Raw genomic sequence first — 57,671 nt, forward strand, 5'->3', positions numbered from 1 at the left:
CCCGTCCACCAGGGCCGACTCGAACGCGCGGTCGCTTTCACCGGCGTCGTCCTCGCTGCGCGCGCCCGCGGCCAGTTCGCGGGCGAAGTCGCGGACCAGGTCGTGGGGTGCGTAGCGGGCGTACGCCGTCTCCTCCAGGAGGGCCACGTCGACCAGTCGGTCCAGCGCGGCCTCGGCGCGGCGCTCGTCGGTGCCGGTGAGGCGGGCGATCAGGGGGGCGCCGTACGTGGGCAGGTCGAGCGCGCCGACGCGGCGCAGCGCGAGGGCGGCGTCCCGGTCGGCCTCGCGGTCGGAGGCGGCGAGCGCGTCATGGGCGACGGCGAGGGAACGCCGTACGCTCAGGTCGTCGTACTCCAGATGATGCAGCCGCCCCTCGGTGGCGGCCAGTTGACCGGCGAGTACGTCCGGCGTGAGCGCCCGGCGCGCGGCGAGCCGGGCCGCGACGACCCGCAGGGCGAGCGGAAGCCGGCCGGTGAGTTCGACGAGCGGATGACCGGCATCGAGCCCGTCCCGCCCGGACACCGCGCGCAGCAGCGCCGCGCTCTCCGCACTGCTCAGCGGCGTGAGCGGGAAGCGGCGGGCGCCGTCGAGGGCGGTCAGCGGCGAACGGCTCGTGACGATCACCACACACCCGGCGCCGGCCGGCAGCAGCGGCCGTACCTGCGCGGCGCTCGCGGCGTCGTCCAGCACCAGGAGCGTGCGCGTCGGCGCGAGCAGCGAGCGCAGCAACGCGGCGGCTGCATCGGGGTGTTCGGGGACGCGGCGGGGGTCGACGCCGAGGTCGCGGAGGAGCGCGGTGAGTGCCTGGCCCGGGGTGAGGGGGTTCATGCCGGGGGTGGCGCCGTGCAGATTGACGTAGAGCTGACCATCGGAGAAACGTTCCGCCAGAGCATGCGCGGCGTACAACGCGAGCGCGCTCTTGCCGACGCCGGCCATGCCACTGATGACGGCGAGGGCGGCGGGCTGGGTGAGGGTCGTAAGGAGGGCGTCGCGTACGGCGGCGCGGCCGGTGAAGTGGGCGGGCGGTGGGGGGAGTTGGGATGGGCGGGGTGCGGGCGCTTGCGCGGATGTTCCAGGGCCGTCCGCAGCCGCCCGCACCACGACACTCCCGCCTGACACCGCCTCGCCCGACTCCTCCTCCTGCCCCTCCCCGTCACTCTCCCGCGCACCTCCCCGCAACACCTCCACATGGGCCTCGCGCACGCCCACCCCCGGCTCGACACCCAACTCCTCCACGAGCCGGGTCCGCAGATCACGATGGACGGCGAGGGCCTCGGCGCGGCGGCCGGTGCGGTGCAGGGCGACCATGAGCTGGCGGTGGTACGCCTCGCGGAAGGGATGCTCGGCGGCGAGTGCGGCCAACTCCGGTACGAGCCCGGCAAGTCGATCACCCCCGGCCGCCCCGGGTTCTGCCAGCGCGAGCTCGGCGTCGTACCGCCACTCCAGTAGCAGCAGCCGCGCCTCGACCAGCCGCTGCACAAACGCGTACCCGCCCACCTCGGTCGGCAGCCCGCTCAAAGGCGCGCCCCGCCACAACGCGAGCGCCCGCGCACACTGGCGTACCGCCCGCTCCCACTCACGCCCGGCGTGCGCGGCGCGCGCCGCGGCGACATGGCTCTCGAAGACATGGACGTCCAACTCGCCCTGTTCCACCCGCAGCAGATACCCCGGCGGCACGGCACGCAGCCGTCCGGGATCGTCGAGCATGCGGCGCAGCCGGGCGACGTGGTTGTGCAGGGAGGCGTGCGCGGAGGCCGGCGGTGCGCCACCCCACAAGGCGTCCTTGAGCGACGCGACGGGCACGACCCGTCCCGCTTCGAGCAGCAACGCGGCCAGCAGAACGCGCGCCTTGGGGCTACCGACGGCTCGCACGGCAAGCCCCGGCCGCCCGGCGCCCGCGCCCCCGGCGTCGTACGAGGCACCGGATCCGTCGGTGTGCTCGCACCCCTCACCCTCACACGGCTCGTACAGAACAGGCGGTCCCAACAAACCAAACCGCAGTCCGAACCGAGGCCCGCACCGCATCACACCGCCCACAGCCTTCCTACGCGCCCACGCCCGATCCCGGGCAGGCTCCGTCGCACAAGACGTCCGGCGACTTCACGCCAACCCCGAGCCATCGAGCCAGCGCCGACCTAAAACCATTGGCCACATGTTAGCGATCCGTTGGTGTGGCCTGATGTGATCACTTCATCGGATCTGGCCCGACGGTGCGCGCGTACGTCGCGCAGCTCGGGGGAGTGTCGCCGCCGCGGCCGGATCCGGGACGCCAGTGGGCCCCGGTCGTCAGAGGTGAACGACGGGGGCCCGCGTCCGCACCGCGAGGCGGACCCGCCACCCTTGGGGGAGACACCGACACCCGGGGAGGACGAGACATGCGATACCGCTGCGCCGTACTGGACGACTACCAAGGCGTCGCGACCACGATCGCCGACTGGGCCCCGCTCGGCGACAGCGTGGAGGTCATCACCTTCCCCGACCACTTCCCCACCGAGGACGAACTGGCCGCGGCCCTCGCCGACTTCGACTTCGTGGTCACCCTGCGCGAACGAGTCCCCTTCCCCGCCTCGATCCTCGACCGGCTCCCCCGCCTCAAGCTCCTCATCGCGTCCGGCATGCGCAACTCGGTGATCGACTACGCCGCCGCACAGGCGAACGGCATCACCGTCTGCGGTACCGAGAGCTCCCCCACTCCCCCGGTCGAACTCACCTGGGCCCTGATCCTGGGCCTGGCCCGCGGCATCGTCCAGGAGAACGCCGCCCTGCGCACCGGCGGCCCCTGGCAGTCCACCGTCGGCGCGGACCTGCACGGCCGCCGCCTGGGCCTGCTCGGCCTCGGCAAGATCGGCAGCCGCGTCGCCCGCATCGGCCTGGCCTTCGGCATGGAGGTCACGGCCTGGAGCCAGAACCTCACCAAGGAGCGCACGGACGAACTCGGGGTCCACCTCTCCCCCTCGAAGGAGGACCTCCTCACCACGAGCGACTTCGTCTCGGTCCACCTGGCCCTGAGCGACCGCACCCGCTCCCTCCTGGGACCGGCCGAACTGGCCCTCCTCAAGCCCACGGCCTACCTGATCAACACCTCCCGCGCAGCGATCATCGACCAGGAGGCTCTCCTCACAGCCCTCCACGAGGGCCGCATCGCCGGCGCGGCGGTGGACGTCTACGACACGGAACCCCTCCCCACCGACCACCCCCTACGCAAGGCCCCCCACCTCCTGGCCACCCCCCACCTCGGCTACGTCTCACGCGCGAACTACGAGCGCTACTACGGCCAGGCGATCGAAAACATCCAGGCGTACCTGAACGGCACCCCAATCCGCCTCCTCGGCTGACCCTGGGCGTTCAGTTCTCGGGTTTGATCTTCGAGGACAGGTAGAGCAGCCCTGCCGTCGCCGCGATGAAACCTCCGGCCAGTTCTTCGTAGCCCTGGAAATAGGAGATGGGGACGGCGGTGGCGCAGGCTATTCCGGCGAGGTCTAGGACGCGTCCGATCAGTCGCCGGAATCTGCTCGGCGGCGGAGGGTGGGGGTTCGGCGGGTTTCCCCAGTGGGGAAAAGGACCCGGCCTGGGTTTCCAACCCTCGTCCAGGAGCCGCAGGAACTCCGGGTGGTGGCGGGCGTAGCTCAGGCGGTGGGGTGCCAGGCGCCGCCACGGCAGCCAACCATGCCTGATGGCGATCCAGGTGAGTGCCGGCAGGCAGGCCACTGCCGCCCAGATCGCTGCGACCGTCCGTCCTCCGGCCGAAGTCGGCAGAATGCCGAGGAGTCGGTCCAGCTGGCCGCTGGCAGCGTAGGCGATCAACGCGGCTATGGAGAGCATCGCTGCGGCCAGCTCGATCTGATGTCCGGTGTGGCAGCGGGCACAGCGTGGTACATGCACGGTTTCTTGGCGCCACGTGGTGCGCAGGACAACGATCCATGGGGTCATGGTGGTGTCGGTGTCCCGGTGCAGCCCCAGGACGCGGTCGTGCCACGACGCCGATGTGGCATTCCCGCAGAACCAGCACTCCCGTACCACGGCTTACCTCCCCCTACGGACGTCCGGGGCCCCCGGAGAGATGGCGCCCCTTGTCGCCCTCACTGCCCCGTGCAGCCCAGGGCATGCGGGACCGCAGATGAGGCAGCCTGGGGGCGGCCCACAGTCCGGCGGAGCCGAGCAGGATGAGGCAGACGCCGAAGAACCGCCTCGGTGTCTCCACTTCGGAGCACGCCTCTTCCCCGTCGCCGGGCCGCCAGTCCTCGTTTTCACCAGGCGTGAACGCGGTCCCGCAGTCAAGTCTGACCATCGACACAAGGCCGTCCTGCCCGCCGCTGTCGCCATCGTCAAAGAGGCCACCCGGCAGGATCATCGCCTGGTCGCTCGTGTCCCAGGAGTACAGGACGCTCATGTCGTACGGGTGGCCTTCGTCGTCCACGAAGTACGCGGCCGTGCGGGGGACCAGGAGCAGCCATCCGGCCCCCAGGAGCGCGGCAACCGACACGAGTCGCACCCAGAACTTCGGCCTGCGTAGGACGTTCATGGCCGGGACGGTAGGGGATACCGCCCGGGACCGGTCCCGGCATGTCACTGCCTTGTTGGGCGCGGATCACCCGGGACACGGACTACGGAGTGTCGGCGTCTGCGGGGTCCCACCGGCGGTCGTATGCGGCGATTCGTGGGTGATCGCGCCAGCGTGTCAGCGCCGTCAGCAGGTCGCGCCAAACACGTTCTCCGGAGAGGAGTTCGGCGGCGGGACGCTGGGTGGGTTGCATGGCGGCGGAGTCGATGTCGGCGAGCGGGAGCCAACTGAGGGACCGGAGGCGCCGATCCCACAGCTGCCACACGGTGACGACGTCGTCGGAGTCGGCGGTGACGATGGTGCTGCCGGATGCGGTGGCCGAGAGCTGCTTGACGAGGTTCTGGCTCTCGTCGGCGAGGATTCCCTCAACGCCGCCGCCAGGCAGCCGCCAGAGTCGAACTCCGTGTCCGCCTGCGCCGAATCCGGCGAGGAGTTCCCCGCCGCCGAGCGTGCGCCACTTCGATGGCTTCGAGCCAAGGCTTCGCGAAATCGAGCATGGCGCGTCTGGTCAGTGCGCACGACGACTTCACGACCGGCCTGCGCATCTTCCGTGAGACCGGGAATCGTTACTTCGAAGGGTTCGGGCTGGTCGGCCTCGGTATGGCCTGCCGGGACCTGGGTCGGCTGCACGAGGCCGCCGTTCACCTCGAACGTGCCATCGGCCTCGACGCAGAGCTCAGCCGGTGGGACAACAGCTCGGCCGTGCGGATCCTGGGCGGGGTGTACTGGGAACTCGGCCGTCTCGCCGACGGGCTCCACCTTCTCCGCCCAGCGGTGGCCTCGGCCGAAAGGGCCGGTTACCGCGACAGCCGCGCGATGATGCTCGACGCCCTCGCGAAGATCAGTCTGGAACTCGGCCGCCACCAAGAGGGGTTGGAGCAGGCCGAGCGGGCCCTGGCCATGGTCAGGGACACCAAACGGCACTGGATCCAGGCCGGCATCGAGACGAGGTTCAAGCGCGCCGAGGCAGACAGCCTCCTGAGTCTCTCCCTCACCCACCTGCACTTGGGCCAGCACGACGAGGCCCGCACCCATGCCGAACAGGCACTGCGCCTGGCACACCGACCCGACGAGGCCCGCACCCTCATGGCACTCGCCCGCATCCACCGGAAGACCGACGGTGCTGCCGCTGAACTGATGAGGCAGCAGGCATGGGACATCGAGAAACCGCAGGTCAGAGGCGAACTGGGGCAAGCCAGGCTTGATTTCAAGATCTTCAGGACGCTTCCTAGCTCCCGGAGCGGGCCTTCTCCAGGAGCTCCGTGTAGGGCGTCTGCGCCATGGAGCCACGCACCTGCGTGAGTCCGTACCGATCGATGACGTCTTCGTTCGCGTAGGGCCACAGAGGGTCGAAGACGATCCTTTCACCCGGTGGCGACACATCCACATCGATGCGGGGCCAGTCACGGCTGGCCACCCTCCATACGGTTATACGCTGCATGCCGCGAGTCACGTTGAGAATCTCACTGCTGTTCGAGATCTCGGATTGATATCTGTATATGGCACCGGGGGGATCCCCCTCCTGGCGTTCCCTTTTGAGCTTCTCGCCCCCCACCCCGGAACGTGAGTAATCGCGATCCAGTGTCATCCTGTCTTTCCTGATCACGATCACCTCGGTGCGGGCGGTGATTGCTTCATAGTTGAGCTTGTCGGGATCCTTGATTTCAACGACCGCATCCTGCGCAATTTCTTCCCCTGGATTCAACACGCGGCCCGGCGGCATGATGAACTCGTCATCGTAGATCAACTTGAGTCCAGAAGTCTTGTCCTCGGAAATACTGCTCGCAGGCCCGCCGTGGATCAAGTAGATGCTACCGAGGACATAGACGGGAACCTGACCGGAGTTTTTTAAATACAGATGCACCGTCACGTACATCTGCGCCCCTCTCCTGCCCAAACTCGACTCCCTGAACTCAGCCCCAGTCTGTATCAGCGGGGTTGTCACATAGGGAACATAGATCTGCGAATATGCCAAATTGGCACCCGCGAGAAGGAATGAGACGATCGCCCCGATCGCGATGCGCTGGGGATTGCGGAGACCCTTCCACGCCCGGCATCGGAAGAGTCCGTACAGGGCCAACGAAGACCAGACGACGAGGATGATCCCAATCAGGGTATAGCGGTTGGCGCGCTCGCCGATCTGCAGAAGGAGGAGGGAGGAACTGCAGAGAAAGGCGATCACGACTCCGGCCAGAACGGCCACCCCCGAGTAGCGTCTTCGCCGGTTGTGCCAATAGTCGAGAGCCGCCGCCACGGCAATCAATTCCACCAGGGCCGCAACAATAATGGTAATTCCTGCGATCCGCCCGCCGTAGGTCAGGGCATCGCGGGTGTCCGCTATTCCGATCGTGATGAGCAGGTATGCAGTCGCGAGGAGGCCGACAACCATGAAGCCGAGAACTGCTCGTCGCCGCCCCGATCGATCCGGCCAGACAGTGCTGTCGGCGCCAACCCAATGAATGTCGTGCCCGACGCCCAGCCCAGCGCGTCGCAGGCGTCTTCGGAGTTCCCTGGCGGACCGAACCTTGGCCACAGGCTCGCCGTTGATCAGGACCTTCCGCAAGCCGAGGTCATCAGGCGCCCCTACGGTCACCTCGGGCATGTTCGCCATGACACCAGCCTGCCGCTTGTCCGCGGGAGGCGCCCCTGGAGCGCGCGCCCCGGGAGCGCCCCCGCGTCAGGGTGCGCTCGTCGCGGCGCAGGGTGAAGCTGGTCATGACGTGTTGGTGTCGCTCGTCCTCACAGGAGCTCCCATGCGTACACGACTTCTCGGGTTAACCGCCGCCGTAATACTGGCCGCTCTTGGCGCCATGGGCCCCGTTGCGCAGGCTGCCGTACCGGCTGTCGACGGGCCGACGTGTGTGGCCGGTCACGGAACAGTGGAGTACGACTCCAGTACCGGCCTGTGGACCTGCATGGGCGGCAAGCACGACGGCGAACCCATCACCGGGAACTGAACGACTCCGCATCCGCTGAACGAAAAACCCCAGCTCAGAAGCCCTCTGAGCTGGGGTTCATGTGGAGCCGCCTTCGGGATTCGAACCCGAGACCTACGCATTACGAGTGCGTTGCTCTGGCCATCTGAGCTAAGGCGGCGCGCTGTCCGCACTATGGTGCGATCAGCAACGTCGGTAAGTCTACACAGTTTCCGGGGGTGCTCCGTACCGGCCCCGGAGCGCGGGGTTCCGAGGCCGGGCGCGGTGCTAGGAGCAGCGCTTTCCGTCCGTGGGTGGGGTGCCGCGGACGAGGTACGTGTTGATCGTACGGTCGATGCACTCGCTGCCGCGGCCGTACGCGGTGTGGCCGTCGCCGTCGTAGGTGAGGAGGCGGCCGGAGGAGAGCTGGCGGGACAGGGACTGGGCCCAGCGGTACGGGGTCGCCGGGTCGCGGGTGGTGCCGACCACGACGATCGGCGCCGCGCCCCTCGCCTCGATGCGGTGCGGCTCGCCCGTGGCCGCGACCGGCCAGTACGCGCAGTTCAGCGCGGCCCAGGCGAGGGCTTCGCCGAAGACCGGGGACGCCTTCTCGAAGGTGGGCAGCGACTTGCGTACGTCTTCCGGGGTGCCGAAGGCGGGCGGCAGGTCCAGGCAGTTCACGGCGGCGTTGGCGTACATCAGGTTCGAGTAACGGCCGTCCGCTTCCCGCTCGTAGTAGCCGTCCGACAGGACGAGCAGCCCGGCGCCGTCGTTCTTCTTCATCGCCGCGGTCAGCGCCTCGCGCAGCTGCTGCCAGGCCGCCTCGTCGTACATCGCCGCGATCACACCGGTGGCGGCCAGGGACTCGGTGAGCCTGCGGCCGTCCGCGTCGCCCGTGGGCAACGGCTTCGCGTCGAGCTTGTCGAAGAACGCCTTGAGGTTCCGGCCGGCCTGCTCCGGCCTCGTCCCACGACCCCCGAGCGGGCAGCCCGCCTGCCGTACGCAGTCCTTCGCGAACGCCTTGAACGCCGTCTCGAACCCGGCCGTCTGCTCCAGGTTCAGCCGGCGGGCCGGCAGTGTCGGGTCCATCGCGCCGTCCAGGACCAGCCGCCCCACCCGCTTCGGGTAGAGCCCGGCGTACGTCGCACCGAGGAACGTCCCGTACGACGCCCCCACGTACGTCAGCTTCCGGTCCCCCAGCGCCGCCCGCAGGATGTCCATGTCCCGGGCCGCGTCGACCGTCGAGACATGCCGCAGCAGCTCGGGCGCGTCGGCCCCGCACCCCTCGGCGAAGCCCTTGTACGCGTCCACCAGCCCGTCGACCTCCCGCTGGTCGTCGGGAGTGACGTCCGTCAGCGTGTACGCGTCCATCTTCCGCCCGTCGAGACACTCGACGGGCTCGCTGCGGGCGACTCCGCGCGGATCGACCGCGACCATGTCGTACCGGGCGCGCACCTGTGCCGGGTAGCCGATCCCGGCGTACGACTGCAGGTAGCCGATCGCCGAACCGCCCGGCCCGCCCGGGTTCACCAGCAGTGAGCCGAGCCGCTTGCCCGGTCCCGTCGCCTTCTTGCGGGCCACCGCGAGCCGTACGTCGCCGGCGTCGGTCCTGGCGTAGTCGAGCGGTGCCCGCAGCGTGGTGCACTCGAAGCCGGGGACACCGCAGGAGCGCCAGCGGAGCTTCTGCCCGTAGTACGGCGCCAGGGCGGACGGCGTCGCCTCGGGCAGCGCCGCGAGCTCCGCCGCCTGGGCCGCCGGCGAGCTGGCGGAACTCGTCGAGCTCCCGGAGGAGCAGGCGGAGACGACCAGCGCCGCGAGGGCGAGGAACGTGGCTCCGGTACGGGACCTGGCCCTGAACATGGTCCTGGACCTGCGGTGGGTGCGCCTTGTGTACATCCGGCGAGCGTAACGCTGTGCGACGGTTTGGGTGCAGTACGTACGGCTTGTGCCTCGGACGAGTGGGGGCTGTCCCACGGATGAGGGACGCCGTCAACGGGTTGCGGCGGGGGTGACGGGCGCCGTCAGTCTCCGGGGGACGGGGTGACAGGCCGCCGCCGGTCATCAGCCGAAGGCCGCTGCCCCCGCTCAGCCCGCTCTGAGTGCCATCGTCATCGCCTCCACGGCAAGCAACGGCGCCACATTCCGGTCGAGTGCGTCCCGGCACGCGGCGATCGCCTCGATGCGGCGCAGAGTGGATTCGGGTGAGCTGCTGCGGGCGAGCCGCTCCAACGCGTCCTCGGCGTCCGTGTTGGCCAGCGCGATCCGGGAGCCGAGCTGGAGGGCGAGGACGTCGCGGTAGAAGGCCGTGAGGTCGGTGAGCGCGAGGTCGAGGCTGTCGCGCTGCGTCCGGGTGCGCCTGCGCTTCTGCCTGTCCTCCAGCTCCTTGATCACGCCCGCCGTACCTCGCGGCATCCGGCCCCCCTGAGCCGCGCCCAGCGCCGCCTTCAGCTCCTCGGTCTCCTTGGCGTCCATCTCCTCGGCGAGCTGCTTGGCGTCCTCCGCGGCCGCGTCGACCAGTTCCTGGGCGGCCTTCAGACAGCCGCCGATGTCGTCGACGCGCAGCGGCAGCTTCAGCACGGCCGCCCGGCGCTCCCGCGCCGCCGGGTCCGTGGCCAGGCGGCGGGCGTGGTCCACATGCCCCTGCGTGGCGCGGGCAGCGGCGGCGGCCACGGCGGGTTCGATGCCCTCGCGCCGTACGAGCATGTCGGCGACGGCCTCCACCGAGGGGGTGCGCAGGTTCAGGTGGCGGCAGCGGGAGCGGATGGTGGGCAGGACGTCCTCGATGGAGGGGGCGCACAGCAGCCAGACGGTACGCGGGGCGGGCTCCTCGACCGCCTTGAGGACGGCGTTGGCGGATTTCTCGTTCAGCCGCTCGGCGTCCTCGACCAGGATGATCTGCCAGCGGCCGTTCGCCGGCGAGGTGAACGACTTGCGGACCGTGTCCCGCATGTCGTCCACGAGGATCTGCGCGCCGACCGCGACGACCGTGGTGACGTCGGCGTGCGTGCCGACCAGGGCCGTATGGCACCCGTCACAGAACCCGCACCCCGGTGCGCCGCCCAGCGCGCGGTCCGGACTCACGCACTGCAGCGCCGCCGCGAACGCCCGCGCGGTCTGCGTCCGCCCCGCCCCGGGCGGCCCCGTGAACAACCACGCGTGCGTCATCTTGGACGCCTCGGGCAGCGGAGCGTCGGCCGCGACCGCGGTGACCAGCGCGTCGGCGTCCCGGGCAGCGGCGGTGAGCTGCTCGCTCACCCTCTCCTGCCCGACGAGGTCGTCCCACACGCTCATGGGTCACGCCGCCCTTCCGTCACACTCCGCGGTACGCCCTCCATTGTGCGGGCGACCACTGACAACGGTCGGCCGACTCCGGCCCCGCAGGCGTACGTCAGCGCCCGCGGCCCTTGCCCCGCCGGTCCTGCTCGTCGTCGTAGTCGTCCTCGTGCGGCCCGAGCAGCTCGTCCGCCAGCGACGGCAGATCGTCCAGCGGCGTCTCCTCGGCCCATTCCGGCCGCGGCCGCCGCTGCGGCCTGCCGTCGGCGTCGACCTGCGGCAGCTCCCGCGTACGGTCCTCGGTCCCGTCCGGACCCGCCCCCGACCGCTCGTCCCGGAAGAACCCCGGCGGCACCCGGTCGGCAGGATCCTCACCCCGCACGGGAGGCAGCACCGCGGTCTCGTCCGCGGCACCGGGCACGACCGGCGGCAGTACGGCGGTCTCGTCCGCAGCACCCGAGGGCTCCCCCGGCCCACCACGGCGCTCCACCGGCGGCAGCACAGCCGTCTCGTCCCCCGCCCCCGGAGCGACCCCCGGCTGCGGCAACTCAGCAGTCACCTCGGCATCCGACCCACCGGCGTCAGCCCCATCGGCCCCAGGCCGCACCGGCCGCAGCACGGCCGTGTCCTCCACGGGCCCGCCCGACGCGTTCGTCGGCGTCACCACCGGCGTGGGCACAGTCGCCGCGTCCGGCGGCACCGCGGGCGTCGCCGGAGCCGTCGGCTGCCGGGGTCCCGCCGCTGCCGCCGCCGCGGCCTGCTCGGCCGCCCGGCGTGCCTCCTCGGCCCGCAGCAGCGCCTCCTCGGCCTTGCGCTGCTTCTCCAGGCGCTGCGCCTCGGCCTCGGCCCGAATCCGGGCCTCCTCCTCGGCCTGCTTGCGACGCCGCTCCTCCTCGGCCTTGCGGCGGGCTTCCTCCTCGGCTCGCGCCTGTTCCTCGGCGAGTAGCCGAGCCCGCTCCTCCTCGGCGCGGCGGCGTGCCTCCTCGGCGCGCTGCCGGGCCTCCTCCGCCTGCCGTTCGGCCTCGCGCCGCTGCGCCTCCTCCAGTTCGCGCCGCTTGCGCTCCTCCTCCTCGGCGCGCAGCCGGGCGAGCTGCTCCTGGCGCTCCCGCTCCAGGCGCTCCTCCTCGGCCTTGCGGGCGGCTTCTTCCTCGGCCTTGCGGCGGGCTTCCTCCTCGGCCTTGCGGCGCGCCTCCTCCTGGGCCTTCACCTCGGCCTCGGACAGCGGCAGCAGCTGGTCGAGCCGGTGCCGGATCACGGTCGTGACGGCCTCGGACTCCTGCCCGGCGTCCACCACCAGGTACCGCCCGGGGTCGGCCGCGGCGAGCGTCAGGAAACCGGACCGCACGCGCGCGTGGAACTCGGCCGGCTCCGACTCAAGCCGGTCCGGCGCCTCCGTGAACCGCTCGCGCGCGGCCTCCGGCGAGACGTCCAGCAGGACGGTGAGGTGCGGGACGAGACCGTGGGTCGCCCAGCGGTTGATGCGGGCGATCTCGGTCGGGGACAGGTCGCGGCCCGCCCCCTGGTACGCCACCGACGAGTCGATGTACCGGTCGGAGATCACGACCGCGCCCCGCTGAAGGGCGGGCCGGACCACGGTGTCCACGTGCTCGGCGCGGTCCGCCGCGTACAGCAGCGCCTCCGCGCGGTGCGAGAGCCCGGCGCTGGACACGTCCAGCAGGATCGACCGCAGCCGCTTGCCCACCGGCGTCGCCCCGGGCTCGCGGGTCAGCACGACCTCGTGGCCCTTGGCCCTGATCCACTCGGCGAGCGCCTCGGCCTGGGTGGACTTCCCGGCGCCGTCGCCGCCCTCCAGGGCGATGAAGAACCCGGACGCGGCGGGCGTCGGCTCGGTGTCGTCGCCGCCGAGCAGCGCGTGGCGCAGGTCCTGGCGCAGCGGCACCCCGGAGCGGTCGTCGAGCTTGGCCAGCACCAGCGCGGCCACCGGCAGCAGCAGCGCCCCGACCAGCATCAGCGTGAACGCCGCCCCGCCGTGCGCGAACACGAACTTGCCGCTCTCCAGCCGGTGCGGCCCGATCAGCGCCGCCACCAGGGGCGCGATCAGCGCGCCGAGCGCCACGAAGACCCGCACCACCGCGTGCAGGTGCTCGGTCGTGCGGGCCTGCCGGAAGTCCTCGGCCTCCTGGTCGAGCAGCGTGTGCCCGGTGTTGGCGGCCACACCCGCGCCGACACCGGCCAGCGCGACGATCAGCAGCACGGTGGCGACGTCCGGGACGAGCCCGGCGGCCAGCAGCGCGACGCCGGTGAAGGCGATGGCCAGCGCCAGCAGCCGGCGCCGCGACAGCGACACCAGCACCTTCGGTGCCGTACGGATACCGACGACGACACCGCCGGTGAGCAGGCACACCAGCAGCCCGTACGTCACCGGGCCGCCGCCCAGGTCCTTGGCGTGCAGCACGGACACCGCGACGGCGGCGGCCACCGCGGCGGCGACGGCCGCGCAGGCGAGCACCAGCAGCGGCATCGCGCCCGTACGGCCCTTGTCGCCGCCACCGGCCGTCCGGGGGCGGCGCAGCCCCTCCAGCGGGGACCGCGCGCGCGGGGTGCGCGTGCCGGGCACCTCCAGGAAGGTCAGCACGGACAGGGACGCGGCGAACAGGCCCGCCGCGACATACGAGGCGAGGGCCGCCTGGTGCTGGTCGAACCAGTCGACCCCGGCACCCAGCAGATTGTTGAACAATCCTGCGACGACCAGCGCGGCACCCGCGAGGGGGACGGCCACAAAGCTCGTACGCAGCGAGAGGCGGCGCAGCGCGTCCGTGTGGTCCGGCAGCGGCCGTACCGTCGCGCCCTCCGGCGGCGGCGCGGGCAGCAGCGCGGGCGCGGCGCTCTCGCGGCACACCGTCCAGAACCGCTCGGCGACACCGGTGACGAACACGGTCACCAGCAGCACAGCGAGCGCGTCGTCCGGCGTCCAGTCGATCCACAGCGGCGCGACGATCAGCAGCGCGGCCCGCAGCCCGTCCGCGCCGACCATGGTCCAGCGGCGGTCGAGCGGGCCGTCCTGCGAGGTGAGCGAGGACAGCGGGCCGAGGAGGACGGCACCGAAGAGCAGTGTCGCGAGAATGCGCACCCCGAAGACGGTCGCCACCGCGAACGCCACGCCCCGGTACCCACCGCCGAACGACCCCTCGGCGATCGCCGCCTGGAGGACGAGGACGACCAGCACCAGGAGCGCGAGGACGTCACCGATGCCGCTGACGAGCTGCGCGCTCCACAGCCGCTTCAGCTGCGGTCGGCGCAGCAGTGCGCGCACGGCGCGCTCGCGGGAGTCCGCGACCAGGGCGTCGTCGGGGGCCGGGTGATGGGCCGTTGGCTGCTCGGCTCGGGTCATGCTTTCAGCCTATCGGGCCGCACCGACACTCCAGTGCGGACGCCCGAACGTCCGCGCGCCCCGGCACCGATGTGATGCCGGGGCGTTGGTTTCGCGAACGTGCGGTGGAGGAAAGGCCGTTGCCGACCGAGACGGGCCCGTCCGGCCCCGCCCGGTGCGCCGACCCTCCGGCCTCAGTCCTCCGACGTCGTCTTGGAAGCCGTCGCCTTCTTCGCGGCCGTCTTCTTGGCGGTCGTCGTCTTCTTCGCGGCCGTGGTCTTCTTGGCGGCCGTCTTCTTCGCAGCCGTCGCCGTCTTCGCAGGAGCCTTCTTCGCCGGGGCCTTCTTGGCGGCGGCCTTCTTCGCCGTCTTCTTGGCCGGCCCCTTCGCGCGCTTCTCGGCGAGCAGTTCGAAGCCGCGCTCCGGAGTGATCGTCTCGACGCTGTCGCCGGAGCGCAGGGTCGCGTTGGTCTCGCCGTCGGTGACGTACGGACCGAAGCGACCGTCCTTGACGACCACCGGCTTGCCGCTGACCGGGTCCTCGCCCAGCTCCTTCAGCGGCGGCTTGGCGGCCGCGCGGCCACGCTGCTTGGGCTGGGCGTAGATCGCCTGCGCCTCCTCCAGCGTGATCGTGAAGATCTGGTCCTCGGACTGCAGCGACCGCGAGTCCGTCCCCTTCTTCAGGTACGGCCCGTAGCGCCCGTTCTGCGCGGTGATCTCGGCGCCGTCCGCGTCCGTGCCGACGACACGCGGCAGCGACATCAGCTTGAGGGCGTCCTCCAGCGTCACCGTGTCCAGCGCCATCGACTTGAACAGCGAGGCCGTACGCGGCTTCACGGCGTTCTTGCCGGTCTTCGGCGTGCCCTCGGGCAGCACCTCGGTGACATACGGGCCGTAGCGGCCGTCCTTGGCGACGATCGTGTGGCCGGTTGCCGGGTCCGTGCCCAGCTCGAAGTCGCCGCTCGGCTTGGCGAGCAGCTCCTCCGCGAGCTCGACGGTCAGCTCGTCCGGCGCCAGGTCGGAGGGGATGTCGGCCCGCTGGTGCTGCTCGGTGTCCTTCTCGCCGCGCTCGATGTACGGGCCGTAGCGGCCGACGCGGAGCACGATGTCGTTGCCCACCGGGAACGAGGACACCTCGCGCGCGTCGATCGCGCCCAGGTCGGTCACCAGCTCCTTGAGGCCGCCGAGGTGGTCCCCGTCGCCGTTGCCGGCGTCCGCGGCACCGCCCTCGCCCGTGCCCTCACCGAAGTAGAACCGCTTCAGCCACGGCACGGCTTGCGCCTCACCGCGGGCGATGCGGTCGAGGTCGTCCTCCATCTTGGCGGTGAAGTCGTAGTCGACGAGCCGCCCGAAGTGCTTCTCCAGGAGGTTGACCACGGCGAAGCTCAGGAAGGACGGGACGAGTGCCGTGCCCTTCTTGAAGACATAGCCGCGGTCGAGGATCGTGCCGATGATCGACGCGTACGTCGACGGGCGGCCGATCTCGCGCTCTTCGAGCTCCTTGACCAGCGACGCCTCGGTGTAGCGGGCGGGCGGCTTGGTGGCGTGCCCGTCGGCGGTGATCTCCTCGGCGGTCAGCGGGTCGCCCTCGCCGACCTGCGGCAGCCGGCGCTCGCGGTCGTCCAGCTCGGCGTTCGGGTCGTCGGCGCCCTCGACGTAGGCCTTCAGGAAGCCGTGGAACGTGATCGTCTTGCCGGACGCGCTGAACTCGACGTCCCGCCCGTCGGCCGCGGTGCCGCCGATCTTCACGGTCACGCTGTTGCCGGTCGCGTCCTTCATCTGGGAGGCGACCGTCCGCTTCCAGATCAGCTCGTAGAGCTTGAACTGGTCGCCGGTCAGACCCGTCTCGGCGGGCGTGCGGAAACGATCACCCGAGGGGCGGATCGCCTCGTGCGCCTCCTGCGCGTTCTTGACCTTCCCGGCGTACGTCCGCGGCTGCGCCGGCAGGTAGTCGGCGCCGTACAGCTGCGTGACCTGGGCGCGGGCGGCGGCCACCGCCGTGTCGCTCAGGGTCGTGGAGTCCGTACGCATGTACGTGATGTAGCCGTTCTCGTACAGCTTCTGCGCGATCTGCATGGTCGCCTTCGCGCCGAAGCCGAGCTTGCGGCTGGCCTCCTGCTGCAGCGTCGTCGTACGGAACGGGGCGTACGGCGAGCGGCGGTACGGCTTGGACTCGACCGACCGGACGGAGAACCGGGTGTCCTCCAGGACGGCGGCGAGGGCGCGGGCGTTCGCCTCGTCGAGGTGGAGGGTGTTCGCGCTCTTCAGTTGTCCCAGGGAGTCGAAGTCGCGGCCCTGCGCGACCCGCCTGCCGTCGACGGTCTGCAGGCGGGCGACCAGCGACGACGGGTCCGACGAATCCCCCGCGCGGCCGGTCGCGAAGGTGCCCGTCAGGTCCCAGTACTCAGCAGAACGAAACGCGATGCGCTCGCGTTCCCGCTCGACCACGAGTCGGGTGGCGACCGACTGGACGCGGCCCGCCGACAGCCGCGGCATGACCTTCTTCCACAGCACCGGCGAGACCTCGTAGCCGTAGAGGCGGTCGAGGATGCGGCGGGTCTCCTGGGCGTCGACGAGCTTCTGGTTGAGCTGGCGCGGGTTGGCCACGGCGGCCTGGATCGCGGCCTTGGTGATCTCGTGGAAGACCATCCGCTTGACCGGGACCTTGGGCTTGAGGACCTCCTGGAGGTGCCAGGCGATGGCCTCGCCCTCCCGGTCCTCGTCAGTGGCGAGATAGAGCTCGTCGGAGTCCTTCAGCAGGTCCTTGAGCTTCTTGACCTGGGCCCTCTTGTCGGCGTTGACCACATAGATCGGCTGGAAGTCGTGTTCGACGTCCACACCGAGTCGGCGGACCTCGCCGGTGTACTTCTCGGGCACCTCCGCGGCGCCGTTGGGAAGGTCACGGATGTGCCCGACGCTCGCTTCGACGACGTAGCCGGGGCCGAGGTAGCCCTTGATCGTCTTCGCCTTGGCAGGCGACTCGACGATGACGAGTCGGCGGCCGCCCTGTGCGGTCTCGCTGGTCGGGGACAACTTCGCTCTTCTCTCCGGTCGACGCTGGGGCCTCCCCAGGCCTTGCTCCCGGGGTCAGGGCACCTTTCATGGCTCACTCGCTGGTGACGCTGCGGAGTGTGACGGTACATCCCGCCCCCGTGTCAAACGGGAAAAGCCCGCAACGGCCACTCGAACGGTAACCCGACTACCGCCATTCCTGCCGCCCGGCATGTCCACCGATCCGATCGGGTCTATCCGGAGCGTGTCCCACCGATTACCCCAGGTGGAACGCGTCCTCGGTTGTCAGACCTGGGTGAAGCACCACGCTCCGAGGGTCAGCGCGATCACTGCGGCGATGCTCGCGAGGGTCGCCGATGCGACGGGGCTCACACCGAGGGCGACGGGTTCGCGGCGGCGTACCCGGGTCGCCGTCCACACCAGCAGGCCGCCTCCGAACAGGGCGAACACCACTCCCGCGAAGATCGCCGGTCCGCTCTCCATGGCTCCCCGTGTCCCTTTTTCCGTCGGCGAGTGTCCGCTCCCCGGGAGGTTGACACGCACGGGCTGCGTCGAGGCGAACTTGACGTGAACGCGAGGTCGACGGGGCTGTGCGTCTACTTTGAGCCAAGGGCTGGATCCGTCGCGCCGGGATTTTCGAAAATTTCTTCAGCCGCCCACCTTGAGCCGCCCTCGGACCATGATCCGGCCGCGCTCGGACCGCACCCGGCGTCGGTGTCCCCATCGGAGGGCGACTTTCCGGCCGGAGTCGTACGGCCCCTGCGGCGCGGGCAGCGGCCAGACGCCGTACGTCGGCTCCGTCGCTGGGGGCAGCCCCACCCCGGTGTGCAGCCACACAGGGCGCAGCTGCACCACCGGGCGCACTCCGCCCGGGCTGCCGTTCCCAGGTGTGGCCGATTCTCCGCCGCCAGGCACACCGGGGGCTCCCGCACCGCCGCCAGCGCTTCAACCCCGACGCCAGCTCCCCACCCACACTCGCGCAGCACCCGCGCGTGCGGTCCTGCGCCAGAAGGATGTTGGCCGGTTTCACATCCCTGTGGAGGAGGCCGATCCGGTCCCCAGCGGTGAGCAAGCGCCTCGCCCCCGGCGCACTCCCACCCCCACGCGCCCCCCGCTCACCTCACCCCGCCGGTTCCAAGAACCCCTGTTCCACCAGCAACCGAATCTGCGCCGGCGTCCGATCCCGCAGCAACACCGGATCCTCACCCACCAGTTGGGCGATGGCGTCCAAAATCCGCCCCGCGGTCAGCGACCCGTCGCACACCCCTGCGAAGCCCGCGCCCACCGTGTCCACCTTGGTGGCCCGCCGCATGCCCCGGTTCTGCCGCAGTACGACATGCTCCGGATCCTCCGCCCCGGGCAGCCCGACCTGCTCCTGCACCACCTCGGCGGCCAGCCGGAAGCGCTCCTCCAGCAGGGCCGCGTCGTCCCGTGACCGCAGGTAGTCCAGCCGTTCGAAGTGCGCCCGGACCGTGTCGCCGAGCGGTTGTTCGACCGGATGTGGCCACTCCTCCACGGTGATCGAGGGCACCGCGGCCCCCCGCTTGCGCAGGGTGATCCACCCGAACCCGACCGCCCGCACCTTGCGCGCCTCGAACTCGTCCAGCCAGTCGTCGTACCGCGCCTGGTACGCGGCCACGTCACCCCGGTGGTCGCCGGCGTCGCGCAGCCACAGCTCGGCGTACTGCGTGACGTCCTGCACCTCGCGCTGCACGATCCACGCGTCGCACCCGCGCGGCACCCAAGACCGCAGCCGCTCCTGCCAGTCCTCCCCCTCCACGTGCTGCCAGTTGGCGAGGAACTGCGCGAACCCGCCCTCGTTCAGCCGCTCCCCCGCCCGTTGAACGAGCGTGCGGCACAGATCGTCCCCGCCCATGCCGCCGTCGCGGTACGTCAGCCGGGCGCCGGGAGAGATCACGAAGGGCGGGTTCGACACGATCAGGTCGAACTTCTCGTCGTTCGACAGCGGCTCGAAGAGCGAGCCCTCGCGCAGGTCCGCGGCCGGTGCGCCGGACAGTGCGAGGGTGAGCGCGGCGATGTGCAACGCGCGCGGGTTGACGTCGGTCGCCGTCACGCGCGTGGCGTGCTGTGCGGCGTGCAGCGCCTGGATGCCGGACCCGGTGCCCAGGTCGAGGGCCGAGGAGACGGGCGTACGGACCGTGATGCCGGCGAGCGTCGTGGACGCGCCGCCGACGCCCAGGACGACGGCCTCGTCCCGCCGCCCGATACCCCCCGCGCCGCCGACCGCGCAGCCGAGGTCGGACACGATGAACCAGTCCTCGCCGTCGAGCCCGCCGTACGGCCGTACGTCAACGGTGGCCGCGACCTCGTCGCCGCCGACGCGCGTCAGCCACCCGCTCTCCAGGCACGCGGCGACGGGCAGAACGCCCTCTACGCGCGCGTGCGGCACGGGTTGCTGCAACAGGAACAGCCGTACGAGCATCTCCAGCGGCGTGTCGCCGCGCGTCGCCCGGAGCGCCGGAACGGTCTCGCTGCGCGCCAGCGCCGCGTACGCGGGGGCGCCGAGCAGTTCGAGCAGTCCGTCGGCGGTGAAGGCGGCCCCCAGGAGGGCGTCCCGCAGCCGCGCGGTGACATCGGGACGGTCGGTGGCGGGCAGGGCGGAGAGGCTGGCGTTGCTCACGCCCCCATTGTGACCGCGCGGCCCGGTCGCCGCGAACGTCAGCCCTGGGTGGCCGACGGCGAGGACGACGCGCTCTTGCAGGTCTCCTGCCGGGCCATCGCCTGGCCGACCTCGCCCTCCTCCAGGGTGGTCAGCGCGTCGCTGCCGCTCTGGCCGAGCTTGTCCAGCTCGGTGGCGATGCCCTTGAGGCCGTCCGCGAACTTCGCCTGGTCCTTGGTGTCGAGGTCGTCGACCTGGTTCTTCAGGGAGGCGTAGGAGGAGGCGATGCCGTTGAGCTCCTTGACCGCGTCCTGCTGCTTCTTCTCGCCGTTCTCGACGTCGGGCGCGCCGGCCTTGTTCACGGCGGCGCCGATCGCCTTGTAGGCGTCGGACATGTCCTGGAAGGCCTGCGCGTCGGTCTTCTGGACCTCTTCCGGCGTGCTGCTGTCCGAGGTCTCCTTCTGGATCGCGGAATTGGCGGCCGCGATCTTCTTGGCCTGCGGCTGTACGGCGTCGCAGACCTGCTTGGCCCAGGCATCCAGCTTCTCGTTGCTGTCGTCGCCGCTGCATCCCGACAGCGCCAGTACCAGTACCGCACCGCCGGACAGTGCGACCGCGAGCTTCTTGTTCACCGGATTGGTCCCTTCCATGGCTCTCGGCCCCGGAACATACACGCCAAGCGGACGGCAAACGTATGACTAACGTCCGATATTCACCGCATTGCAGCCATTCGTACCAGGGGAGAGAAGGCTCACGGCACGAGCGTGAACACAACGGAGCGGGCGGACGGCGCGCCAATGCGCGCCCCCCGCCCGCCCCTTGGGCCGAGCCGGGTACGGCGAGCTACGAAACCACCGCCGTATCGGCCGACTTGGCGGTCGGCTCGGCTTCGTCGTCACCCATGGAGATGCCGCGCCGCTTGGAGACGTACACCGCCCCGACGATCACGACCAGGGCGAGTACGGCGATCAGGATCCGTACCCCGAGACTCGCGTCGTCGCCGTAGCTGAACTTGATCACGGCGGGGGCGATGAGCAGCGAGACCAGGTTCATCACCTTCAGCAGCGGGTTGATCGCCGGGCCTGCGGTGTCCTTGAAGGGGTCGCCGACCGTGTCGCCGATCACCGTCGCGGCGTGCGCCTCGCTGCCCTTGCCGCCGTGGTGACCGTCCTCGACGAGCTTCTTGGCGTTGTCCCAGGCGCCGCCGGAGTTGGCAAGGAACACCGCCATCAGGGTGCCGGCCCCGATCGCGCCCGCCAGAAACGCGCCGAGCGCGCCGACGCCGAGCGTGAACCCGATGAAGATCGGCGCCATGACGGCGAGCAGACCCGGCGTGGCGAGCTCCCGGAGCGCGTCCCTCGTACAGATGTCGACGACTTTTCCGTACTCCGGTTTCTCGGTGTAGTCCATGATCCCGGGCCGCTCGCGGAACTGCCGCCGCACCTCGTACACCACCGAACCCGCCGACCGGGAGACCGCGTTGATCGCCAGTCCGGAGAAGAGGAAGACGACCGCCGCGCCCGCGATCAGGCCGACGAGGTTGTTGGGCTGCGAGATGTCCATCGCCAACGTCAGCGGCGCGCCCTCACCGGTGAGCCGCTCGCCCACGTCGCGTACGCCGGTGGTGATCGCGTCACGGTACGACCCGAAGAGCGCCGACGCCGCGAGGACGGCCGTGGCGATGGCGATGCCCTTGGTGATGGCCTTGGTGGTGTTGCCGACGGCGTCCAGGTTGGTGAGCACCTGCGCGCCCGCGCCCTGGACGTCGCCGGACATCTCGGCGATGCCCTGCGCGTTGTCGGAGACCGGCCCGAAGGTGTCCATGGCGACGATCACACCGACCGTGGTGAGCAGACCGGTGCCGGCCAGCGCGACCGCGAACAGCGCCAGCATGATCGACGTACCGCCGAGCAGGAAGGCCCCGTAGACGCCGAGGCCGATCAACAGAGCGGTGTAGACGGCCGATTCGAGACCGACGGAGATACCGGCGAGGACGACGGTGGCCGGGCCGGTGAGCGAGGTCTTGCCGATGTCCTTCACCGGGCGCCGGTTGGTCTCGGTGAAGTAGCCGGTGAGCTGCTGGATCACGGCGGCGAGCAGGATGCCGATGGCGACCGCGACGAGCGCGAGGATCCGCGGGTCGCCGTCCTTGGCCTGGATCGCGGCATCGGTGACGCCGTCGAGCTCGGCGTACGACGACGGCAGGTAGGTGAAGGCGGCGATCGCCACCAGGACCAGCGAGATCACCGCGGAGATGAAGAAGCCGCGGTTGATCGCGCTCATCCCGCTGCGGTCGGCGCGCCGCGGGGCCACGGCGAAGATGCCGATCATCGCGGTGATCACGCCGATCGCGGGGACCAGCAGCGGGAACGCCAGCCCGAAGTTGCCGAAGGCCGCCGTGCCCAGGATCAGCGCGGCGACCAGGGTCACGGCGTAGGACTCGAACAGGTCGGCCGCCATGCCCGCGCAGTCACCGACGTTGTCGCCCACGTTGTCGGCGATGGTCGCGGCATTGCGCGGATCGTCCTCCGGAATTCCCTGCTCGACCTTGCCGACCAGGTCGGCGCCGACGTCGGCGGCCTTGGTGAAGATGCCGCCGCCCACCCTCATGAACATCGCGATGAGGGCCGCCCCGAGGCCGAAACCCTCCAGCACCTTCGGCGCGTCGGCCGTGTAGACCAGCACCACACAGGAGGCGCCCAGCAGACCGAGCCCCACCGTGAACATGCCGACGACGCCGCCCGTGCGGAAAGCGATCTTCATGGCTTTGTGCGAGACGAGAGTGAGATCCTTTTCCGGCTCACCCTCGGCCGGAGTCGCTTCCCGGGCGGCCGCGGCGACCCGCACATTGCTGCGGACCGCGAGCCACATGCCGATATAGCCGGTGGCCGCCGAGAACGCCGCGCCGATCAAGAAGAACACCGAGCGCCCGGCGCGCTGATTCCAGTCGTCCGCGGGCAGCAGCATGAGCAGGAAGAAGACGACGACGGCGAATACGCCGAGCGTGCGCAGCTGCCGGGTCAGATAGGCGTTCGCGCCTTCCTGGATGGCCGCGGCGATCTTCTTCATGCTGTCGGTGCCCTCGCCCGCCGCGAGCACCTGGCGCAGCAGCACGCCGGCGACCACGAGCGCAGCCAGCGCGACGGCCGCAATGACCATCACCATGACGCGGTTGTCGTCGGTCAGCACTGCGGCTGCGAAGGTTGTGGAGTGGTCCAGATGGTCCAACCGATGAGGGGTAGAAAGCCCCGCCATTCGTCCTCCTTGACGCTTGGGCTGAGCTCAAGATGTGGACGGATTGTAGGGAGCCGGTCCTGATCAAAACAGAGCGCGGCAAACGGAATTCGTCGTCCCATGCTTCTCCTGCTACATCGCAAATGATCGCAGGAAGCCACCGAACCCGAAAGCCGTAATGCCCCAGAGGCGTGGACGCATGATCGAATTACAGGGGCCGCTGATCGGTCAATTGATCCAGTACTGATCGTGAATTCCTTCACGAATTCCGGGCCCCCAGCACGCGCAAAACAACGAGGGCCCTGCTCAGCAGGGCCCTCGCAGCGATTACTCCAGTGGAGTGACGACGATCAGGAAAGCGATCAGGGGAGCACCGCGGTCGGCGGCGGCGTGGTCGGCCAGGTCATACGAATCAACCCGCCGTGCTCCCCGGCGGTGACCTCGACGTCGTCGACCAGGCCGCTGATGACCGCGAGGCCCATCTCGTCCTCCTCGGCCTCCACGTCGGGGTCCTCGGCGGCCGCAGCGGCCGTCCTGACCCCGGTCGGGGCGTGCGGCGCCTCGTCGCCGACCTCGATGGAGAACTGTTTCTCCTCCTCGATCAGCGACACCTTCACCGGCGCCGTGATCCCACCGATCTGATGCAGCCCCACGGCCCGGGAGCAGGCCTCGCCGACGGCGAGCCGGACCTCGTCGAGGACGGCCTCGTCCACCCCGGCCCTGCGTGCCACCGCGGCCGCCACCAGTCGGGCGGTCCTGACGTGCTCGGGCAGCGCGCTGAAGCGGAGTTCGACGGTGGCCATGCATCCCCCTCGGAGCTACGGGCGTGCTCGGGGGGCCGGACCTCCGAAAGTCCGGGCCCCCCTGTTCGAATCTGCCGTCCCGGGCCCATGGCCCGGGCCGGTGATCAGTCGGTGGCCGCCACCGCTTCCTCGACCGAGGTGTGAATGGGGAACACCTTGGTGAGGCCGGTGATGCGGAAGATCTTCAGAATGCGCTCCTGGTTGCACACCAGGCGCAGCGAGCCCTCATGGGCACGCACCCTCTTCAGGCCGCCGACCAGCACGCCGAGCCCGGTGGAGTCGAGGAAGTCCACGCCCTCCATGTCGACGACGAGGTGGAAACTGCCGTCGTTCACCAGCTCGACCAGCTGCTCGCGCAGCTTGGGCGCGGTATATACGTCGATTTCGCCACCGACCCTGACGATCGTGCGATCGCCGATGGTCTCGGTCGACAGGGACAGGTCCACGGATCCTCCAGCACCTTGCTATCGAGCGGTCGTCCTTGGGACATCTCGGCAGATCCCCCTGGACGGTTCGCCAGCCGCGATGGCATTCAATCACTTACCGGCAGGCGTGCACGACGCCTTGGACCCATTGTCCGTCACGCCAGTGACAGACTCGGTGCCGATGGCCAAGAATCACCGATCCGATCGACCCCCGACGGACACCGCATCCCGCCCCGCGCCGGGCACGGTCCTGGACCGGCTCGCCTCGGGGCCGAACAGGGCTTCGCGCATCACTCATACGGAGCACTTGCCCCCGCGCGCGGGTCGGCATGCCGTCTGGCCGCACCGGATCCGATCCGAGGTGATCGCCGCGGTGCGGGCCGCGGGCATCGAACACCCCTGGGCCCATCAGGCGCGGGCCGCCGAACACGCCCTGGACGGCCAGTCGGTGGTCGTCGCCACCGGCACGGCGTCCGGCAAGTCCCTGGCGTACCTGGTCCCGGTCTTCTCCACGCTCCTGGACGGCGCCGAAGCCCCGAACGGCCGCGGCGCCACCGCCCTCTACCTGGCCCCCACCAAGGCCCTCGCGGCGGACCAGTGCCGAGCCGTGAAGTACCTTTCACGTCCTCTGGGCCAAGCGGTACGGCCGGCCGTGTACGACGGCGACACTCCGTTCGAGGAACGCGAGTGGATCCGCCAGTACGCCACGTACGTCCTGACCAACCCCGACATGCTGCATCGGGGCATATTGCCGTCCCACCCCCGCTGGGCCTCCTTCCTGAAGGCGCTGAAGTACGTCGTCATCGACGAGTGCCACACCTACCGTGGCGTCTTCGGCTCGCATGTCGCCCAGGTGCTGCGCCGCCTGCGCCGCCTGTGCGCCCGCTACGGCTCCTCCCCGGTGTTCCTGCTGGCCTCCGCGACCGCCGCCGAGCCGGCCGTGGCCGCCCGCCGCCTCACCGGCCTCCCGGTCGTGGAGGTCGCCGACGACGCCTCCCCGCGCGGGGAGCTGGTCTTCGCCCTCTGGGAGCCCCCGCTCACCGAGCTGCAGGGCGAGCGGGGCGCCCCCGTCCGCCGTACCGCCACCGCCGAGACCGCCGACCTGCTCACCGACCTCACCCTCCAGGGCGTCCGTACGGTCGCCTTCGTGCGCTCCCGGCGTGGCGCCGAGCTGATCTCCGTGATCGCCCAGGAACGGCTCGCGGAGATCGACCGCTCCCTGCCCGGGCGTGTCGCGGCCTACCGGGGCGGCTACCTGCCCGAGGAGCGCCGCGCCCTGGAACGCGCCCTGCACTCCGGCGAACTGCTGGCCCTGGCCGCCACCACCGCCCTGGAGCTGGGCGTGGACGTCTCCGGACTGGACGCGGTCGTGATCTCCGGATACCCGGGCACGCGCGCGTCCCTGTGGCAGCAGGCGGGCCGGGCCGGCCGCTCCGGGCAGGGCGCACTGGCCGTCCTGGTGGCCCGCGACGACCCGCTGGACACCTTCCTGGTCCACCATCCGGAAGCCCTGTTCGACCAACCGGTGGAATCGACGGTCCTCGACCCCGACAACCCGTACGTCCTCGCGCCCCACCTGTGCGCGGCGGCCGAGGAGCTTCCGCTGGTCGAGGACGACCTGGAGCTGTTCGGCCCCGCCTGCGCGGAGCTGCTGCCGCAGCTGGAGGCCGCGAAGCTGCTGCGCCGCCGTACGAAGGCCTGGCACTGGACGCGCCGGGAGCGGGCCGCCGACCTGGCCGACATCCGGGGCGCGGGCGGCAAGCCGGTCCAGATCGTCGAGGCGGGCACCGGCCGTCTGCTGGGCACGGTCGACGCGGGCGCCGCGCACACGAGCGTCCACGAGGGCGCGGTCCACCTCCACCAGGGCCGCACCTACCTCGTGCGCTCCCTCGACCTGGACGACTCGGTCGCCCTGGTCGAGGAGGCGAGCCCGCCGTACTCCACGGTCGCCCGCGACACGACGACGATCTCCGTCCTGGAGACGGACGTCGAAGTGCCATGGGGCCAGGGCCGCCTCTGCTACGGCTCCGTCGAGGTCACCAACCAGGTCGTCTCCTTCCTGCGCCGCCGCCTCATCACCGGCGAGGTGCTGGGCGAGACCAAACTCGACCTCCCTCCTCGAACGCTCCGCACGCGCGCGGTGTGGTGGACGGTCACCGAGGACCAGCTGGACGAGGCCCGCATCAGCCCGGAGATCCTCGGCGGCGCCCTGCACGCCGCCGAGCACGCGTCGATCGGCATGCTGCCCCTCTTCGCGACCTGCGACCGCTGGGACATCGGCGGCGTGTCGATCCCGCTGCACCCCGACACCCTGCTCCCGACGGTCTTCGTCTACGACGGCCACCCCGGCGGCGCGGGCTTCGCGGAACGCGCCTTCCACACCGCCCGGGCCTGGCTCACCGCCACCCGCGAGGCCATCGCCTCCTGCGAGTGCGACAGCGGCTGCCCGTCCTGCATCCAGTCCCCCAAGTGCGGCAACGGCAACGATCCGCTGCACAAGCGGGGGGCTGTGCGGCTGCTCACGGTGCTGTTGCGGGGGGCGCCGGAGGATAAGCCGGTGGATGAGGAGGGGGCGCGGGAGGAGCCGACGGCGACCGATCGGGAGGGAGCGCGGGAGGACCCGGCGGTGACCGATCGGGATGCGCCGGAGGAGGATCCTGCGCTTACGGATCCGGAGGGGCCGCGGGAGGAGCCGACGCCGACCGATGGGCAGGGGCCTCCGGAGGAACCGGCGCCACCGCCTCCGCAGGGCCCGCCCGCGCCCTGACCTCCACCGTGAACGGCCCCGTTCTCGACGCCGCTGTCACGTCCGCGATCTCGCCCACCATCGCGCACCGCACCAGCCGCGTGCCCTGGGCCCGTGCCGTGCGTTCCGCCCGGGCGCAGGCCGCCTCGGAGCCCTCCGCCCAGTGATCCGCCGCCGCGAGCGCCGCGAGGTCCGCGGCGCCGGCCGCGCGGTGCCGGGTCACGGCGGCCTGCCCCAGGGCGAGCAGGACGCCGAACACGGCACACAGGACGGCGATCACACCGACGCTCCAGACGGTGGCGGACCCCCGGTCCCCGTCACCGCCCCTCATCCGGGCACCTCCACCGTCTCCTTGGCGACCGCCCCCTCAGCGACCGTCCCCGCCGCGACCGTCTCCTCAGCGACCGCGACGGCCTCCTCCCGCAGCTCGTACGACAGCCGCCCCAACCCCGGTGCCTTGGCCACGACCACAACCCGAACCCGGTCACCCTCCCGGCCGATGGTGACCTTCGCCCCGCGTGGGGCCACCTCGCGGGTCAGTTCGACGACCGCGTCGTGCGGGTCCTGCCGGGCCGCCGCGCGGGCGCCCGTCCGGGCCGCGTCCACGCACTGGATCTGCGCGGCCACCACGAGCAGCCCCCAGACCAGCCCCATCGCGAACATCACCAGCACGGGCAGCACCAACGCCGCCTCCGCCGTCACGAACCCCTGGTCGGAGCCCCGCCCTCGCCACTTACATCCGCGCATTGAGGGCCTCCTTGACGATGCTCTGCAGCTCCGCGCCGACCTGCCCGCTCGTTACGACCTTGTAGAGCAGCACCGCGAAGGCCGCCGCCGCGACGATCCCCACCGCGTACTCGGAGGTGACCATCCCGGCCTCCTTCCGCATGCCGCGCATCCGCCACACCAGAGCACGCACGCGTGCCCGTACCGCCTTGCACATCTCAACCCCCGTGAGGTTCCGTTTCGTTGATCGGAGCTGTTCTTCTTCAAAGACCATTCGTCATACGCCAGTTGCTCTCCCGCACGCGGCGTGTGCTCACCCACCCGTCATCCGCCACCCCCTCCCAACACCCCACCCGCCAGACCGATCACCACGGGCAGCACCCCGACCGCGATGAAGGCGGGCAGGAAGCACAGCCCCACCGGCGCGGTGACCATGACGGCCGCTCGCCGGGCCCGTGCCGTCGCGCTGCGGGCCCAGTCGGCGCGGGCGTCCGCGGCGATGCGCGCGACCGGTGCGGCCGCGGGGAGACCGGACACGTCGGCCCGTTCCAGCAGGCGGGCCAGGGCGTCGGCGCCCGGTGTGGCGGCCAACCCGCGCCATGCCTCCGCCGGTTCGCCGCCGAGCCGTACTTCCGCCGCCCCGCGCGCCAGCGCCTGTCCGACCGGGCCACCGAGCGCCTCGCCCACGGCCTGCGCGGCGATCACCGGACCGGCGCCGGCCGCGATGCAGGCGGCCACCAGATCGGCGGCGAGCGGGAGTTGCCGGGCCGCCTCACGCGGGTCGAAGGCCGCACCCTCGGCCACCGCCGCCGTCTGCCGCTGACGCCACCGCCACACCCCGACCGCCGCGACCAGCCCCACGGCGACACCCACGCCCCCGCCGACCAGCACCCACCCGGCGCCGACCACGGCGACCGCCGGCCACCACCGCCGTACGACACCCGCGACCTCGACACGCGGCCGCCGGCCATCGGCTTCCCGGCCCAGCAGCTCGGCCAGCCGCCTCCGCGTCCGGCGCTCCCGCCGTACACCCACCGCCCAGCGCACGACCCACACCAGGGCGAGCACGACCCCCAGGGCCGCCCCCAGCCTGTGGACAACTTGCGCGCTCATGCCGTCTCGGCTCCCCTCACGATCCGCAGCGCCCACCACAGCCCCAGGCCCTCCAGCACCCCGCCCACCAGCAGGCAGCCCAGCCCCGCGCCGGTGTGCAGCAGTACGTGCAGCGGGTCGGCGCCGAGCGCGGCGCCGAGGAGGATGCCGAGGGCCGGCAGCGCGGCGAGCATCACCGCCGTGGCGCGGGAACCGGCCAACTGGGCCCGGAACTCGGCACGCTGGTCCCGCTCCGCCCGCAGGGCGGCCTCCAGCCGGTCGAGCCCGGCCGCGAGACCCGCGCCCCGGTCGACCGCGACCCGCCAGCACGCGGCGAGCCCCAGCAGCCCGTCGGCCCCCGGCTGCCGTGCCGCCACCGCGAGCGCCCCCGGCACATCCCCGCCGAACCGCGCCGCCGCCAGCACCGGCGCCTGCTCCTGTGCCTCACCGAGCCCTCCAGAGTCACGCGCGGCCCGCAGCAGGGCCTCACCCGGCTGCCGTCCGGCCCGCACCTCTCCGGCGAGCGCCGAGCACAGCGCGATCACCGCGTCGCCGCGCCGCTCCCGCGCCCGCCGTGCCTCCCCGGCCAGCCGCACCCGCCGCAGTACCGGAACCCCGGCCGCCCCCGCGACGACCGGGAGCACCGACGACCCCAGCACCCCGAGCACCAGCCCGGCGACCGGCGCCCACCACTCGATCCGCAGCCGCCCACGGATCGACCGCGACAAACCGGCCCACCGCCGCCACGCGGGAGGCCCACTGCCCACCACGCCGCCTCCGGCCAGCAACAGGTGCGCCCGCCGCGACCCCGAGTGCCATCCGCCCATCAGCCACACGGCCGCCCCGGCACACACCAGGGCCGCGCTCATCGCCGTCTCACCCATACCGCTCACCACTCCCCCTCGGTTCTGTCGTGCAGCAGTTCTCGCCCGTCCTCCGCGAGCCCCGTCCCGCTCCCGCCTCCGCCGCAGAGCAGCCCCCGCAACCGCCCCCACCCCTGCTCTCGCACAAACGCCTCCGTGCCCCACCGCAGGGCCGGAACCGTCCGCACCAGCCCCGAGGCATCCCGCTCCAGCACATGCACCTCCGCGATCCGCCGCCGCCCGTTCCGGTCCCGCACGAGGTGCAGGACGACCGCCAGCGCCGCCGCCAACTGGCTGTGCAGGGCGGCCCGGTCGAGCCCGGCCGCCGTGCCGAGGGCCTCCAGGCGGGCGGGGACGTCCGCGGCGGCATTGGCATGGACGGTCCCGCAGCCGCCCTCGTGGCCCGTGTTCAACGCGGCCAGCAGATGCACCACTTCCGCCCCGCGCACCTCACCGACCACGAGCCGGTCGGGCCGCATGCGCAACGCCTGCCGGACCAGGTCCTCCAGCGTCACGAGTCCGGCGCCCTCCTGGTTGGCGGGCCGGGTCTCCAGGCGCACGACGTGCGGATGGTCGGGCCGCAGCTCCGCCGAGTCCTCAGCGAGCACAATCCGCTCGTCCGGCCCGACCAGCCCGAGCAGGGCGCTCAGCAAGGTCGTCTTGCCGGTGCCCGTGCCCCCGCTGATCAGGAACGACAACCGCGCGCGAAGCAGCGCCCGCAGCACCCGGTCCCCGCCCGGCGGCACCGTGCCCGCCGCCACTAGTTCGTCGAGGGTGAACGCGCGCGGGCGGACCACTCGAAGCGACAGGCACGTACAGCCCACGGCGACCGGCGGCAGCACCGCGTGCAGTCGCGTGCCGTCCGGCAGCCGGGCGTCGACCCACGGCCGGGCGTCGTCCAGGCGTCGCCCGGCCACCGCGGCCAGGCGCTGCGCAAGACGTCGTACGGCCGCCGCGTCCGCGAAGGACACGGGCGTCAGCTCCAGTCCGCCGCCCCGGTCCACCCACACCCGGTCCGGCGCCGAGACCAGTACGTCGGTCACCGCCGGATCGGCGAGCAGCGGCTCCAGTGGGCCGCTGCCGACCAGCTCGGACCGCAACTGCTGGGCCGCCCCCAGGACTTCGGCGTCACCCAGCACCCGGCCCTGCTCCCGCAGTGCCTGTGCCACGCGCGCGGGTGTGGGCTCGGCGCCGCTCTCGGCCAGCCACTGCCGTACGCCGTCCAGCAGGGGCTCCGCGAAGGTGTTCATGCCGCACCCGCCTCGACCAGTGCCCGCTCCCAGAACTCCTTGCAGAACCGGGCCAGTGGCCCGCGCCCGCCGGCGCCGGGCGGTGCCTTGCCCTCGGCCGGGCGCAGCAGACCGGCCTCGACGGGCACCTCACCGGCCAGCGGCAGGCCGAGCAGCCGGGCCACCTCGCGGTCGTCGAGGCCGGGCGCGTACGGCCCGCGTACCGCTACGCGCAGATCGCGCAGGACCATGCCGGCCGCGGACGCCACCCGGCCGGCCGCCGCGACCGCGCGCAGCTCGGCGGGGACCACGAGGAGCCCGATGTCGAGCTGGGCGAGGGCCTCGGCGGTCCCGTCGTCGATCCGGCGCGGCAGATCGACCACGACCGTGCCGCCCCGGCGCCGCGCCGCGGCCAGCACCGCCCGTACGGCCTGCGGTGGGATGGCGACGCAGTCGCCGCGGTCCCAGCTGAGCACCCGCAGGGAGTGCAGCTGGGGCAGGGACTCCTCCAGGGCGCCGCTGCCGACTCGGCCGCGCGAGGCGGCGAAGGCGGGCCAGCGCAGGCCCTCGGCGGTTTCGCCGCCGAGGAGAACGTCGAGTCCGCCGCCCAGCGGATCGGTGTCCACGAGCAGGGTGCGCAGGCCCTCGCGCGCGGAGGTGACGGCGAGCGCGCAGGCCAGCGTGGACGCTCCGGCGCCGCCCCGGCCGCCGATCACACCGACGGTGAGAGCGGGCCGCCCGACGCCCTCGACGACGTCGGCGATCCGGTCGACCAGCCAGTGCTCGCCGTCGGGCAGCATCAGGACGTGGTCGGCGCCGATCTGGACGGCGCGTTTCCATACGCCGGGATCGTCCTGGTCGCGGCCGACCAGCACCACCCCTCGTCTGCGCGCGGCCCCGCGGACACGTCGCGCGGCGTCGTCCCCGACCAGGACCAGCGGCGCGGCCTCCCAGCCTCCGCTGCGGTCCGGCACGGTGGGGTGGACCTCCGGTGTGGCTCCCGCCGCCGCGCACAGGCGCAGCAGGTCGTCGAGCAGTTCGGCGTCCTCGGTGACGATCAGCGGTCGGCTCTGCCGCCCTCCGGCGGCGGACCGCGGATCGTGTGTGACGGTTCCGGCCACGGTTTGCTTCCCCCTTCGCTGCTTGTCCGCTGCGCTCGCGCAGCCCCTGCGGCCCCGCGATTCGCATCCATGTGAAGAACCGGCAACCGGCCTCCATATGAGCGGCCGACGGATTCCGGCCATGCGCGCCCGACAATCCGAACCGGCCAGGAACTCGCCGCGAGCGGGCCGCGCAGGAATCACGGTGCAGCGATCCCGAAAATCGTGTGGATCTTGGTCGATAACTGTGGACAACTCGGTGGTTGTGAATATCGCCGTCACCCATACCGGTGACCCCTGCACCATCTCCTGTGCGACTTCCGCAGAGCAGTCCAACGACTACGCACAGTGATGGATCGCGGACATGCGAAAGAGGCGGCCACAGCCGCCTCGATGCGGCGCCGTGGCCGCGAGAAGAAGGGAGAAACCCACCCGGACATGCGACGACCCCCGCCGGGGGGGAGAGCGGGGGTCGTCCCCACGGCCGACTCGGGGGGGGAGGAGTCGGACCGGGTTAGCACGGTCGCGAACGATCCGTGACTTCCATGGTGTACCCGAGAGCCCTCTCAGGCAAACCCACGCGCCCCACCTTACGCCGAATGGGCTGCCCCTATGCTCAGGGGCGTGGAAAACCACTCGTTGCCCCGCACAGCGGCCTTCTTTGACCTGGACAAGACGGTCATTGCGAAGTCGAGCACGCTCACCTTCAGCAAGTCGTTCTATCAGGGCGGCCTGATCAACCGCCGTGCCGCCTTGCGTACCGCATACGCCCAGTTCGTCTTCCTCCTGGGCGGCATGGACCACGATCAGATGGAGCGCACGCGCGCGTACCTGTCCAGGCTCGTGCAGGGCTGGAACATCCAGCAGGTCAAGGAGATCGTCGCCGAGACGCTGCACGACATCATCGACCCGATCATCTACGACGAGGCCGCCTCCCTGATCGAGGAGCACCACACCGCCGGACGCGATGTGGTGATCGTGTCCACGTCGGGCGCCGAGGTGGTCGAGCCGATCGGCGAGCTGCTCGGCGCCGACCGGGTGGTCGCCACTCGGATGGTCGTGGGCGACGACGGCTGCTACACGGGCGAGGTGGAGTACTACGCCTACGGCCCCACGAAGGCGGAGGCGATCCGGGAGCTGGCCGAGTCCGAGGGCTACGACCTTTCACGCTGCTACGCCTACAGCGACTCGGTGACGGACCTTCCGATGCTGGAGTCGGTTGGAAATCCGCACGCGGTGAATCCCGACCGCGCACTGCGCCGCGAGGCACTCGCGCGCGGGTGGCCGATTCTCGATTTCCACCGCCCGGTCAGACTCAAGCAGCGACTGCCCGCCTTCTCCGTACCGCCGCGTCCAGTTCTGGTCGCGGCGGCCGCCATAGGTGCCGCGGCAGCCACCGCCGGCCTCGTCTGGTACGCCAGCCGCCGCCGGACGGCCACCGTCTGACCTGCCACTTCACCACGCCCGAGCAACGCCGCAATCCCGGCGCCCGTTCAATACACCTTTGAACTTAAAAGTAAAGAAGCGAGGCGGTCACTTCCGCTTGCTCCTCACCTGGAGTACAAAGGAGACAACGGCCCGCGAGACCAAGGACATCCGAAAGGATCACCTTTTAACCGCATTTGGCCCCACGGACCGAGCATGAACACTGGGCACCCACGCGACGTCGACCCGTCGATTACGGGCCAGCCGCACCAGGTCACGGGCAAAGATCCCGACCTGATGGGCGACATATCGAGGACGCTTGGTAACCGGGTGGACATGCCAGCGGCGGTACGAGAACTCGTACCGCCGCAACCCTGTTCGGGACCTGTTACGCCGCCCCGCGCTGGAGCGCCTCGCACACCGCCGTCGACTCGCGCGCACCCAGTTCGACCGCCCTGCCGCAGTGCGCGATCCACGCGGCCATGCCCTCGGCAGTGCCGGAGAGGTATCCCTCGAACGCCGTCAGATAGGCCGCGCGACCCAGTTCGGCGTGTCCCACCTCGGCCGGGCAGACCGACTTCGGGTCGAGGCCGCTGCCGACCAGGACGATCCGCTCGGCCGTGCGTGCGATCAAACCGTTGTGCGAGACGAAGGGGCGCAGCGCGAGCAGCTCGCCGTGCACGACGGCGGCCGTGACCAGCGCGGGCGCCGAACTCCCCGCGATGATCAACTCGGACAGTCCCTCCAGCCGTCCGGACACCTCAGCCGCGCTGGGCAGTGGCTGTCCGATCAGCGGCTCGTCGCCCGGCTCGCCCTGCTGCCGGGGCCGCCCGACCTGGTCGGCCTTGTCCGCGGCCGCCACCAGGTGCAGTCGGGCCAGCACGCGCAGCGGCGACTGCCGCCAGATGGACAGCAGTTGACCCGCCTCGACGGACAGCCGGAGCGCCGCGCCCATCACCCTGGCCTCGTCGTCGCCGCTGAAGTCGGTGCGCCGGCGCACCTCTTCGAGGGCCCAGTCCGCACCGGACAGCGCGGCGGAACCGCGGGCCCCGCGCAGCGCCGCCTCGGACGTGATCTCGTTGCTGCGCCGGCGCATGACCCGGTGCCCATAGACCCGGTCCACAGCCTTGCGCACGGACTCCACGGACTCGGCCACACCGGGCAGCGAGCCCAGGGCGGCGAGCGGATCGGCGGTCGCGCCTGTCGTACTCATGAGTACGACACTACGCACCCCCGGCGGAAACCCCACGAAGGAGTGGTCTTCTTCACGCATCGCCGAGCCCCACGCCCGACGCACCACTACGCTTGATGAACATGAAAATTGCTTTCGTTGGCAAGGGCGGCAGCGGAAAGACCACCCTGTCCTCTCTGTTCATCCGCCACCTGGCGGCCGTCGGCGCCCCGGTCATCGCGATCGACGCCGACATCAACCAGCACCTCGGGGCCGCGCTCGGCCTCGACGAGGCGGTGGCCGCCGGGCTGCCCGCGATGGGCGACCGGCTCGCGCTGATCAAGGACTACCTGCGCGGCACCAACCCGCGCATCGGCTCCGCCGAGTCGATGATCAAGACGACGCCGCCCGGCGAGGGCTCGCGGCTGCTGCGGGTGCGCGAGGACAACCCGGTCTACGACGCCTGCGCCCGGCCGGTGGAACTCGACGGCGGGCCCGTCCGTTTGATGGTCACCGGCCCCTTCACCGACGCCGACCTGGGGGTCGCCTGCTACCACTCCAAGACCGGAGCGGTGGAGCTGTGCCTGAACCACCTGGTGGACGGGCCCGACGAGTACGTCGTGGTGGACATGACGGCGGGCTCGGACTCCTTCGCCTCGGGCATGTTCACCCGCTTCGACATCACGTTCCTCGTCGCCGAGCCGACCCGGAAGGGGGTCTCCGTCTATCGCCAGTACAAGGACTACGCCCGCGACTTCGGCGTCGAGCTGAAGGTCGTCGGCAACAAGGTGCAGGGCCAGGACGACCTCGACTTCCTCCGCGCCGAAGTCGGGGACGACCTGCTCGTGACGGTCGGGCACTCCGACTGGGTGCGTGCCATGGAGAAGGGCCGCCCGCCCCGGTTCGACCAGCTGGAGGACGTCAACCGCCGCGCCCTGGAGACGCTTCGCACGACCGCCGACGCGACGTACGAACGACGCGACTGGGAGCGTTACACCCGCCAGATGGTGCACTTCCATCTGAAGAACGCCCAGTCCTGGGCCAACGAGCGGCACGGGGTCGACCTGGCCGCCCAGGTCGACCCCGACTTCGTGCTTAGCGAGGGCGTCGTCGAGCCCGCCTGAGGACGCCTACCGTCGGTCCGCCGGCACCCCGGGCGCCCCCTTCGGAGCCGGGGCGGGGCGGGCCGACAGGAAGGACTCCCAGCCCTGCTTCGGGGCCTCGCCGACCTTCAGCGTGCGCAGCTTCGCGAGGGCCTTCGGCTCCTGGGCGTCCAGCCAGTCGACGAGCTGGCGGAAGGACACGCAGCGCACCTCGGGCTTGTTGCACACCTGCTCGATGACGTCCTCGACGGCGCGCATATAGGTGCCGCCGTTCCAGGACTCGAAGTGGTTGCCGATGATCAGGGGCGCGCGGTTGCCGTCGTATGCCCGCTGGAAGCCCTGGAGCAGGCCGTCACGCATCTGGTTGCCCCAGAACTCGTACATGTCGGGGTCGCCCTGGGTGGTGGCGCCCGACTGGTTGACCATGAAGTTGTAGTCCATGGTCAGCTGCTCGTACTTGTGCCCGGGGAACGGCACCAGCTGCATGGACAGATCCCACAGGCCATCCTTCTTGCCTGGCCACACTTGGTTGTTGACGCCGCTGGTGTCATAGCGGAAGCCCAGTTCGCGGGCGGCCTTGCGGAAGTTGGCCTGGCCCTCCAGGCAGGGCGTGCGGGCGCCGATGAGTTCCCGGTCGTAGTCGAAGGGCAGCGGGTCGGCGTTCGTCAGGCCGCTGTTGGTCTTCCAGGACTTCACGAACTGCTTGGCCTGGGTGATCTCGTCCTTCCACTCCTCCACCGACCACTCGCCGACACCACCATCGCTGCCGCAGAAGTGACCGTTGAAATGGGTGCCGATCTCGTTGCCCTCCAGCCACGCCAGCCGCAACTGCTTCACGGTGTCGGCGATGCCCTGCCGGTCGTTGAAGCCGATGTCGGAGCGGCCCGGTGAGTGCTGCGGCGGCTTGTACAGGTCGCGTTTGTCCTCGGGCAGCAGGTACACGCCGCTGAGGAAGTACGTCATGGTGGCGTTGTTGGCCTTGGCCACCTCGCGGAAATGGGAGAACAGCCGCTGACTGTCTTCGCCCGCACCGTCCCAGGAGAACACCACGAACTGCGGCGGTCTCTGACCGGGCTTCAGCCGCTCCGGGCGGGCCAGGTGGGGCTGCGCACCGGTGAAGGCGGTGGAGCCGTCCCCGATCAGCCGGACCGCGCTCTTGGGCGGCGCCGGGGCACCCTCCGGGCCGGAGACTCCTCCCTCCGAACTGCCGGAGCCGGCCCCACAGCCGGCGAGTGATACGGCACAGACCGCGGCGCCCATGGCGCCCGCGGCGATCCTCCGGGTGGCGGCCATTGCGCCCACCTTCCTTCTCCAGTCGACGAGTCGGCAGCGCCGCCAACGTCGCACGGGACGGAGAAGGAATTAGTACGACAAGCCGATGAAATGTCCACTTCACTCAGCGGAGTGATTGATTAACCCATTTGCCGGGAAAATCCATGCTCTACCTTTACTCTGCATTACGATTCGTTTACTGAGTGTTGTTGATCCCGCCACTGCACGCCGTGACCCACGGCCGCGACCCGCCCCCGCCCCGAGCGGGGGAACCACCTGTTCCGCGACCGCGCTGCCCCGGAGGAGACGGGAAACATGTCAGCCTGCGCCCCCACCACAGCCCCCGACCCGCATCGGCCGAAGCGGGTCCACCCACCCCACAGCCCGCCGTCGGCCCGGCGCCGCCGGTTCCGTATCGCCGGCGCCGACGTGTCGGCCTCCATCTCTGTCTTCCTGATCGCCCTGCCGCTGTCCCTGGGCATCGCCCTCGCCACCGGCGCGCCGCTCCAGGCCGGGCTCGTCGCCGCGGCGGTGGGCGGCCTGGTCGCCGGGCGGCTCGGCGGCTCCCCGCTCCAGGTGAGCGGCCCGGCGGCCGGCCTCACGGTCGTCACCGCCGACCTCATCCACCGCTACGGATGGCGTACGACATGCGCCATCACCGTCCTCGCCGGACTCGCCCAACTCGGTCTGGGCTGTCTGCGCGTGGCCCGCTCCGCGCTGGCCGTCAGCCCCGCGATCGTGCACGGCATGCTGGCCGGCATCGGCGTCACCATCGCCGTCGCACAGCTGCACATCGTGCTCGGCGGCACCCCGCAGAGCGTGGTCCTGGACAATCTGCGCGCGCTGCCCGCCCAGCTCGCCCACCTGCATCCGGCCGCCGTCGCGACCAGCGCGCTCACGCTCGCCCTGCTGCTGGCCTGGCCACGGCTGCCCGGCCGGGCGGGCCGCCTGCTGCGCAAGGCGCCGGCCGCGCTCGTCGCCGTCGCCGGGGCGACCGCGGCCGCCTCGCTGGCCGGACTCACCCTGCCCAAGGTCGAGCTGCCCAACTGGAGCAGCCACGCCCTGGCCGGACTGCCCGAGGGCCCGGTGCTCGGCCTCGTCGCCGCCGTGCTCAGCACTACGCTGGTGTGCAGCGTGCAGTCGCTGCTCGGCGCGGTCGCCGTCGACAAACTGGCCGCCTCCCGGCCCGGCCTCGCCGCCCGCGTCCCCCGCTCCGACCTGGACCGCGAACTGCTCGGTCAGGGTGCCGCCAACATCGTCTCCGGCGGACTCGGCGGGCTGCCGGTCGCGGGGGTGGCCGTGCGCAGTTCCGCGAATGTGCAAGCCGGTGCCGTGAGCCGGAACTCCACGATGCTGCACGGCGTTCTCGTAGTGATCGCCGCGCTGCTGATGGTCTCGATCCTGGAGCTCATCCCGCTCGCCTCGCTCGCCGCCCTGGTGATGGCCGTCGGCATCCAGATGGTGTCCCTGAACCACATCCGCACGGTGACCCGCCACCGTGAGGTGCTGGTGTACGTGGTCACCACCCTCGGCGTGGTGCTGCTCGGCGTCCTGGAGGGCGTGGCGCTGGGGATCGCCGTGGCCGTCGGCGTCGCCCTGCACCGCCTCACCCGCACGCGCATCACCCATGAAGTGACGGAAGGAGTCCATCACGTACAGGTAAGAGGGCAGTTGACGTTCCTCGCGGTACCACGGCTCAGCCGTGCCCTGCACCACGTGCCCCAAGGGGCCGACGTGATCGTCGAGTTGGACGGTTCGTTTATGGACCACGCGGCGTACGAGACCCTGCAGGACTGGCAGAACACACACGCCGCGACGGGCGGCACCGTCGAGCTGACCGGCCGCCGCGCCGGGGTCCGCATCGCCGAGCCCACGAACTTCCCCGACCGTCAGGGGGAGACCGGGGCCGACGAGCCGGACACCTCCGCCGGTTGCCGCTGCAGCCCGTGGACGCCGTGGCGCAACCACCAGTGCGAGGTGCAGCAGGCGCTGCTGCTTGCGGCGCCTGCGGGTGCAGAGGGGCATGGGGGCTTGGGCGGTTCCGGTGAGTCGGAGGGATCGACGGGTTCTGCGGGCTCCGAGGGGGCGGTGGGTTCCAAGGGCGCGGCGATCTTGAAGGGGTCGGCGGGCTCGATGGGCACGGCGGGCACTGAGGGGTCGGCAAGCTCGAAGGGCACGCCTGGCACGGAAGCTTCGGCAAGCCCGAATGGCGCGCCTGGCACGGCAGCTTCGGCAAGCCCGCAAGGCTCCCCGCACTCAGAGAGCTCGGCAAGCTCGCAGGGCTTGTACGCGCCCGTCGCCTCCTACGGCTCCATCGACTCCGGTATCTGCAACGACTCCGGCAACCCCAATGGCAGCCACAGGCCCATTAACCCCGGCGACCCCTACAGCCCCGGCCACTCGGGCATCGCCCCCAGCACCAACGGCTCCGTCCACTTCGATTACTCCCCCAACCCCAACACCACCGACATCCCCCACATCCCCACCGAGCCCCCCACCACCACCAACCCCCCCGCCAGCCACCAACTGGCCCGAGGCATCAGCGCCTTCCAGCGCAACACAGCCCCCCTGGTCCGAGGCGAACTCGCACGCCTGGCCCGCGAGGGACAGCGCCCCGTCCAGCTGTTCCTCACGTGCGCCGACTCCCGCCTGGTCACCTCGATGATCACCTCCAGTGGTCCGGGCGACCTGTTCGTGGTGCGCAACGTCGGCAACCTGGTGCCACGCCCCGGCGAGGAAAGCGGCGACGACTCGGTGGCGGCAGCCATCGAGTACGCGGTGGACGTGCTGACGGTGCGGTCCATCACGGTGTGCGGCCACTCCGGGTGCGGAGCCATGCAGGCGCTGCTCAACTCCGAGCCGGGCAGCGCGCGTACGCCGCTCAGACGGTGGCTGCGGCACGCGCTGCCCAGCCTGGAGCGCATGGCCACCGACGACCGGCCCTGGCCCCGGCTGGCCGGACGACCGCCCGCCGACATGGTCGAACAGCTGTGCCTGACCAACGTCGTGCAGCAACTGGAGCACCTGCGCGCCCACGAGTCGGTGTCCCGGGCGCTGCGCGAGGGCGCGTTGGAGCTGCATGGGATGTACTTCCACGTCGGGGAGGCGCAGTCGTATCTGCTCACCGAGACGAACGAGGAGCAGGTATTCGACACCGTCCGTGCGGCGGACCTGTCCGCGTGAGCGGCGTCCGATACGCCCGCCCGTGACGTGGCGAACAAAAGGCCCACCCTGCCTCACCGCTCACCCCTGCCCCGCCACCGCCCCGCCCCCGAAAAATCGCCCAGCGATGTGAGGGGCGTAACAACGCTGAACCGGCTTCCGGCGCCGTCCGTGGGAAGGGATGACCAGGCGCCGGAAGCGGTCCGGAGCCGTCCTGGCCAAGCCAGGGGCACCCCGCACCACGCCCCCGACAGGTCTAAACCAATATCCCGTCGACCCTTGTCATCGGGCCATCCGGTCTGATGAGCTGTGGCCTGGGACACAACGGACACCCTTCGAGAGGGAGATGTCGTGAGCAACGAAAGCCTGGCCAACCTGCTCAAAGAAGAGCGCAGGTTCGCGCCCCCCGCCGACCTGGCCGCCAACGCCAATGTCACGGCGGAGGCGTATGAACAGGCCAAGGCTGACAGGCTCGGCTTCTGGGCCGCGCAGGCCCGTCGGCTGACCTGGGCCAAGGAGCCGACCGAGACGCTGGACTGGTCGAACCCGCCGTTCGCCAAGTGGTTCAAGGACGGCGAGCTCAACGTCGCGTACAACTGCGTGGACCGGCATGTCGAGGCCGGGCTCGGCGACCGCGTGGCCATCCACTTCGAGGGCGAGCCCGGTGACAGCCGCGCCATCACCTACGCCGAGCTCAAGGACGAGGTCTCCAAGGCCGCCAACGCCCTGCTGGAGCTGGGAGTTCAGAAGGGCGACCGGGTCGCCGTCTACATGCCGATGATCCCCGAGACGGCAGTCGCGATGCTGGCCTGCGCCCGCATCGGCGCCGCGCACTCGGTCGTCTTCGGCGGCTTCTCGGCGGACGCGCTGGCGACCCGCATCCAGGACGCCGACGCACGCATCGTCATCACCTCCGACGGCGGCTACCGGCGCGGCAAGCCGTCCGCGCTGAAGCCGGCCGTCGACGAGGCGGTGGAGAAGGCGGGCAACGTCGAGCATGTGCTCGTGGTCCGCCGCACCGGCCAGGACGTCGCCTGGACCGAGGGCCGGGACGTGTGGTGGCACGACCTCGTGGAGCGGCAGTCCGCCGAGCACACACCGGAGGCGTTCGAGGCGGAGCACCCGCTGTTCATCCTCTACACCTCCGGTACGACGGGTAAGCCGAAGGGCATCCTGCACACCTCCGGCGGTTACCTCACCCAGGTGTCGTACACCCACCACGCCGTCTTCGACCTCAAGCCGGAGACGGACGTGTACTGGTGCACGGCCGACGTCGGCTGGGTCACCGGGCACTCGTACATCGTCTACGGGCCGCTCGCCAACGGTGCCACCCAGGTGATGTACGAGGGCACCCCGGACACCCCGCACCAGGGCCGCTTCTGGGAGATCGTGCAGAAGTACAAGGTCACGATCCTCTACACCGCGCCCACCGCGATCCGTACGTTCATGAAGTGGGGCGACGACATCCCCGCGAAGTTCGACCTCTCCAGCCTGCGGATCCTGGGCTCGGTCGGTGAGCCGATCAACCCGGAGGCGTGGATCTGGTACCGCAAGAACATCGGCGCCGACCGCACCCCCATCGTGGACACCTGGTGGCAGACCGAGACCGGCGCGATGATGATCTCGCCGCTGCCCGGCGTCACCGAGACCAAGCCCGGCTCGGCGCAGACGCCGCTGCCCGGCATCTCCGCCACGGTCGTCGACGACGAGGCGAGCGAGGTGCCCAACGGCGGCGGTGGCTACCTGGTCCTGACCGAGCCGTGGCCGTCGATGCTGCGCACGATCTGGGGCGACGACCAGCGGTTCATCGACACGTACTGGTCGCGCTTCGAGGGCAAGTACTTCGCCGGTGACGGCGCCAAGAAGGACGACGACGGCGACATCTGGCTGCTCGGCCGCGTCGACGACGTCATGCTCGTCTCCGGCCACAACATCTCCACCACCGAGGTCGAGTCCGCCCTCGTCTCCCACCCCTCCGTCGCCGAGGCGGCCGTGGTGGGCGCCGCGGACGAGACGACCGGGCAGGCGATCGTCGCCTTCGTGATCCTGCGGGGTACGGCCGCCGAGACCGAGGACCTGGTCGCCGAGCTGCGCAACCACGTCGGCGCCACGCTCGGCCCGATCGCCAAGCCCAAGCGGATCCTGCCGGTGGCGGAGCTGCCGAAGACCCGCTCGGGCAAGATCATGCGCCGACTGCTGCGCGATGTCGCCGAGAACCGTGAGCTGGGGGACATCACCACCCTGACCGACAGCACGGTTATGCAGCTCATCCAGGCGAAGCTCCCGGCGGCGCCCAGCGAGGACTGAGCCCGGCCGAAAGGGGCACCCGGCGCAGGACGCGACAGGCGCGCCGGGTGCCCCTTTTGCACGTAACGTGAAGATCACCTGACCGGCCCGCCGCATCTTAGGTAAGCTAAGGAACGCGTCAACAACGCGACAATGATCTAAAGGTGCGCCGGGAAGTCTGGTCGGCATGTCATTTGTGCTGCCCACCGACCGGAGGTCTTCCCGTGACTGCGCCCCGCCCCGCCCGCAAGGTTTTCGCACGTCTGTCCCTGCCCGAGCGGACCTTCGTAGCGGACGCGCTGCGCACAGAGACGGTCGGCGGTGTCCTGCTGCTCGTCGCCGCGGTCATCGCGCTGATCTGGGCGAACATACCCGTGCTGGGGGACAGCTACGAGAGCGTCTCGCACTTCCACATCGGCCCTGCCGCCCTCGGCCTCGACCTCTCCATCGCACACTGGGCCGCCGACGGGCTGCTCGCGATCTTCTTCTTCGTCGCCGGTATCGAGCTCAAACGTGAGCTGGTCGCCGGCGATCTGCGCGACCCCAAGGCGGCCGTCCTGCCGGTGGTGGCCGCGCTGTGCGGCATGGCCATACCGGCGCTGGTCTACACCCTCACCAACGGCATCGGCGGCGGCTCCCTGGCGGGCTGGGCGGTGCCCACCGCCACGGACATCGCCTTCGCGCTCGCCGTGCTCGCGGTCATCGGTACGTCGCTGCCGAGTGCCCTGCGTGCCTTCCTGCTGACGCTCGCCGTCGTGGACGACCTGTTCGCGATCCTGATCATCGCGGTCTTCTTCACCAGCTCGATCAACTTCGCCGCGCTCGGCGGCGCCGTCGTCGGCCTCGGCGTCTTCTGGCTGCTGCTGCGCAAGGGCGTGCGCGGCTGGTACATCTACGTCCCGCTGGCGCTGGTGATCTGGGCGCTGATGTACAACAGCGGCGTGCACGCCACCATCGCCGGTGTCGCCATGGGCCTGATGCTGCGTTGCACCACCCACAAGGGTGAGGAGCACTCCCCCGGCGAGCACATCGAGCACCTCGTGCGCCCCCTGTCCGCGGGCCTCGCCGTGCCGCTGTTCGCCCTGTTCAGCGCGGGCGTCTCGGTCTCCGGCAGCCTCCTGGGGGACGTGTTCACCAAGCCGGAGACGCTGGGCGTGGTCCTCGGGCTCGTCGTCGGCAAGACGATCGGCATCTTCGGCGGCACCTGGCTGACCGCCCGCTTCACCCGGGCCTCGCTCAGCGAGGACCTCGCCTGGCCGGACGTCTTCGCCGTCGCCTCGCTCGCCGGCATCGGCTTCACCGTCTCGCTGCTCATCGGCGAACTGGCCTTCGAGGGCGACGCCGTACTGACGGACGAGATCAAGGCCGCCGTACTGACCGGCTCGCTGATAGCGGCCCTGCTCGCGACAGTGTTGCTGAAGGTACGCAACGCCAAGTACCGCAGGCTGTGCGAGGCCGAGGACCGCGACGAGGACCTCGACGGCATCCCGGACATCTACGAGGAGCACGACCCGGCGTACCACCTGCGCATGGCGGAGATCTACGACCGCAAGGCCGCCGAGCACCGCCGGCTCGCCGAAGTCAGGGCGGCCGAGCTTGCCGAAGTGGGCGGCGGGGCAGGCGATGAGGGCGACGGTCCGGCATGATCTGACGAGACGGTACAAAAGACGGGACCGTGCACAGTCAGGCACAGACGGACCCCGTACGCAGAAGTAAGCAGAAGAGGGAGACCGCGATGAGCGCACCCGACGGCAGCCCGGTCGGCGCCGAACGCAGCATCGGCCAGCTGTTCGCCTCCGCGACGGCCGAGATGTCGGCACTGGTGCACGACGAGATCGCGCTGGCCAAGGCGCAGCTGAGGCAGGACGTCAAGCGCGGTGCGACGAGCGGCGGCGCGTTCATGGCGGCCGGTGTGCTGCTCCTGTTCTCCCTGCCGATGCTCAACTTCGCCCTGGCGTACGGCATCCGGACCTGGACCGACTGGAACCTCGCGATCTGCTTCCTGCTGTCCTTCGCGGCGAACGTCCTGATCGCCCTCGTCCTGGCCCTGATCGGCCTGGTGTTCGCGAAGAAGGCCAAGAAGGGCAGGGGCCCGCAGAAGGTGGCCGCGTCGGTGAAGGAGTCGGCGGGCGTGCTGCAGAAGGCCAAGCCGCATCCGCGCCCCGCGCGGCCGGAACTGCCCGAGCTTCCGCGGGACCGCGCGCCGGAGGCCATCGAGGCTGTGGCACGCTCGTCGTCATGACGGAACCCGACACCCCTTCGGCGCAGCCCGGCTCGGTCATCCGGCCCGAAGGCCCCTGGACGCACCGGGACGTTGCGGCGAACGGCGCGCGTTTCCACATCGCTGAGCTGGGCGACGGGCCGCTGGTGATGCTGGTGCACGGCTTCCCGCAGTTCTGGTGGGCGTGGCGGCACCAGCTGGTCGCGCTCGCCGACGCCGGGTTCCGGGCCGTCGCCATGGACCTCAGGGGTGTCGGCGGCAGCGACCGCACGCCCCGCGGGTACGACCCGGCCAACCTCGCCCTCGACATCACCGGCGTGGTCCGCTCGCTCGGCGAGCCGGACGCGGCGCTGGTCGGGCACGACCTCGGCGGCTATCTGGCGTGGACGGCGGCCGTGATGCGGCCGAAGCTGGTACGCCGTCTGGTGGTCTCGTCGATGCCGCATCCCCGGCGCTGGCGCTCGGCGATGCTCTCCGACGTGCGGCAGACGGCGGCGAGTTCGTACATCTGGGGGTTCCAGCGGCCGTGGATCCCGGAGCGGCAGCTCGTCGCGGACGACGGGGCGCTGGTCGGGCGGCTGATCCGGGACTGGGCCGGGCCGCGGCTGCCGGAGGACGACGCGGTGGCGACGTACCGGCGCGCGATGTGCATCCCGTCGACGGCGCACTGCTCGATCGAGCCGTACCGGTGGCTGGTCCGCTCCCTGGCCCGCCCCGACGGCATCCAGTTCAACCGCCGGATGAAACGCCCCGTGCGCGTGCCGACCCTGCATCTGCACGGCTCCCTCGATCCGGTGATGCGCACCCGCAGCGCGGCCGGGTCCGGCGAGTACGTCGAAGCCCCGTACCGCTGGCGCCTGTTCGACGGCCTCGGCCACTTCCCGCACGAGGAAGACCCAGCGGCGTTCTCCAACGAACTGATCAGCTGGCTGAAGGACCCCGAACCGGACCGCTGAACAGGCCCGTCTGGCCGAAAGTCCGCGCGCCCGGCCGTTCGGCGAGCCGATGCGCCCGTTATGCGGAGCGGTACGCCTGTACTACGAACTGCCAAATGCCTGGCGCATAGGCCAATTGGCGGCCTCGGAGGCGGTTATCGACCTTGGGGCGGGGGCACACGTCGGGGTATGGGCTGGACGCACGACTACAGTGACGCAGCACGCACTCGCCGCTCGGGCAACGGCCCGGGCCCCCACCGCCGGGCCACCCCGCAACTGGCGGGCAGCGACCCGAGGGTGGGCATCCCGCGCATTCTGCGCCGCCGGGCCCGCTGGGTCTCGGTACGGCTGCGTCACCCGCGCGGGTGACGCCACCCACCGCTAGAGCGCACAGCTGTCGCTGTCCACCTGCTGGTTCGCCGTACGACCCTCGGTGATGTCCTCGCGGATCTCGTCCACGGTCAGCGCGTACCCCGTCTCGGCGTCGTCGAGGGACTTGGCGAACACGACACCGTAGACCTCGCCCTCGGGCGTCAGCAGCGGGCCGCCGGAGTTGCCCTGGCGGACGGTCGCGTACAGCGAGTAGACATCGCGGCGCACGGTGCCCCGGTGGTAGATGTCCGGGCCGTTGGCGGTGATGCGCCCCCGCACGCGCGCGGCGCGCACGTCGTACGCCCCGTTCTCCGGGAAGCCCGCGACGATCGCGCCGTCCCCGCTCACCGCGTCGTCGGCGGCGAACTTCAGGGCGGGCGCGTCCAGGTCGGGTACGTCGAGTACGGCGATGTCGCGCTCCCAGTCGTACAGGACGACCGTCGCGTCGTACCGTCGGCCCTCCCCGCCTATCTGGACGGTGGGTTCGTCGACGCCGCCCACCACGTGCGCGTTGGTCATCACGCGGCGCTCGCCGAAGACGAAGCCGGTGCCCTCCAGGACCTTGCCGCAGCTCTGGGCGGTGCCCATCACCTTGACGATGGAGCGCTGCGCGCGCGTGGCGACGGGGCTGTTGGCCAGGGCCGGGTCGGGCGGCTGTACGTCGGTGATGGGCTCGTTGGCGAACGGGCTGAAGACCTGCGGGAACCCGTTCTGCGCGAGCACCGAGGAGAAGTCCGCGAACCAGGTGTCGGCCTGCGCGGGCAGCGCCCGGGACACCCCGAGCAGCACCTTGGAGCTGCGCACCTCCTTGCCGAGCGTCGGCAGCGTGGTGCCGGCCAGCGCGGAGCCGATCAGCCACGCCACCAGCAGCATGGCGACGACATTGACGAGGGCGCCGCCGGTCGCGTCCAGGGCGCGGGCCGGGGACCAGGTGATGTACCGGCGCAGCTTGTTGCCGAGATGGGTCGTCAGGGCCTGGCCGACCGAGGCGCAGACGATCACGACGACCACCGCGACAACGGCGGCGGTGGTGCTCACCTCCGCGTTGGCGGTCAGCGCGTCCCAGATGACGGGCAGTGAGTAGACGGCGACGAGGCCGCCGCCCAGGAAGCCGATCACCGACAGGATGCCGACGACGAAGCCCTGTCGGTAGCCCACGATCGCGAACCACACGGCGGCGACCAGCAACAGGATGTCCAGCACGTTCACCGCTTCAAGCCTCGCCTCATCACTTCGCGATCACTCCTGGTCGGCCGGGGGTCCGGCCACAGCACGAGGGCCACCCTGTCATGACCGCCAGTCGAGCGGGACCTGCTTGTCGCGGTCCCACGGTCTCTCCCAGCCCGCGTAGTGCAGCAGGCGGTCGATGATTCCGGCCGTGAAGCCCCAGACAAGGGCCGATTCGACCAGAAATGCCGGACCTCTGTGGCCGCTGGGATGGATGGCGGTGGCGCGGTTGGCGGGGTCCGTGAGATCCGCCACGGGGACCGTGAAGACCCGGGCCGTCTCGTTCGGGTCGACCACCCCGACCGGGCTCGGCTTCCGCCACCAGCCCAGCACCGGCGTCACGACGAAGCCGCTGACCGGGATGTAGAGCCTGGGCAGCACACCGAACAGCTGCACCCCGGACGGGTCCAGGCCGGTCTCCTCCTCCGCCTCGCGCAGCGCGGCCCGCAGCGGCCCGTCGGCCTGCGGATCGCCGTCCTCGGGGTCGAGCGCACCGCCGGGGAAGGAGGGCTGCCCGGCGTGCGAGCGCAGCGAGCTCGCCCGCTCCATCAGCAGCAGCTCCGGGCCGCGCTCGCCCTCGCCGAACAGGATGAGTACGGCGGACTGGCGGCCGGCACCGTCCTTCGGGGGCAGGAAACGGCTCAGCTGGAGCGGCTCGACCGTCTCCACGGCGTACACGACCGGGTCCAACCAGTCGGGCAGCCCCTCCTTGCTGAGCACCACCGGGCCACCCTGTGTCTCGCTCGCTCGTGTCATCGCCACCCCCGTCGTCCTGATGCGTCCAACGCGGGACGGCACCGAGATCGTTCCGGCCGCGGCGAACGCGTCCCTGCTCCCGTCATCCGGCCCCCAGCGGCGGGGCCGCCTTCCCGCCCGCGTCCAGGTACGCCTGCGGGGGTTTCAGACGCTGGCCGGGGAAGCCGCCCTTCTCGTACTTGAGCAGCTTCTTCGCCTTCTCCGCGTCCGTCTCGCCCTCGCCGTAGGCCGGGCAGAGCGGGGCGATGGGGCAGGCGCCGCAGGCGGGCTTGCGGGCGTGGCAGATGCGGCGGCCGTGCCAGATCACGTGGTGCGACAGGTCCGTCCAGTCGCTCTTGGGGAAGAGCGCGCCGACGGCGGCCTCGATCTTGTCGGGGTCGGTCTCGTCGGTCCACCGCCAGCGCCGCACCAGCCGCTGGAAGTGCGTGTCGACGGTGATGCCGGGTCGGCCGAAGGCGTTGCCGAGCACGACGAAGGCGGTCTTGCGGCCTACGCCGGGCAGCTTGACGAGGTCTTCGAGCCGGCCGGGGACCTCGCCGCCGAAGTCCTCCGTGAGGGCCTTGGACAGTCCCATCACCGACTTGGTCTTGGCCCGGAAGAAGCCGCACGGCCGGAGGATCTCCTCGACCTCCTCGGGGTTGGCGGCGGCCAGGTCCTCGGGGGTGGGGTACTTCGCGAAGAGGGCCGGGGTGGTCTGGTTGACGCGCAGGTCGGTGGTCTGGGCGGACAGGACCGTGGCGACCAGGAGCTGGAAGGGGTTGTCGAAGTCCAGTTCGGGGTGGGCGTACGGATAGACCTCGGCGAGTTCGCGGTTGATCCGGCGGGCCCGGCGGACCAGGGCGGTACGGGACTCGTCGCTCGGCGGCTTCGGGGTGACGGTCTTCGCGGGCGCGGCCTTCTTCACGGGGACGGAGGCCTTCTTGGGGGCGACGGTGGGCTTCGCGCGGGCGACGGTGGCCTTCTTGACGGGGCCTGCGCTTTTGGCGGTGGCCTTCTTGGCGGGAGGCTTCTTGGCGGAGGCCTTCTTGGCTGGAGCTTTCTTGGCCGCCGCCGACTTCGCAGGAGCGGCTTTCTTGGCCGCCGCCGACTTCGCGGGGGCGGCTTTCTTGGCGGCAGCCTTCTTCCCAGCAGCCTCTTTTGCCGCTTTTGCCGCTTTTTCTCCGCCACCGGAATCCTGTTCGCCCACAGCGGAATCTCGACGTACAACCACCCGCGCAGCCCCCTAGGCCCGTGCTCTCACCGGCGATTTGGACACCCGGCCAGCCTAAGCCCCGGTACTGACATCCGCCCGGGACCCCGAGGATCAGCGCCCAATTGGACCCCTGCCGCTTACCACGGCACACCAGTGCGGCATCCTTGTGACAGATCACACTGTTTGGGCCGTCCGGCAAAATGGGCACCAGGGTGCCCTGGTACACCGGGGACAAGATCCCCTGAGCAGGTCGACAAGGAGAGAACTCGTGGACGACGTTCTGCGGCGCAATCCGCTCTTCGCGGCGCTCGACGACGAGCAGGCCGCGGAGCTGCGCGCCTCCATGAGTGAGGTGACCCTCGCGCGGGGTGACTCCCTGTTCCACGAGGGCGACCCGGGCGACCGGCTCTACGTGGTCACCGAGGGCAAGGTGAAGCTGCACCGCACCTCACCGGACGGCCGCGAGAACATGCTGGCCGTGGTCGGTCCCGGCGAGCTCATCGGTGAGCTGTCGCTCTTCGACCCGGGCCCGCGTACGGCGACCGCCACCGCGCTGACCGAGGTTAAGATGCTCGGCCTCGGCCACGGTGACCTCCAGCCCTGGCTCAACGCCCGCCCCGAGGTCGCCGCCGCGCTGCTGCGCGCCGTCGCCCGGCGGCTGCGCAAGACCAACGACGCGATGTCCGACCTCGTCTTCTCGGACGTCCCGGGCCGTGTCGCGCGCGCCCTGCTGGACCTGTCCCGCCGGTTCGGCGTGCAGTCCGAGGAGGGCATCCACGTCGTCCACGACCTCACGCAGGAGGAGCTGGCCCAGCTGGTCGGCGCGTCCCGCGAGACGGTCAACAAGGCGCTGGCCGACTTCGCCCAGCGCGGGTGGCTGCGGCTGGAGGCACGCGCGGTGATCCTGCTCGACGTGGAGCGCCTCGCGAAGCGCTCGCGGTAACGGCGGCTGGGGGCCAGAGACCAGCACCGCAGTGAAACCGCCACTCAAGGGCCTCGACTCGGAGGGTTTTCTCGCGCGCGAAGGCTCCCTCGCGCGCGTGCAGGCCCCGTTCCGTCCCGTCGTGGCCGCAGCCCGCGACCGGCTGCCGGACGTGTTCGGCGCGCGGCTGGACGGCGCATACCTCTACGGGTCGATTCCGCGCGGCACCGCGCGCGTGGGACGCAGCGACCTGGATCTGCTGGTCGCGCTCCGGGAGGAGCCCGGTGACGCGGACCGCGCCGCCGCCCGCGCCCTGGGCGAGGCACTGGACAAGGAGTTCCCCGAGATCGACGGGGTCGGGACGCTGCTGTACGGCCGCGCACGGCTGCTGAGTGAGCTGGAGACGTACGACCTGGGGTGGTTCGTCGCCTGTCTGTGTACGCCGCTGCTCGGGGCGGACCTCGCCGAACTGCTGCCTCGTTACCGCCCCGACAGCCTCCTCGCGCGCGAGACCAACGGCGACCTCGCCCTGCTGCTGCCGCGCTGGCGTGAACGCATCGCGGGCGTCGAGGACACGGACGCGGCCCGGCGGCCGCTCGTCCGGTTCATGTCCCGGCATCTGGTCCGTACGGGGTTCACGCTCGTGATGCCCCGCTGGGGCGGCTGGACCAGCGACCTCGCGGAGATGGCCCGGATCTTCGGCGCGTACTACCGCACGCGCGCGGAGCAGATGCGCACGGCGGCCGTCCTGGGGTACGAGCCCACCGGCGACCGTGCGGTCCTCAGGGCGTACGTCGACGACCTCGGCCCCTGGCTCGCCGAGGAGTACGCGCGCGTGCACGGCGTCAAGGCACCGAGGCCCGACTGAAAGCACAGGCCTAGATGAGCCCGTGCTCCTCCAGGTAGTCCAGCTGGGCCCGCACCGACAGCTCCGCCGCCGGCCACAGGGAGCGGTCCACGTCGGCGTACACATGGGCGACGATCTGGGACGGCGTGCGGTAGCCGTCCTCGACGGCCGTCTCGATCTGGGCGAGGCGGTGGGCGCGGTGGGCGAGGTAGTACTCCACGGCGCCCTGGGCGTCGTCCAGGACGGGCCCGTGACCCGGGAGGACCGTGTGGACGCCGTCGTCGACCGTGAGGGACCTCAGGCGTCGCAGGGAGTCCAGATAGTCGCCCAGGCGGCCGTCGGGGTGCGCCACGACCGTCGTACCGCGTCCCAGGACCGTGTCGCCCGTCAGCACCGCACGGTCGGCCGGGAGATGGAAGCTGAGCGAGTCCGCGGTGTGGCCGGGCGTCGGTACGACCCGCAGCTCCAGGCCGCCGACCCGGACCACGTGCCCGGCCGCCAGCCCTTCGTCGCCCAGCCGCAGCGCCGGGTCCAGCGCCCGCACCTTGGTGCCGGTCAGCTCGGCGAAGCGGGCGGCGCCGGCCGCGTGGTCCGGGTGACCGTGGGTCAGCAGGGTCAGGGCGACGCGCTTGCCGGACCGTTCGGCGGTGTCGACGACGTTGCGGAGGTGGCCCTCGTCCAGCGGGCCCGGGTCGACCACGACGGCCACCGAGGAGTCGGGCTCGGACAGGATCCAGGTGTTCGTGCCGTCCAGGGTCATCGCGGAGGGGTTGGGCGCGAGGACGTTGACCGCCCGCGGGGTGGCGGGTCCGGTGAGGACGCCGCCCCGGGGCTGGCCGGGCAGGGCGCTTGCGTCCGTCATGCGGGGGCTCCACCGGTCGGGATGTGCTTGGTGAACTCGTCGTGCCCCGGCCAGGACAGCACGATCTCCTCGCCGTCCAGACGGGCCTGAGCCAGGACGGGAGTCAGGTCGCGGCCCGGGGCCGCCGCGAGCGCCTCCGCGGCCGTCTCGTACGCCGTCAGCTGCCGCAGCGTCGCGATCGTGGGCGGCATCATCAGCAGCTCGCCCTTGTCGTACGACGCCGCCGCCTCCGCCGGCCGGATCCACACCGTGCGGTCCGCCTCCGTGGAGGCGTTGCGGGTGCGCTGGCCCTCGGGGAGCGCGGCGACGAAGAACCAGGTGTCGTAGCGGCGGGCCTCGAACTCCGGGGTGATCCAGCGCGTCCAGGCGCCCAGCAGGTCGGAGCGCAGCACCAGGCCGCGGCGGTCCAGAAACTCCGCGAAGGAGAGGTCGCGCGCGACCAGGGCGGCGCGGTCCGTCTCCCACTCCGGCCCGGTCGTGTCGCCGACGACCGAGTCGGGGGTGGGCCCGGCCAGGAGGACGCCCGCCTCCTCGTACGTCTCCCGTACGGCCGCGCAGACGATCGCCTGGGCGGCCGTCTCGTCGACGCCGAGCCGGTTCGCCCACCACGCGCGCGTGGGGCCCGCCCAGCCGACGTGACGGTCGTCGTCGCGCGGGTCGACGCCGCCGCCCGGATACGCGTACGCGCCCGCCGCGAAGGCCATGGAGGCGCGGCGGCGCAGCATGTGGACGACAGGGCCGGTGCCGGTGTCCTTGAGCAGCATGACCGTGGCCGCGCGCTTGGGGCTCACCGGAGTGAGCGAGCCCGCCGCCAGCGCGCGGATCCGGTCCGGCCACTCCGGGGGGTACCACTGACCGTTCGCCATGGGCGCGAGGCTATCCCGTGGTGAGCGGATGTTCGAGGGGCAATGATCACCCGGGCTGCCAGAGGCAGTGATCCACCTGGTTGCTACTGCGCGAGCTCCACCTGGATCTCGACCTCCACCGGCGCGTCCAGCGGCAGCACCGCCACGCCCACCGCGCTGCGCGCGTGCACGCCCTTGTCGCCGAGGACCTCTCCCAGGAGCTCGCTCGCGCCGTTGACGACGCCGGGCTGGCCGGTGAAGTCGGCGGCGGAGGCGACGAAGCCGACGACCTTCACCACGCGCGCGATGCGGTCCAGGTCGCCGGCGACGGACTTGACGGCCGCCAGCGCGTTCAAGGCGCAGATGCGGGCCAGGTCCTTGGCCTCCTCCGGGGTGACCTCCCCGCCGACCTTGCCGGTGACCGGAAGCTTGCCCTCCACCATCGGGAGCTGGCCGGCGGTGAAGACGTAGAGCCCGCTCTGCACGGCCGGCTGGTAGGCGGCCAGCGGCGGGACGACCTCCGGCAGCGTCAGGCCCAGCTCCGCGAGCTTCGCCTCGACGGCGCTCACGCCTGCTTCTCCCGCTTCAGGTAGGCCACCAGCTGCTCGGGGTTGTTCGGCCCGGGCACGACCTGGACGAGCTCCCAGCCGTCCTCGCCCCAGGTGTCCAGAATCTGCTTCGTGGCGTGGACGAGCAGCGGCACGGTTGCGTATTCCCACTTGGTCATGGGGCCGACTGTATCCGCTGGCGGGGGCGGTCATCGCGGCCGACCGCGGTGAGAGTTGTCCACAGGCTGCGAGGCGGGTTGTCCACAGGCGGCAGATTGGTTCCGGCGCGAACTGGTTACGCTCGAAGACGTGAGCAGGCTCCAGGTCGTCAGCGGCAAGGGCGGGACCGGCAAGACGACGGTCGCCGCGGCACTCGCGTTGGCTCTGGCCACGGAAGGGAAGCGGACGCTTCTCGTCGAGGTCGAGGGCCGACAGGGCATCGCACAACTCTTCGAAACGGAGGCGCTGCCCTATGAGGAACGGAAGATCGCCGTAGCCCCGGGCGGCGGCGAGGTGTTCGCCCTCGCCATCGATCCCGAACTGGCCCTCCTGGACTACCTCCAGATGTTCTACAAGCTGGGCAGCGCCGGACGGGCCCTGAAGAAGCTCGGCGCGATCGACTTCGCCACCACCATCGCGCCCGGCCTGCGGGACGTACTGCTGACCGGCAAGGCGTGCGAGGCGGTCCGGCGCAAGGACCGGACCGGGCGGTTCGTGTACGACTACGTCATCATGGACGCGCCGCCCACGGGCCGGATCACGCGCTTTCTGAACGTCAACGACGAGGTCGCCGGGCTGGCGAAGATCGGCCCGATACACAATCAGGCACAGGCTGTGATGCGGGTGCTGAAGTCCCGCGAGACGGCCGTCCACTTGGTGGCCCTCCTGGAGGAGATGCCCGTACAGGAGACCGCGGACGGCATCGCCGAGCTGCGGGCGGCGCATCTGCCGGTCGGGCGGGTGATCGTGAACATGGTGCGGCCGGAGGTGCTGGACGCGGCCGACCTGGACCTCGTACGGACGGTGCCGCGCACCGATCTCGCCCAGTCGCTGTCGGCCGCCGGACTCGGCGGGGCGCGCCGCGGGCAGAACGCCGAGAAGCTGGTGGACCCGCTGCTGGCGCAGGCCGAGGAGTACGCCGAGCGGTATCTGCTGGAGCACGAACAGCGGTCTGTCCTCGCCGAGCTGGGCCTGCCGCTGCACGAACTGCCGCTGCTCGCCGAGGGCATGGATCTGGCGGGCCTGTACGAACTGGCCACCGAGCTGCGGAAGCAGGACGTCTCATGAGCCCGGACTCCACATCGACGCACCACCACCTCGTCCCCGCGCGCGTGCTCGACGTCGATCCGCTGCTCGACGACCCGAAGACCCGCATCGTGGTGTGCTGCGGCTCGGGCGGGGTCGGCAAGACCACCACGGCGGCGGCCCTGGGCCTCCGGGCCGCCGAGCGCGGCCGCAAGGTCGTCGTGCTCACCATCGACCCGGCACGCCGGCTGGCGCAGTCCATGGGCATCGACTCGCTGGACAACACCCCGCGCCGGGTGAAGGGCGTCGAGGGCGACGGCGAACTGCACGCGATGATGCTCGACATGAAGCGCACCTTCGACGAGATCGTCGAGGCGCACGCGGATCCGCAGCGGGCGGCCGCGATCCTGTCGAACCCCTTCTACCAGTCGCTCTCGGCGGGCTTCGCGGGCACGCAGGAGTACATGGCGATGGAGAAGCTGGGCCAGCTGCGGGCCCGGGACGAGTGGGACCTGATCGTCGTCGACACGCCGCCCTCGCGCTCCGCGCTGGACTTCCTGGACGCGCCCAAGCGGCTGGGGTCGTTCCTGGACGGGCGGCTGATCCGGCTGCTGACGGCCCCGGCGAAGCTGGGCGGCCGGGCGGGGATGAAGTTCCTGAACGTCGGGATGTCGATGATGACCGGCACGCTCGGCAAGCTGCTCGGCGGTCAGCTACTGAAGGACGTACAGACGTTCGTGGCGGCGATGGACACGACCTTCGGCGGCTTCCGCACGCGCGCGGACGCCACGTACAAGCTGCTCCAGGCGCCCGGGACGGCGTTCCTGGTGGTGGCGGCCCCGGAGCGGGACGCGCTGCGCGAGGCCGCGTACTTCGTGGAGCGGCTGGCCGCCGAGGACATGCCGCTGGCCGGGCTGGTGCTCAACCGCGTCCACGGCAGCGGCGCCGACCGCCTGTCGGCCGAGCGGGCGCTCGCCGCCGCGGAAAATCTTGAGGAGCCCCGCATTGTGGATCAGGGGGGAGGGAAAGCTGGACTTCGTAACTCTCCCGACACGTACGGCAGTTCAGATGCACCCGCTTCCGAGGCACCGGCTCCCGAAGCACTGCTCAACAACGAGGACTCCCCCGCCGTCACGGACGAGGACGACTCCCCCGTCGTCACCCCGGCCGCGGACGGGCACACCTCACCCCGCACCGTCGACCAGCTCACCGCAGGCCTGCTGAGGCTGCACGCGGACCGTATGCAACTGCTCTCCCGCGAGCAGCGCACGCGCGACCGCTTCACCGCGCTGCACCCCGAAGTGGCGGTGGTCGAAGTGGCCGCACTGCCGGGCGATGTGCACGACCTCGCGGGGCTTCGGGACATCGGGGACCGGCTCGCGGCCCACCGGCCGGAGCTGTCGGTCGACGACGCCTGAAGGCGGGCTCCCTAAGGGCCTGATGGGCTCACGAAGGGCCTGAGGGGACGCCCGCAGCCTCAGCTGACCGCCGCGTAGTTCTCGTACACCTCGTCGTCATCGAGGGGCACCAGGCCGGCCCCCCGCTCGTACTCCGTCCGCGCGGTCTCCAGCAGCCGGCGCCAGGAGGTGACGGTCGGGCGCCTGCGCAGCAGTGCGCGGCGCTCCCGCTCGGTCATTCCTCCCCACACGCCGAACTCGACGCGGTTGTCCAGCGCGTCGGCCAGGCATTCCGTGCGTACCGGACATCCGGTGCACACCGCCTTGGCCCTGTTCTGCGCTGCTCCCTGAACGAACAGTTCATCCGGATCGGTAGTGCGGCAGGCCGCCTGCGCACTCCAGTCGGTTACCCAGCCCATACCGGCGCCGTCCTCTCCCGAATCGAGGCTCCCCCACGGCGGCAGCGGCATATTCACCGCCGCCAGTTGAGGACGTTACGGAAGGTGGGCACAGTGCAACACCCCCAGCGGGCCCAATCTTGAATGGCCCGAACGGACTATGCGCAAGCGGCAGATCACCCGGGGGAGTGAGCCCGCGACATGCGCGACAATCCCGGCATTTCGGGACGGTTCCGTTGCGTCACAACGGACGCCCAGTGACACACAAGGCCGATTCGGGCACGCGCCCAACACGCCTCGGCAAAAAAGGCCGAGAGGATCCGGAACGATTCGGGGTCGCCGGACGTATTGATACGTGGCCCTACTGCTGTGACAGTTGAGAGCAGCTTAGGCCAAGGCATATACGCGTGTCCGGCGAATGAGAACGTAGGCTGCCCTCATGCCAAAGAAGCGCTCGGGCGGTGGTCTGTCGGCGACGCAGCAGGCCGCCAAGTTCCTCGGAGTCAGTGTGCTCGCGGGAGCCGTCATGGCCGGCATCGCGCTGCCCGCCGTCGGCGCGCTGGGCCTCGCGGCGAAGGGCTCGGTGGAGAGCTTCGACGAGCTCCCCGCCAACATGAAGACCCCGCCGCTCAGCCAGCGGACCACCATCCTCGACTCCCGCGGCGACCACATCGCGACGGTCTACTCGCGCGACCGCACGGTGGTCGAGCTCAAGGACATCTCGCCGTACATGCAGAAGGCGATCGTCGCGATCGAGGACTCGCGCTTCTACCAGCACGGCGCGGTCGACCTCAAGGGCGTCCTGCGCGCCCTGAACCGCAACGCGCAGAGCGGCGGCGTCGCCGAGGGCGCGTCCACGCTCACCCAGCAGTATGTGAAGAATGTCTTCGTGGAGGAGGCCGGCGACGACCCGACGAAGGTCGCGCAGGCCACCCAGCAGACCCTCGGCCGCAAGATCCGCGAGCTGAAGTTCGCGATCCAGGTCGAGGAGGAGCTCGGCAAGAAGAAGATCCTCGAGAACTATCTGAACATCACCTTCTTCGGCCAGCAGGCGTACGGCGTCGAGGCCGCGTCCCAGCGCTACTTCTCCAAGTCGGCCAAGGACCTCAGCCTCCCGGAGGCGGCGCTCCTCGCGGGCATCGTCCAGTCGCCCAGCCGGTACGACCCGGTCAACGACGAGGCGGAGGCCACCAAGCGGCGCAATGTCGTCCTGCAGCGCATGGCCGACGTCGGCGACATCTCCCAGGCGGACGCCGACGAGGCCAAGCAGGCGCCGCTGCGGCTGAAGATCAGCCGGCCGCAGAACGGCTGCATCACCGCCGTCAAGGGCGCCAGTTTCTTCTGCAAGTACGTCGAGAAGGTCTTCCTCAACGACCCGGTCTTCGGCAAGACCAAGGAGGAGCGGGCGAAGCTCTGGAACCAGGGCGGTCTGACCATCAAGACCACCCTCGACCCGCAGGCCCAGGACTCGGTCCAGGCCTCGCTCAAGGACCACGTCTACAAGGACGACCAGGTCGCGGCGGCGACCACCCTGGTCGAGCCCGGCACCGGCAAGA

Annotated in this window: 49 protein-coding genes and 1 tRNA gene (1 of these 50 running past the window's edge); 17 read left to right on the plus strand and 33 right to left on the minus strand. The window is 71.0% G+C overall.

Going from position 1 to position 57,671, the window contains the following annotated elements:
* Positions 1-2,025 (minus strand): AfsR/SARP family transcriptional regulator (locus tag SSP24_RS23665; RefSeq protein WP_141311702.1); only part of this gene is annotated, 2,025 nt, incomplete at its 3' end.
* Between the two features lie 350 nt (positions 2,026-2,375).
* Between SSP24_RS23665 and SSP24_RS23670 the strand changes: the two genes are divergently transcribed.
* Entirely contained in the window at positions 2,376-3,335 is a 960-nt protein-coding gene (locus tag SSP24_RS23670) for a D-2-hydroxyacid dehydrogenase family protein (RefSeq protein ID WP_141311703.1), read from the plus strand.
* Between the two features lie 10 nt (positions 3,336-3,345).
* On the opposite strand, the gene SSP24_RS23675 is transcribed toward SSP24_RS23670, so the two are convergent.
* Together SSP24_RS23675 and SSP24_RS23680 are read right to left on the minus strand one after the other, a co-directional pair.
* Positions 3,346-3,930: a hypothetical protein gene (locus SSP24_RS23675; protein ID WP_229865836.1), complete on the minus strand. Its 585-nt coding sequence runs from the start codon at positions 3,928-3,930 to the stop codon at positions 3,346-3,348.
* Positions 3,931-4,033: 103 nt separating this feature from the next.
* Complete coding sequence (locus tag SSP24_RS23680) at positions 4,034-4,522, minus strand: hypothetical protein (RefSeq protein WP_141311705.1); 489 nt, start codon at positions 4,520-4,522, stop codon at positions 4,034-4,036.
* 534 nt (positions 4,523-5,056) lie between these two features.
* Between SSP24_RS23680 and SSP24_RS23685 the strand changes: the two genes are divergently transcribed.
* A complete protein-coding gene (locus SSP24_RS23685) occupies positions 5,057-5,863 on the plus strand; it encodes a tetratricopeptide repeat protein (protein ID WP_244951799.1) in 807 nt (268 codons plus the stop codon).
* Here the strand turns inward: SSP24_RS23685 and SSP24_RS23690 are convergent.
* Complete coding sequence (locus SSP24_RS23690; RefSeq protein ID WP_141311707.1) at positions 5,790-7,172, minus strand: hypothetical protein; 1,383 nt, start codon at positions 7,170-7,172, stop codon at positions 5,790-5,792. The two genes, SSP24_RS23685 and SSP24_RS23690, sit on opposite strands and share 74 nt — an antisense overlap.
* A gap of 142 nt (positions 7,173-7,314) precedes the next feature.
* Here SSP24_RS23690 and SSP24_RS23695 point away from each other — a divergent pair, with 142 nt between their 5' ends.
* Entirely contained in the window at positions 7,315-7,518 is a 204-nt protein-coding gene (locus SSP24_RS23695; protein ID WP_141311708.1) for a hypothetical protein, read from the plus strand.
* Between the two features lie 62 nt (positions 7,519-7,580).
* On the opposite strand, the gene SSP24_RS23700 is transcribed toward SSP24_RS23695, so the two are convergent.
* The 12 genes from SSP24_RS23700 to bldG all read right to left on the minus strand — a co-directional run bounded on the left by SSP24_RS23700 (position 7,581) and on the right by bldG (position 24,194).
* A tRNA-Thr gene (locus tag SSP24_RS23700) sits at positions 7,581-7,657 on the minus strand.
* Between the two features lie 107 nt (positions 7,658-7,764).
* The gene (locus tag SSP24_RS23705) at positions 7,765-9,372 is read right to left on the minus strand and encodes an alpha/beta hydrolase (RefSeq protein ID WP_141311709.1); all 1,608 of its coding nucleotides are present in this window, start codon (positions 9,370-9,372) and stop codon (positions 7,765-7,767) included.
* 189 nt (positions 9,373-9,561) lie between these two features.
* Complete coding sequence (locus SSP24_RS23710) at positions 9,562-10,767, minus strand: DNA polymerase III subunit delta' (protein ID WP_141311710.1); 1,206 nt, start codon at positions 10,765-10,767, stop codon at positions 9,562-9,564.
* A gap of 97 nt (positions 10,768-10,864) precedes the next feature.
* Entirely contained in the window at positions 10,865-14,101 is a 3,237-nt protein-coding gene (gene tmk, locus SSP24_RS23715) for a dTMP kinase (protein WP_141311711.1), read from the minus strand.
* Between the two features lie 173 nt (positions 14,102-14,274).
* Positions 14,275-17,112, minus strand: a complete 2,838-nt coding sequence (topA, locus tag SSP24_RS23720; RefSeq protein WP_141311712.1) for a type I DNA topoisomerase — start codon at positions 17,110-17,112, stop codon at positions 14,275-14,277.
* A 264-nt stretch (positions 17,113-17,376) separates the two neighbouring features.
* Entirely contained in the window at positions 17,377-17,574 is a 198-nt protein-coding gene (locus SSP24_RS23725) for a hypothetical protein (protein ID WP_141311713.1), read from the minus strand.
* A 165-nt stretch (positions 17,575-17,739) separates the two neighbouring features.
* Entirely contained in the window at positions 17,740-17,943 is a 204-nt protein-coding gene (locus SSP24_RS23730) for a hypothetical protein (protein ID WP_141311714.1), read from the minus strand.
* A gap of 268 nt (positions 17,944-18,211) precedes the next feature.
* Positions 18,212-19,732 (minus strand): DUF7059 domain-containing protein, encoded by a 1,521-nt coding sequence (locus tag SSP24_RS23735; RefSeq protein ID WP_141311715.1) that lies wholly within the window; start codon positions 19,730-19,732, stop codon positions 18,212-18,214.
* Between the two features lie 38 nt (positions 19,733-19,770).
* The gene (locus SSP24_RS23740; RefSeq protein WP_141311716.1) at positions 19,771-20,361 is read right to left on the minus strand and encodes a small secreted protein; all 591 of its coding nucleotides are present in this window, start codon (positions 20,359-20,361) and stop codon (positions 19,771-19,773) included.
* Positions 20,362-20,554: 193 nt separating this feature from the next.
* Positions 20,555-22,966 (minus strand): sodium-translocating pyrophosphatase, encoded by a 2,412-nt coding sequence (locus SSP24_RS23745; RefSeq protein WP_141311717.1) that lies wholly within the window; start codon positions 22,964-22,966, stop codon positions 20,555-20,557.
* A 341-nt stretch (positions 22,967-23,307) separates the two neighbouring features.
* Entirely contained in the window at positions 23,308-23,748 is a 441-nt protein-coding gene (locus SSP24_RS23750; RefSeq protein WP_141311718.1) for an ATP-binding protein, read from the minus strand.
* A gap of 104 nt (positions 23,749-23,852) precedes the next feature.
* Positions 23,853-24,194, minus strand: a complete 342-nt coding sequence (bldG, locus tag SSP24_RS23755; RefSeq protein ID WP_024885807.1) for an anti-sigma factor antagonist BldG — start codon at positions 24,192-24,194, stop codon at positions 23,853-23,855.
* A gap of 79 nt (positions 24,195-24,273) precedes the next feature.
* Here bldG and sftH point away from each other — a divergent pair, with 79 nt between their 5' ends.
* Positions 24,274-26,940 carry a DEAD/DEAH box helicase gene (gene sftH / locus SSP24_RS23760; RefSeq protein ID WP_229865822.1) on the plus strand — a complete coding sequence of 889 codons (2,667 nt, stop codon included), beginning with the start codon at positions 24,274-24,276 and terminating at the stop codon, positions 26,938-26,940.
* Here sftH and SSP24_RS23765 read toward each other — a convergent pair.
* From SSP24_RS23765 to ssd, 7 genes are all read right to left on the minus strand, one after another.
* Positions 26,837-27,250 carry an Rv3654c family TadE-like protein gene (locus SSP24_RS23765; RefSeq protein WP_141311720.1) on the minus strand — a complete coding sequence of 138 codons (414 nt, stop codon included), beginning with the start codon at positions 27,248-27,250 and terminating at the stop codon, positions 26,837-26,839. The two genes, sftH and SSP24_RS23765, sit on opposite strands and share 104 nt — an antisense overlap.
* Positions 27,247-27,666: a TadE family type IV pilus minor pilin gene (locus SSP24_RS23770; RefSeq protein WP_141311721.1), complete on the minus strand. Its 420-nt coding sequence runs from the start codon at positions 27,664-27,666 to the stop codon at positions 27,247-27,249. Before SSP24_RS23770 ends, SSP24_RS23765 begins: the two co-directional genes overlap by 4 nt.
* Positions 27,653-27,862 (minus strand): DUF4244 domain-containing protein, encoded by a 210-nt coding sequence (locus SSP24_RS23775; protein WP_141311722.1) that lies wholly within the window; start codon positions 27,860-27,862, stop codon positions 27,653-27,655. Before SSP24_RS23775 ends, SSP24_RS23770 begins: the two co-directional genes overlap by 14 nt.
* A gap of 107 nt (positions 27,863-27,969) precedes the next feature.
* Positions 27,970-28,758 carry a type II secretion system F family protein gene (locus tag SSP24_RS23780; protein WP_141311723.1) on the minus strand — a complete coding sequence of 263 codons (789 nt, stop codon included), beginning with the start codon at positions 28,756-28,758 and terminating at the stop codon, positions 27,970-27,972.
* A complete protein-coding gene (locus SSP24_RS23785) occupies positions 28,755-29,621 on the minus strand; it encodes a type II secretion system F family protein (RefSeq protein ID WP_229865841.1) in 867 nt (288 codons plus the stop codon). Before SSP24_RS23785 ends, SSP24_RS23780 begins: the two co-directional genes overlap by 4 nt.
* A gap of 5 nt (positions 29,622-29,626) precedes the next feature.
* Positions 29,627-30,850, minus strand: a complete 1,224-nt coding sequence (locus tag SSP24_RS23790) for a TadA family conjugal transfer-associated ATPase (RefSeq protein ID WP_141311724.1) — start codon at positions 30,848-30,850, stop codon at positions 29,627-29,629.
* Positions 30,847-31,950 (minus strand): septum site-determining protein Ssd, encoded by a 1,104-nt coding sequence (gene ssd, locus SSP24_RS23795; protein WP_141311725.1) that lies wholly within the window; start codon positions 31,948-31,950, stop codon positions 30,847-30,849. The genes SSP24_RS23790 and ssd overlap by 4 nt, the downstream gene beginning before the upstream one ends.
* Before the next feature lie 591 nt (positions 31,951-32,541).
* Between ssd and SSP24_RS23800 the strand changes: the two genes are divergently transcribed.
* Positions 32,542-33,375, plus strand: a complete 834-nt coding sequence (locus tag SSP24_RS23800) for an HAD family hydrolase (protein ID WP_141311726.1) — start codon at positions 32,542-32,544, stop codon at positions 33,373-33,375.
* A 367-nt stretch (positions 33,376-33,742) separates the two neighbouring features.
* On the opposite strand, the gene SSP24_RS23805 is transcribed toward SSP24_RS23800, so the two are convergent.
* Positions 33,743-34,567 carry a Fic family protein gene (locus tag SSP24_RS23805; RefSeq protein ID WP_141311727.1) on the minus strand — a complete coding sequence of 275 codons (825 nt, stop codon included), beginning with the start codon at positions 34,565-34,567 and terminating at the stop codon, positions 33,743-33,745.
* Between the two features lie 101 nt (positions 34,568-34,668).
* Between SSP24_RS23805 and SSP24_RS23810 the strand changes: the two genes are divergently transcribed.
* On the plus strand, positions 34,669-35,649 hold the full coding sequence (locus SSP24_RS23810; protein WP_167529678.1) for an ATP-binding protein: 981 nt from the start codon (positions 34,669-34,671) through the stop codon (positions 35,647-35,649).
* A 6-nt stretch (positions 35,650-35,655) separates the two neighbouring features.
* Here SSP24_RS23810 and SSP24_RS23815 read toward each other — a convergent pair whose 3' ends face one another.
* On the minus strand, positions 35,656-36,921 hold the full coding sequence (locus SSP24_RS23815; protein ID WP_141311729.1) for a polysaccharide deacetylase family protein: 1,266 nt from the start codon (positions 36,919-36,921) through the stop codon (positions 35,656-35,658).
* Between the two features lie 294 nt (positions 36,922-37,215).
* Between SSP24_RS23815 and SSP24_RS23820 the strand changes: the two genes are divergently transcribed.
* The 6 genes from SSP24_RS23820 (at position 37,216) to SSP24_RS44255 (ending at position 45,873) form a co-directional block, all read left to right on the plus strand.
* On the plus strand, positions 37,216-40,083 hold the full coding sequence (locus SSP24_RS23820; protein WP_141311730.1) for a SulP family inorganic anion transporter: 2,868 nt from the start codon (positions 37,216-37,218) through the stop codon (positions 40,081-40,083).
* 330 nt (positions 40,084-40,413) lie between these two features.
* Positions 40,414-42,369, plus strand: a complete 1,956-nt coding sequence (gene acs, locus SSP24_RS23825; RefSeq protein ID WP_141311731.1) for an acetate--CoA ligase — start codon at positions 40,414-40,416, stop codon at positions 42,367-42,369.
* A gap of 203 nt (positions 42,370-42,572) precedes the next feature.
* Positions 42,573-43,994 carry a Na+/H+ antiporter NhaA gene (gene nhaA, locus SSP24_RS23830; RefSeq protein ID WP_141311732.1) on the plus strand — a complete coding sequence of 474 codons (1,422 nt, stop codon included), beginning with the start codon at positions 42,573-42,575 and terminating at the stop codon, positions 43,992-43,994.
* An 89-nt stretch (positions 43,995-44,083) separates the two neighbouring features.
* On the plus strand, positions 44,084-44,590 hold the full coding sequence (locus SSP24_RS23835) for a phage holin family protein (RefSeq protein WP_141311733.1): 507 nt from the start codon (positions 44,084-44,086) through the stop codon (positions 44,588-44,590).
* Entirely contained in the window at positions 44,587-45,525 is a 939-nt protein-coding gene (locus SSP24_RS23840) for an alpha/beta fold hydrolase (RefSeq protein ID WP_141311734.1), read from the plus strand. Before SSP24_RS23835 ends, SSP24_RS23840 begins: the two co-directional genes overlap by 4 nt.
* Before the next feature lie 168 nt (positions 45,526-45,693).
* Positions 45,694-45,873, plus strand: coding sequence for a hypothetical protein (locus SSP24_RS44255; RefSeq protein WP_141311735.1), 180 nt, complete (start codon positions 45,694-45,696; stop codon positions 45,871-45,873).
* 12 nt (positions 45,874-45,885) lie between these two features.
* On the opposite strand, the gene SSP24_RS23850 is transcribed toward SSP24_RS44255, so the two are convergent.
* From SSP24_RS23850 to nth, 3 genes are all read right to left on the minus strand, one after another.
* Positions 45,886-47,085, minus strand: coding sequence for a MarP family serine protease (locus SSP24_RS23850; protein ID WP_141311736.1), 1,200 nt, complete (start codon positions 47,083-47,085; stop codon positions 45,886-45,888).
* A 78-nt stretch (positions 47,086-47,163) separates the two neighbouring features.
* The gene (locus tag SSP24_RS23855; protein ID WP_141311737.1) at positions 47,164-47,859 is read right to left on the minus strand and encodes an NUDIX hydrolase; all 696 of its coding nucleotides are present in this window, start codon (positions 47,857-47,859) and stop codon (positions 47,164-47,166) included.
* A gap of 82 nt (positions 47,860-47,941) precedes the next feature.
* The gene (gene nth / locus SSP24_RS23860; protein WP_141311738.1) at positions 47,942-49,045 is read right to left on the minus strand and encodes an endonuclease III; all 1,104 of its coding nucleotides are present in this window, start codon (positions 49,043-49,045) and stop codon (positions 47,942-47,944) included.
* Positions 49,046-49,319: 274 nt separating this feature from the next.
* On the opposite strand from nth, the gene SSP24_RS23865 reads away from it, so the two are divergent.
* Positions 49,320-49,994 carry a Crp/Fnr family transcriptional regulator gene (locus SSP24_RS23865; protein WP_141311739.1) on the plus strand — a complete coding sequence of 225 codons (675 nt, stop codon included), beginning with the start codon at positions 49,320-49,322 and terminating at the stop codon, positions 49,992-49,994.
* A gap of 31 nt (positions 49,995-50,025) precedes the next feature.
* Positions 50,026-50,841 (plus strand): nucleotidyltransferase domain-containing protein, encoded by an 816-nt coding sequence (locus SSP24_RS23870; RefSeq protein WP_141311740.1) that lies wholly within the window; start codon positions 50,026-50,028, stop codon positions 50,839-50,841.
* Positions 50,842-50,851: 10 nt separating this feature from the next.
* Here SSP24_RS23870 and SSP24_RS23875 read toward each other — a convergent pair whose 3' ends face one another.
* From SSP24_RS23875 to sp36, 4 genes are all read right to left on the minus strand, one after another.
* Positions 50,852-51,682: an MBL fold metallo-hydrolase gene (locus SSP24_RS23875; RefSeq protein WP_141311741.1), complete on the minus strand. Its 831-nt coding sequence runs from the start codon at positions 51,680-51,682 to the stop codon at positions 50,852-50,854.
* On the minus strand, positions 51,679-52,548 hold the full coding sequence (locus SSP24_RS23880) for an NUDIX hydrolase (RefSeq protein WP_141311742.1): 870 nt from the start codon (positions 52,546-52,548) through the stop codon (positions 51,679-51,681). Before SSP24_RS23880 ends, SSP24_RS23875 begins: the two co-directional genes overlap by 4 nt.
* 83 nt (positions 52,549-52,631) lie before the next feature.
* Positions 52,632-53,096 carry a RidA family protein gene (locus SSP24_RS23885; protein WP_141311743.1) on the minus strand — a complete coding sequence of 155 codons (465 nt, stop codon included), beginning with the start codon at positions 53,094-53,096 and terminating at the stop codon, positions 52,632-52,634.
* Positions 53,093-53,254 carry a Sp36 family protein gene (sp36, locus tag SSP24_RS23890; protein WP_003975360.1) on the minus strand — a complete coding sequence of 54 codons (162 nt, stop codon included), beginning with the start codon at positions 53,252-53,254 and terminating at the stop codon, positions 53,093-53,095. The genes SSP24_RS23885 and sp36 overlap by 4 nt, the downstream gene beginning before the upstream one ends.
* Before the next feature lie 130 nt (positions 53,255-53,384).
* On the opposite strand from sp36, the gene bagA reads away from it, so the two are divergent.
* Both bagA and bagB read left to right on the plus strand, forming a co-directional pair.
* Positions 53,385-54,362 carry an ATPase BagA gene (gene bagA / locus SSP24_RS23895; RefSeq protein ID WP_141311744.1) on the plus strand — a complete coding sequence of 326 codons (978 nt, stop codon included), beginning with the start codon at positions 53,385-53,387 and terminating at the stop codon, positions 54,360-54,362.
* On the plus strand, positions 54,359-55,738 hold the full coding sequence (gene bagB, locus SSP24_RS23900) for an ATPase BagB (RefSeq protein WP_141311745.1): 1,380 nt from the start codon (positions 54,359-54,361) through the stop codon (positions 55,736-55,738). The genes bagA and bagB overlap by 4 nt, the downstream gene beginning before the upstream one ends.
* Before the next feature lie 59 nt (positions 55,739-55,797).
* On the opposite strand, the gene wblA is transcribed toward bagB, so the two are convergent.
* A complete protein-coding gene (gene wblA, locus SSP24_RS23905; protein WP_167529677.1) occupies positions 55,798-56,136 on the minus strand; it encodes a transcriptional regulator WblA in 339 nt (112 codons plus the stop codon).
* 418 nt (positions 56,137-56,554) lie between these two features.
* Here wblA and SSP24_RS23915 point away from each other — a divergent pair, with 418 nt between their 5' ends.
* Positions 56,555-57,671, plus strand: the 5' portion of a protein-coding gene (locus SSP24_RS23915) for a transglycosylase domain-containing protein (RefSeq protein WP_141311746.1). 1,172 nt of this gene lie beyond the right edge of the window; only the first 1,117 of its 2,289 coding nucleotides appear in the window; the start codon lies at positions 56,555-56,557; the stop codon falls past the right edge of the window.

Origin of the sequence: Streptomyces spinoverrucosus (assembly GCF_006539505.1) — a bacterium.
Taxonomy (GTDB): domain Bacteria; phylum Actinomycetota; class Actinomycetes; order Streptomycetales; family Streptomycetaceae; genus Streptomyces; species Streptomyces spinoverrucosus.

Bases quoted from the DNA above. Each gene is read 5' to 3' on its own strand.
- SSP24_RS23670 (WP_141311703.1), top strand. From the start codon at position 2,376: ATGCGATACCGCTGCGCCGTACTGGACGACTACCAAGGCGTCGCGACC.
- SSP24_RS23675 (WP_229865836.1), bottom strand. From the start codon at position 3,930: ATGACCCCATGGATCGTTGTCCTGCGCACCACGTGGCGCCAAGAAACC.
- SSP24_RS23680 (WP_141311705.1), bottom strand. From the start codon at position 4,522: ATGAACGTCCTACGCAGGCCGAAGTTCTGGGTGCGACTCGTGTCGGTT.
- SSP24_RS23685 (WP_244951799.1), top strand. From the start codon at position 5,057: ATGGCGCGTCTGGTCAGTGCGCACGACGACTTCACGACCGGCCTGCGC.
- SSP24_RS23690 (WP_141311707.1), bottom strand. From the start codon at position 7,172: ATGGCGAACATGCCCGAGGTGACCGTAGGGGCGCCTGATGACCTCGGC.
- SSP24_RS23695 (WP_141311708.1), top strand. From the start codon at position 7,315: ATGCGTACACGACTTCTCGGGTTAACCGCCGCCGTAATACTGGCCGCT.
- SSP24_RS23705 (WP_141311709.1), bottom strand. From the start codon at position 9,372: ATGTACACAAGGCGCACCCACCGCAGGTCCAGGACCATGTTCAGGGCC.
- SSP24_RS23710 (WP_141311710.1), bottom strand. From the start codon at position 10,767: ATGAGCGTGTGGGACGACCTCGTCGGGCAGGAGAGGGTGAGCGAGCAG.
- tmk (WP_141311711.1), bottom strand. From the start codon at position 14,101: ATGACCCGAGCCGAGCAGCCAACGGCCCATCACCCGGCCCCCGACGAC.
- SSP24_RS23725 (WP_141311713.1), bottom strand. From the start codon at position 17,574: ATGGAGAGCGGACCGGCGATCTTCGCGGGAGTGGTGTTCGCCCTGTTC.
- SSP24_RS23740 (WP_141311716.1), bottom strand. From the start codon at position 20,361: ATGGAAGGGACCAATCCGGTGAACAAGAAGCTCGCGGTCGCACTGTCC.
- SSP24_RS23745 (WP_141311717.1), bottom strand. From the start codon at position 22,966: ATGGCGGGGCTTTCTACCCCTCATCGGTTGGACCATCTGGACCACTCC.
- SSP24_RS23750 (WP_141311718.1), bottom strand. From the start codon at position 23,748: ATGGCCACCGTCGAACTCCGCTTCAGCGCGCTGCCCGAGCACGTCAGG.
- sftH (WP_229865822.1), top strand. From the start codon at position 24,274: ATGGCATTCAATCACTTACCGGCAGGCGTGCACGACGCCTTGGACCCA.
- SSP24_RS23765 (WP_141311720.1), bottom strand. From the start codon at position 27,250: ATGAGGGGCGGTGACGGGGACCGGGGGTCCGCCACCGTCTGGAGCGTC.
- SSP24_RS23770 (WP_141311721.1), bottom strand. From the start codon at position 27,666: ATGCGCGGATGTAAGTGGCGAGGGCGGGGCTCCGACCAGGGGTTCGTG.
- SSP24_RS23775 (WP_141311722.1), bottom strand. From the start codon at position 27,862: ATGTGCAAGGCGGTACGGGCACGCGTGCGTGCTCTGGTGTGGCGGATG.
- SSP24_RS23780 (WP_141311723.1), bottom strand. From the start codon at position 28,758: ATGAGCGCGCAAGTTGTCCACAGGCTGGGGGCGGCCCTGGGGGTCGTG.
- SSP24_RS23785 (WP_229865841.1), bottom strand. From the start codon at position 29,621: ATGGGTGAGACGGCGATGAGCGCGGCCCTGGTGTGTGCCGGGGCGGCC.
- SSP24_RS23790 (WP_141311724.1), bottom strand. From the start codon at position 30,850: ATGAACACCTTCGCGGAGCCCCTGCTGGACGGCGTACGGCAGTGGCTG.
- SSP24_RS23800 (WP_141311726.1), top strand. From the start codon at position 32,542: ATGCTCAGGGGCGTGGAAAACCACTCGTTGCCCCGCACAGCGGCCTTC.
- SSP24_RS23805 (WP_141311727.1), bottom strand. From the start codon at position 34,567: ATGAGTACGACAGGCGCGACCGCCGATCCGCTCGCCGCCCTGGGCTCG.
- SSP24_RS23810 (WP_167529678.1), top strand. From the start codon at position 34,669: ATGAAAATTGCTTTCGTTGGCAAGGGCGGCAGCGGAAAGACCACCCTG.
- SSP24_RS23815 (WP_141311729.1), bottom strand. From the start codon at position 36,921: ATGGCCGCCACCCGGAGGATCGCCGCGGGCGCCATGGGCGCCGCGGTC.
- SSP24_RS23820 (WP_141311730.1), top strand. From the start codon at position 37,216: ATGTCAGCCTGCGCCCCCACCACAGCCCCCGACCCGCATCGGCCGAAG.
- SSP24_RS23835 (WP_141311733.1), top strand. From the start codon at position 44,084: ATGAGCGCACCCGACGGCAGCCCGGTCGGCGCCGAACGCAGCATCGGC.
- SSP24_RS23840 (WP_141311734.1), top strand. From the start codon at position 44,587: ATGACGGAACCCGACACCCCTTCGGCGCAGCCCGGCTCGGTCATCCGG.
- SSP24_RS44255 (WP_141311735.1), top strand. From the start codon at position 45,694: ATGGGCTGGACGCACGACTACAGTGACGCAGCACGCACTCGCCGCTCG.
- SSP24_RS23855 (WP_141311737.1), bottom strand. From the start codon at position 47,859: ATGACACGAGCGAGCGAGACACAGGGTGGCCCGGTGGTGCTCAGCAAG.
- SSP24_RS23875 (WP_141311741.1), bottom strand. From the start codon at position 51,682: ATGACGGACGCAAGCGCCCTGCCCGGCCAGCCCCGGGGCGGCGTCCTC.
- SSP24_RS23880 (WP_141311742.1), bottom strand. From the start codon at position 52,548: ATGGCGAACGGTCAGTGGTACCCCCCGGAGTGGCCGGACCGGATCCGC.
- sp36 (WP_003975360.1), bottom strand. From the start codon at position 53,254: ATGACCAAGTGGGAATACGCAACCGTGCCGCTGCTCGTCCACGCCACG.
- bagB (WP_141311745.1), top strand. From the start codon at position 54,359: ATGAGCCCGGACTCCACATCGACGCACCACCACCTCGTCCCCGCGCGC.
- wblA (WP_167529677.1), bottom strand. From the start codon at position 56,136: ATGGGCTGGGTAACCGACTGGAGTGCGCAGGCGGCCTGCCGCACTACC.